General features: G+C 66.1%; 47 protein-coding genes and 1 pseudogene (2 of these 48 running past the window's edge). 30 read left to right on the top strand and 18 right to left on the bottom strand.

The window, feature by feature from the left end; all coding sequences use genetic code 11:
• Positions 1–809, top strand: a pseudogene (gene tssA / locus XCC_RS20855) (type VI secretion system protein TssA); its annotated part reaches 27 nt to the left of the window's first position; the annotation flags it as partial.
• Between the two features lie 268 nt (positions 810–1077).
• Here the strand turns inward: tssA and XCC_RS20850 are convergent.
• Complete coding sequence (locus tag XCC_RS20850) at positions 1078–1359, bottom strand: DUF2782 domain-containing protein (RefSeq protein WP_011039092.1); 282 nt, start codon at positions 1357–1359, stop codon at positions 1078–1080.
• A 77-nt stretch (positions 1360–1436) separates the two neighbouring features.
• Here XCC_RS20850 and polA point away from each other — a divergent pair, with 77 nt between their 5' ends.
• Positions 1437–4220 (top strand): DNA polymerase I, encoded by a 2784-nt coding sequence (gene polA / locus XCC_RS20845; protein WP_011039091.1) that lies wholly within the window; start codon positions 1437–1439, stop codon positions 4218–4220.
• 550 nt (positions 4221–4770) lie between these two features.
• On the opposite strand, the gene hemF is transcribed toward polA, so the two are convergent.
• The 4 genes from hemF to XCC_RS20825 form a co-directional block, all read right to left on the bottom strand.
• Positions 4771–5670: an oxygen-dependent coproporphyrinogen oxidase gene (gene hemF / locus XCC_RS20840; RefSeq protein WP_011039090.1), complete on the bottom strand. Its 900-nt coding sequence runs from the start codon at positions 5668–5670 to the stop codon at positions 4771–4773.
• Between the two features lie 301 nt (positions 5671–5971).
• The gene (locus XCC_RS20835; protein ID WP_011039089.1) at positions 5972–6541 is read right to left on the bottom strand and encodes a membrane protein; all 570 of its coding nucleotides are present in this window, start codon (positions 6539–6541) and stop codon (positions 5972–5974) included.
• Entirely contained in the window at positions 6538–7242 is a 705-nt protein-coding gene (locus XCC_RS20830) for a hypothetical protein (RefSeq protein WP_011039088.1), read from the bottom strand. The genes XCC_RS20835 and XCC_RS20830 overlap by 4 nt, the downstream gene beginning before the upstream one ends.
• A gap of 725 nt (positions 7243–7967) precedes the next feature.
• Positions 7968–10340, bottom strand: a complete 2373-nt coding sequence (locus XCC_RS20825) for a S9 family peptidase (RefSeq protein WP_019238099.1) — start codon at positions 10338–10340, stop codon at positions 7968–7970.
• A gap of 553 nt (positions 10341–10893) precedes the next feature.
• On the opposite strand from XCC_RS20825, the gene xanA2 reads away from it, so the two are divergent.
• Positions 10894–12234: a xanthomonadin biosynthesis 3-hydroxybenozate--AMP ligase XanA2 gene (gene xanA2 / locus XCC_RS20820; protein WP_014506148.1), complete on the top strand. Its 1341-nt coding sequence runs from the start codon at positions 10894–10896 to the stop codon at positions 12232–12234.
• 59 nt (positions 12235–12293) lie between these two features.
• Here xanA2 and XCC_RS20815 read toward each other — a convergent pair whose 3' ends face one another.
• Together XCC_RS20815 and XCC_RS20810 are read right to left on the bottom strand one after the other, a co-directional pair.
• Entirely contained in the window at positions 12294–13301 is a 1008-nt protein-coding gene (locus tag XCC_RS20815; protein WP_019238098.1) for a pteridine-dependent deoxygenase, read from the bottom strand.
• Positions 13298–14629, bottom strand: coding sequence for an NAD(P)/FAD-dependent oxidoreductase (locus XCC_RS20810; protein WP_011039084.1), 1332 nt, complete (start codon positions 14627–14629; stop codon positions 13298–13300). The genes XCC_RS20815 and XCC_RS20810 overlap by 4 nt, the downstream gene beginning before the upstream one ends.
• A gap of 165 nt (positions 14630–14794) precedes the next feature.
• Here XCC_RS20810 and xanC point away from each other — a divergent pair, with 165 nt between their 5' ends.
• The 12 genes from xanC to XCC_RS20750 all read left to right on the top strand — a co-directional run bounded on the left by xanC (position 14795) and on the right by XCC_RS20750 (position 24528).
• Positions 14795–15064 (top strand): xanthomonadin biosynthesis acyl carrier protein XanC, encoded by a 270-nt coding sequence (gene xanC, locus XCC_RS20805; RefSeq protein ID WP_011039083.1) that lies wholly within the window; start codon positions 14795–14797, stop codon positions 15062–15064.
• A gap of 37 nt (positions 15065–15101) precedes the next feature.
• Entirely contained in the window at positions 15102–15785 is a 684-nt protein-coding gene (locus XCC_RS20800) for a hypothetical protein (protein ID WP_019238097.1), read from the top strand.
• A 53-nt stretch (positions 15786–15838) separates the two neighbouring features.
• Positions 15839–16588, top strand: coding sequence for a lysophospholipid acyltransferase family protein (locus XCC_RS20795; RefSeq protein ID WP_011039081.1), 750 nt, complete (start codon positions 15839–15841; stop codon positions 16586–16588).
• A 71-nt stretch (positions 16589–16659) separates the two neighbouring features.
• Positions 16660–16887, top strand: coding sequence for a dehydratase (locus XCC_RS20790; RefSeq protein ID WP_014506154.1), 228 nt, complete (start codon positions 16660–16662; stop codon positions 16885–16887).
• Positions 16884–17858: an acyltransferase gene (locus XCC_RS20785; RefSeq protein WP_011039079.1), complete on the top strand. Its 975-nt coding sequence runs from the start codon at positions 16884–16886 to the stop codon at positions 17856–17858. The genes XCC_RS20790 and XCC_RS20785 overlap by 4 nt, the downstream gene beginning before the upstream one ends.
• Complete coding sequence (locus XCC_RS20780) at positions 17782–18429, top strand: LolA-related protein (RefSeq protein ID WP_011039078.1); 648 nt, start codon at positions 17782–17784, stop codon at positions 18427–18429. The genes XCC_RS20785 and XCC_RS20780 overlap by 77 nt, the downstream gene beginning before the upstream one ends.
• 87 nt (positions 18430–18516) lie before the next feature.
• Positions 18517–18741 (top strand): hypothetical protein, encoded by a 225-nt coding sequence (locus tag XCC_RS20775; protein ID WP_011039077.1) that lies wholly within the window; start codon positions 18517–18519, stop codon positions 18739–18741.
• Positions 18731–21097 carry an MMPL family transporter gene (locus XCC_RS20770; RefSeq protein ID WP_011039076.1) on the top strand — a complete coding sequence of 789 codons (2367 nt, stop codon included), beginning with the start codon at positions 18731–18733 and terminating at the stop codon, positions 21095–21097. The genes XCC_RS20775 and XCC_RS20770 overlap by 11 nt, the downstream gene beginning before the upstream one ends.
• A complete protein-coding gene (locus tag XCC_RS20765; protein ID WP_011039075.1) occupies positions 21084–21521 on the top strand; it encodes a phosphotransferase in 438 nt (145 codons plus the stop codon). The genes XCC_RS20770 and XCC_RS20765 overlap by 14 nt, the downstream gene beginning before the upstream one ends.
• Before the next feature lie 168 nt (positions 21522–21689).
• Positions 21690–22427 carry a 3-oxoacyl-ACP reductase FabG gene (fabG, locus tag XCC_RS20760; protein ID WP_011039074.1) on the top strand — a complete coding sequence of 246 codons (738 nt, stop codon included), beginning with the start codon at positions 21690–21692 and terminating at the stop codon, positions 22425–22427.
• A gap of 41 nt (positions 22428–22468) precedes the next feature.
• The gene (locus tag XCC_RS20755; RefSeq protein WP_011039073.1) at positions 22469–23887 is read left to right on the top strand and encodes an AAA family ATPase; all 1419 of its coding nucleotides are present in this window, start codon (positions 22469–22471) and stop codon (positions 23885–23887) included.
• Positions 23884–24528: a hypothetical protein gene (locus tag XCC_RS20750; protein ID WP_012439555.1), complete on the top strand. Its 645-nt coding sequence runs from the start codon at positions 23884–23886 to the stop codon at positions 24526–24528. Before XCC_RS20755 ends, XCC_RS20750 begins: the two co-directional genes overlap by 4 nt.
• A 3-nt stretch (positions 24529–24531) precedes the next feature.
• Here the strand turns inward: XCC_RS20750 and XCC_RS20745 are convergent, their stop codons facing one another.
• From XCC_RS20745 to XCC_RS20730, 4 genes are read right to left on the bottom strand one after another with little or no spacing between them, the layout of a single operon-like run.
• Positions 24532–26157, bottom strand: coding sequence for an NAD(P)/FAD-dependent oxidoreductase (locus tag XCC_RS20745; RefSeq protein ID WP_011039072.1), 1626 nt, complete (start codon positions 26155–26157; stop codon positions 24532–24534).
• Positions 26154–26975, bottom strand: coding sequence for a glycosyltransferase family 2 protein (locus XCC_RS20740; protein WP_011039071.1), 822 nt, complete (start codon positions 26973–26975; stop codon positions 26154–26156). Before XCC_RS20740 ends, XCC_RS20745 begins: the two co-directional genes overlap by 4 nt.
• A complete protein-coding gene (locus XCC_RS20735) occupies positions 26972–27745 on the bottom strand; it encodes a beta-ketoacyl synthase chain length factor (RefSeq protein WP_011039070.1) in 774 nt (257 codons plus the stop codon). Before XCC_RS20735 ends, XCC_RS20740 begins: the two co-directional genes overlap by 4 nt.
• Positions 27745–28941, bottom strand: a complete 1197-nt coding sequence (locus XCC_RS20730; RefSeq protein ID WP_011039069.1) for a beta-ketoacyl-[acyl-carrier-protein] synthase family protein — start codon at positions 28939–28941, stop codon at positions 27745–27747. Before XCC_RS20730 ends, XCC_RS20735 begins: the two co-directional genes overlap by 1 nt.
• Before the next feature lie 217 nt (positions 28942–29158).
• Between XCC_RS20730 and XCC_RS20725 the strand changes: the two genes are divergently transcribed.
• The 5 genes from XCC_RS20725 (at position 29159) to zwf (ending at position 36726) form a co-directional block, all read left to right on the top strand.
• A complete protein-coding gene (locus XCC_RS20725; RefSeq protein ID WP_011039068.1) occupies positions 29159–29419 on the top strand; it encodes a YcgL domain-containing protein in 261 nt (86 codons plus the stop codon).
• The gene (locus tag XCC_RS20720; RefSeq protein ID WP_011039067.1) at positions 29412–32735 is read left to right on the top strand and encodes an ankyrin repeat domain-containing protein; all 3324 of its coding nucleotides are present in this window, start codon (positions 29412–29414) and stop codon (positions 32733–32735) included. Before XCC_RS20725 ends, XCC_RS20720 begins: the two co-directional genes overlap by 8 nt.
• A 26-nt stretch (positions 32736–32761) precedes the next feature.
• Positions 32762–33091, top strand: a complete 330-nt coding sequence (locus XCC_RS20715; protein WP_011039066.1) for a hypothetical protein — start codon at positions 32762–32764, stop codon at positions 33089–33091.
• A 63-nt stretch (positions 33092–33154) separates the two neighbouring features.
• Positions 33155–34954: a glycoside hydrolase family 15 protein gene (locus tag XCC_RS20710; RefSeq protein WP_011039065.1), complete on the top strand. Its 1800-nt coding sequence runs from the start codon at positions 33155–33157 to the stop codon at positions 34952–34954.
• Positions 34951–36726 (top strand): glucose-6-phosphate dehydrogenase, encoded by a 1776-nt coding sequence (gene zwf / locus XCC_RS20705; protein WP_019238094.1) that lies wholly within the window; start codon positions 34951–34953, stop codon positions 36724–36726. The genes XCC_RS20710 and zwf overlap by 4 nt, the downstream gene beginning before the upstream one ends.
• A gap of 439 nt (positions 36727–37165) precedes the next feature.
• Here zwf and XCC_RS20700 read toward each other — a convergent pair whose 3' ends face one another.
• Complete coding sequence (locus XCC_RS20700; protein ID WP_011039063.1) at positions 37166–38977, bottom strand: monovalent cation:proton antiporter-2 (CPA2) family protein; 1812 nt, start codon at positions 38975–38977, stop codon at positions 37166–37168.
• 379 nt (positions 38978–39356) lie between these two features.
• Complete coding sequence (locus tag XCC_RS20695; RefSeq protein WP_011039062.1) at positions 39357–40184, bottom strand: carbonic anhydrase; 828 nt, start codon at positions 40182–40184, stop codon at positions 39357–39359.
• A gap of 579 nt (positions 40185–40763) precedes the next feature.
• On the opposite strand from XCC_RS20695, the gene mgtE reads away from it, so the two are divergent.
• The 9 genes from mgtE (at position 40764) to XCC_RS20650 (ending at position 53446) form a co-directional block, all read left to right on the top strand.
• Positions 40764–42131: a magnesium transporter gene (gene mgtE, locus XCC_RS20690; RefSeq protein WP_011039061.1), complete on the top strand. Its 1368-nt coding sequence runs from the start codon at positions 40764–40766 to the stop codon at positions 42129–42131.
• Between the two features lie 71 nt (positions 42132–42202).
• A complete protein-coding gene (locus tag XCC_RS20685; RefSeq protein ID WP_011039060.1) occupies positions 42203–42817 on the top strand; it encodes a hypothetical protein in 615 nt (204 codons plus the stop codon).
• A gap of 290 nt (positions 42818–43107) precedes the next feature.
• Entirely contained in the window at positions 43108–45816 is a 2709-nt protein-coding gene (locus XCC_RS20680; RefSeq protein WP_011039059.1) for a bifunctional acetate--CoA ligase family protein/GNAT family N-acetyltransferase, read from the top strand.
• Positions 45817–45922: 106 nt separating this feature from the next.
• A complete protein-coding gene (locus tag XCC_RS20675) occupies positions 45923–46966 on the top strand; it encodes a DUF475 domain-containing protein (RefSeq protein WP_011039058.1) in 1044 nt (347 codons plus the stop codon).
• A gap of 1076 nt (positions 46967–48042) precedes the next feature.
• On the top strand, positions 48043–50526 hold the full coding sequence (locus XCC_RS20670) for a ribonucleoside-diphosphate reductase subunit alpha (RefSeq protein ID WP_011039057.1): 2484 nt from the start codon (positions 48043–48045) through the stop codon (positions 50524–50526).
• Positions 50527–50705: 179 nt separating this feature from the next.
• Positions 50706–51749: a ribonucleotide-diphosphate reductase subunit beta gene (locus tag XCC_RS20665; RefSeq protein ID WP_011039056.1), complete on the top strand. Its 1044-nt coding sequence runs from the start codon at positions 50706–50708 to the stop codon at positions 51747–51749.
• A 98-nt stretch (positions 51750–51847) separates the two neighbouring features.
• Entirely contained in the window at positions 51848–52333 is a 486-nt protein-coding gene (locus XCC_RS20660) for a flavodoxin (protein WP_011039055.1), read from the top strand.
• Positions 52305–52631: a thioredoxin family protein gene (locus XCC_RS20655; RefSeq protein WP_011039054.1), complete on the top strand. Its 327-nt coding sequence runs from the start codon at positions 52305–52307 to the stop codon at positions 52629–52631. The genes XCC_RS20660 and XCC_RS20655 overlap by 29 nt, the downstream gene beginning before the upstream one ends.
• 413 nt (positions 52632–53044) lie before the next feature.
• Positions 53045–53446 (top strand): acyl-CoA thioesterase, encoded by a 402-nt coding sequence (locus XCC_RS20650; protein ID WP_011039053.1) that lies wholly within the window; start codon positions 53045–53047, stop codon positions 53444–53446.
• A 185-nt stretch (positions 53447–53631) separates the two neighbouring features.
• Here the strand turns inward: XCC_RS20650 and XCC_RS20645 are convergent, their stop codons facing one another.
• Positions 53632–54147: a hypothetical protein gene (locus tag XCC_RS20645; protein ID WP_014506181.1), complete on the bottom strand. Its 516-nt coding sequence runs from the start codon at positions 54145–54147 to the stop codon at positions 53632–53634.
• Here XCC_RS20645 and XCC_RS22585 point away from each other — a divergent pair.
• Positions 54146–54268, top strand: a complete 123-nt coding sequence (locus XCC_RS22585; protein WP_019238093.1) for a hypothetical protein — start codon at positions 54146–54148, stop codon at positions 54266–54268. The genes XCC_RS20645 and XCC_RS22585 overlap by 2 nt on opposite strands.
• A 137-nt stretch (positions 54269–54405) precedes the next feature.
• Here the strand turns inward: XCC_RS22585 and panE are convergent, their stop codons facing one another.
• The 4 genes from panE to XCC_RS20625 form a co-directional block, all read right to left on the bottom strand.
• Entirely contained in the window at positions 54406–55344 is a 939-nt protein-coding gene (gene panE / locus XCC_RS20640) for a 2-dehydropantoate 2-reductase (RefSeq protein ID WP_011039051.1), read from the bottom strand.
• A 115-nt stretch (positions 55345–55459) separates the two neighbouring features.
• Positions 55460–56212, bottom strand: a complete 753-nt coding sequence (locus tag XCC_RS20635) for a DUF3800 domain-containing protein (RefSeq protein WP_019238092.1) — start codon at positions 56210–56212, stop codon at positions 55460–55462.
• The gene (locus tag XCC_RS20630) at positions 56212–57024 is read right to left on the bottom strand and encodes an ABC transporter permease (RefSeq protein ID WP_170873844.1); all 813 of its coding nucleotides are present in this window, start codon (positions 57022–57024) and stop codon (positions 56212–56214) included. The genes XCC_RS20635 and XCC_RS20630 overlap by 1 nt, the downstream gene beginning before the upstream one ends.
• On the bottom strand, positions 57021–57671 hold the 3' portion of the coding sequence (locus XCC_RS20625; protein ID WP_011039048.1) for an ABC transporter ATP-binding protein. The gene runs 348 nt beyond the window's last position; only the last 651 of its 999 coding nucleotides appear in the window; the start codon falls outside the window, past its right edge; the stop codon is at positions 57021–57023. Before XCC_RS20625 ends, XCC_RS20630 begins: the two co-directional genes overlap by 4 nt.

Below are 57671 nucleotides of genomic sequence, written 5' to 3'. Positions count from 1 at the left end.
AGCAAGCTCGGCGCCGCCTGGCTGCGGCTGCGCGGGCTGCCTGGCTGGGCAGACGCCCTGGCGCTGATCCACGGCCTGCTCGGCCAGCACTGGGACAGCGTGCACCCGCAACTGGATGCCGACGACGACAACGACCCCACCGCGCGGGTCAACGCGCTGGTGGGCCTGAGCGACCCGATGGGCCTGCTTGGCGCATTGCGCACCACCGCCTTCGTGCAGTCGCCGCGGCTGGGCCGCTTCAGCCTGCGCGACCTGCGCGCCGCCAACGGCAGCCTCAAGCTGGCCGAAGGGCAGGCCGTGCCCAGCCTGGCCGAGATCGAGGCCTGCTGCCTGGATTGCCCGCTCGACACGCTGGCGGCCTCGGCCAAGGCGATTACCGACGCCGCCGCCACCGCACGGGCGATCGATGCCTGGCTCACCGAACAGCTCGGCACCGCCGCGCCGGACCTGCGTCCGCTGCTGGCCGACCTGCGCGATCTGGAGCGCTTCGTGCTGCCGCACTGGCAGGCGCGGCAAGGCAGCACGGGAGAGGCCGCCGACAGCACCGAGCATTCAGGCGATGACGGTGCCACCGCTGCGGGTAGCCCGACGCGTCGCACCGGGGAATCGCCGGCCCGGACGATGTCATGCGGCGGCTGGAGGAGATCTGCGCCTATTACGCCCGCAACGAACCGTCCAGCCCGGTGCCGATGTTGTTGCGGCGCGCGCAGCGACTGGTTGGCTGCGACGTCCTGGCGCTGATGAAGGAACTGGCGCCAGGCGGGATCGATGAACTGCAACGCGTCACCGGCCCGCTGGAGAACAGCTGACAACGCGCTCACCGCTATCAGCTGCCGCAGGGCGACAGCAGCGGCGCTACCAGCCGCTCGCCGGGCGCTGCAGGATTGCCGGATCCGCTCGCCCAGCAAGCCTGCTTCAGTGCTTCGTCGCACCGAAACCTGCGGGCCCGTTTGGCCCGCAGCATCTACACCACGCACGACGCCTTCAGGACTCACCAAACAAGCACCGGGCGACGCAATCGCTGAGCTCTTCGCCTAGCGAATCCCCAATCCCGAATTCCCAATCACCGCTCCCCAATCACCAGCTATACAACTGCCAATACGTCTTGTTGACCTTGTCACGCTCGGCGTCGGTATGGCCGTCATGGTCACGGTCGTACAGGAAGTACGGCGCGCCACGTGCGGGGGTCACGCGCACCATTTCCAGCTGCCCGTTGACGCGGTATTCGTCGACCTTGTCGCCGTTGCCCATGGTCTTGCTGGTGACATCCGCGTTGGCCGGCACATCGCCGCCGCCACCGGTGGTGGCGCAGCCGCCGAGCAGCAGCAGCGGCAACAGCAAAAGACTTGCTCTCTTCATCGTGATGGTCCGTGTGAGGTCGTCACCGAGTATGCGCTGGCCGGGTGTGGCGTGGGCGTGCAGCGTAGAATTACGGCATGAGCAGATTAGTCCTGATCGACGGGTCCAGTTACCTGTATCGCGCGTTCCACGCGCTTCCGCCGCTGACCAATGCCCAGGGCGAGCCCACCGGTGCGTTGTTCGGCGTGGTCAACATGCTGCGCGCCACCTTGAAGGAACGCCCGGCCTATGTGGCGTTCGTGGTGGATGCGCCCGGCAAGACATTTCGTGATGACTTGTATGCCGACTACAAGGCCAATCGCCCGTCGATGCCCGACGACCTGCGTGCACAGGTGCAGCCGATGTGCGACATCGTGCATGCGCTGGGCATCGACATCCTGCGCATCGACGGTGTGGAAGCGGACGATGTGATCGGCACGCTGGCGCTGCAAGGCGCCAGCGACGGCTTGGCCGTCACCATCTCCACCGGCGACAAGGACTTCGCGCAGCTGGTGCGCCCGGGCGTGGAACTGGTCAACACCATGAGCGGCAGCCGCATGGATTCGGACGAGGCGGTGATCGCCAAATTCGGCGTGCGCCCGAACCAGATCGTCGACCTGCTGGCGCTGATGGGCGACACCGTCGACAACGTGCCCGGCGTGGAAAAGTGCGGCCCCAAGACCGCCGCCAAATGGCTGGCCGAATACGACTCGCTCGACGGCGTGATCGCCAATGCCGACAAGATCAAGGGCAAGATCGGCGAGAACCTGCGCGCCGCCTTGCCGCGGCTGCCGCTCAATCGCGAGCTGGTCACCATCAAGACCGACGTGGTGCTGGCCAGCGGTCCGCGCGCGCTGGACCTGCGCGAACCCAACGCCGAAGCGCTGGCGGTGCTGTACGCGCGCTACGGCTTCACCCAGGCGCTGCGCGAACTCGGCGGCGCCGCCGCCGAGGCCGGCGGGCTGACCGCACCGATGGCGGTGGCGCGCACCGAGCCTGGCCGCGCACGCGGCACCGGCTTCGTGTCGGCGCCGGCTGCCGCTCCGGTGGAGCTGGACCCGGCGCTGTCGGCGCCCGGCCAGTACGAGACCATCCTCACCCAGGCGCAGCTCGACAGCTGGATCGCGCGGCTGCGCGCGGCCGGGCAGTTCGCCTTCGATACCGAAACCGACAGCCTGGACGCGCTGCAGGCCAACCTGATCGGCCTCAGCGTCGCCGCCGAGCCCGGCCAGGCCGCCTACCTGCCGTTCGGCCACGATTTCCCCGGCGCACCGGCCCAGCTCGACCGCACGCAGGCGCTGGCGCAGCTGGCGCCGCTGCTGACCGACCCGGCGGTGCGCAAGCTCGGCCAGCACGGCAAGTACGACCTGCACGTGATGCGCCGCCACGGCATCGCCCTGGCCGGCTACGCCGACGACACCCTGCTGGAGAGCTTCGTGCTCAACTCCGGCAGTGCCCGCCACGACATGGACAGCCTGGCCAAGCGTTACCTGGGCTACGACACCGTCAAGTACGAAGACATCTGCGGCAAGGGCGCCAAGCAGATCAAGTTCGCCCAGGTCAGCCTGGAAGACGCCACCCGCTACGCCGCCGAAGACGCCGACATCACCCTGCGCCTGCACCAGGTGCTGGGCAAGCGCCTGGCCGCCGAGCCGGCGCTGGAGAGTGTCTACCGCGACATCGAAATGCCGCTGGTGGGCGTGCTGGAGCGCATCGAGGCCAACGGCGTGTGCGTGGACGCAGCCGAGCTGCGCCGCCAGAGCGCGGACCTGTCCAAGCGCATGCTCGCCGCCCAGCAGAAGGCCACCGAACTGGCCGGGCGCACCTTCAACCTGGACTCGCCCAAACAGCTGCAGGCGCTGCTGTTCGACGAGCTCAAGCTGCCCGCCGTGGTCAAGACGCCCAAGGGCCAGCCCTCGACCAACGAAGAAGCCCTGGAAGCCATCGCCGACCAGCACGAGCTGCCGCGGGTGATCCTGGACTACCGCAGCCTGGCCAAACTGCGCAGCACCTACACCGACAAGCTGCCGGAGATGATCCACCCGCAGTCCGGGCGCGTGCACACCAGCTACCACCAGGCCGGCGCGGCCACCGGGCGGTTGTCTTCGTCCGACCCCAACCTGCAGAACATCCCGATCCGCACCGAAGACGGCCGCCGCATCCGCCGCGCCTTTGTCGCCCCGGCCGGACGCAAGCTGATCGCCTGCGACTACTCGCAGATCGAGCTGCGCATCATGGCCCACCTGTCCGGCGACCCCGGCCTGGTCGGCGCATTCGAATCCGGCGCCGACGTGCACCGTGCCACCGCCGCCGAAGTGTTCGGCCGCACCATCGATACGGTCAGCGGGGATGAGCGCCGCGCCGCCAAGGCGATCAACTTCGGCCTGATGTACGGCATGAGTGCGTTCGGCCTGGCCCGCCAGCTCGGCATCGGCCGTGGCGAGGCGCAGGACTACATCGCGCTGTACTTCAGCCGTTACCCGGGCGTGCGTGACTTCATGGAAACCACCCGGCAGCAGGCCCGCGACAAGGGCTACGTGGAAACCGTGTTCGGCCGCCGGCTGTATCTGGACTTCATCAACGCCGGCAGCCAGGGCCAACGCGCCGGCGCCGAGCGCGCGGCCATCAACGCGCCGATGCAGGGCACCGCCGCCGACATCATCAAGCGCGCCATGGTCAGCGTGGATGGCTGGATTGCCGATCACGCGCAGCGCGCCCTGATGATCCTGCAGGTGCACGACGAACTGGTGTTCGAGGCCGACGCCGACTTCGTCGACACGCTGCTGGCCGAGGTCACCGCGCGCATGTCTGCGGCCGCCAGCCTGCGCGTGCCGCTGGTGGTCGATTCGGGCGTGGGCGATAACTGGGACGAGGCGCATTGATGGCGCAGCGCATGCCTCGTATGCTGAATACGCAGATCAGAATATTCAGAAACTCGCACCGCGCCGCAGCACTGAATAACCGCTAAATTCTACAAATTCTTAACGGCGATCTTCACGATCCATCAATGTAGAAAATGGTGTTATATCCCTCGACGGGCGCAACGCCTGTCGGCAGATCTCTCCCATCCCCTGGAGCAGATCTCGGAGCGGAAACTCCTCCCCAAGTTTCCGTTCCCTGGCCCCGCCGACCTCCCCCTGGTCTGCGGGGCTTTTTATTGCCCGCGATTTCTCATGCTGGCCATGTATGCCGCAGTGCTACAGCGGTGAATCGGACTCAGCGCCTACAGCGTAGCGGCAGTGGCGGATGGCACTCTTCAGCGCTTTTACTGAGCGTGCTGACAGCCACAATGCACGCGTCACTGCGTGCAGCGCAACATAACCAGTTCATCGAACGACGGGGCGACTGGTTTCGTCCGCAATCACAAATTTAAATAGGGCCGATTTAATCCGTGAATCAACACTGTGTTTCATCGGTGACGCGTTTGGACATTCAGCCGAGCCAATCGCGCGGAATCAAATAATCGGCCAGACGTGCCTCGGCGCTTCCTGGTTGCGGCTGGAATCCATATTCCCAGCGCACCTGCGGCGGCAGGCTCATCAGGATGCTCTCGGCGCGGCCACCGCTCTGCAGCCCGAACAGGGTGCCGCGGTCGTAGACCAGGTTGAACTCCACGTAGCGGCCACGCCGGTACAGCTGGAAGGCGCGCTCAGCCTCGCCGTAGGGCGTGTCCTTGCGGCGTTCGACGATTGGCAGGTAGGCGTCCAGGAAACCGTCACCGACCGCGCGCTGGTAGGCGAAGTCGCGTTCGAAGTCCTGGCCCAGGTCGTCGAAGAACAGCCCGCCCACGCCGCGGGTCTCGTTGCGGTGGCGCAGGAAGAAGTACTCGTCGCACCAGCGCTTGTGCGCGGCGTAGCGTTCCTCGCCAAACGGCGCGCACAGCGCCTGTGCGGTGCGGTGCCAGTGCATGACGTCTTCGTCGACCGGGTAGAACGGGGTCAGGTCGAAGCCGCCGCCGAACCAGGCCGCCACCATTTCGCCATCGCGCTCGGCGCGGAAGTAGCGCACGTTGGCGTGTGTGGTCGGGATGTGCGGATTGTGCGGGTGGAACACCAGCGACACCCCGCAGGCGCGCCAGGTGGCGCCGGCCAGCTCGGGCCGATGCGCGCTGGCCGAGGGCGGCAGCCGCGCGCCGGACACGTCGGAGAAGCCGATGCCGGCCTGCTCAAACACCGCACCGTCGCGCAGGATGCGGGTGCGCCCACCGCCGCCTTCCGCGCGCTGCCACAGGTCCTCGGCAAACCGCGCCTTGCCATCGATGGCTTCCACGGCGGCGCAGATGCGGTCCTGCAGATCGGTCAGATAGTCACGTACACGGTCGAATTCGTTCATGCCTCGATTCTAAGCGGTGCACCGCGCTGCGTGCATTTCGCACCCGCGCCAAGGTGTCGCGTGCGACGCGGTGGGTCGTCTGGTCGTTCGCGTGCAGGGCCGCCAGGTTGTCGCCACCACGCCGATCCACCGTGGAGGTGCAGAGCCATCACTGCGTGCAGGGGCTTGGGGCGGCAGGGCGGTCGCGAAGGCGTTTTCCAGGCTGGATCGGCGCCGTGCCCCGCAGGCAGTGCGGGCGCCACGCACGCGAGGTCTCTTCGATTGAAGACAACCGCTCCCAGCCGTGATTCCAGGCGAACGATCAGCCCCGTGGCGAGGCCGCAAACTCCGCGCGCACCGCAGGCGCGCACAGCCGCCACGCCAGGGCGCACTGAAACAGCGCGATCACCAGCGCACCGATGCCGGTCAGCAGCAGCGCCATCAGTCGCGTGGTCTGCAGGCGCGCCTGCATCTGCGGCCACTCCGGGCTGTGCAGGATGTCGGCCGGCAGCATCGACTGCAGGCCATCGAACAGCGGCCCTATCAGGGCCAAGCCAGCGAAATTAAGCAATCCGGTGACCACCAGCACCAGCACGAAGCCGATCCGCGCCCACTCGCGCCGCTGCAGCAAGGCCCAGCTCATCCAGGCGAAGGCCACCGACAGCACCATGCCCAGCACCGACAAGCTCACCGCATGGTCGATCAGCCATTGCCAGGAAGCGGGCATGCGCATTCCCGGGGGCAGTGGCAGCGTGGTGGAGCCGGGCACCAGCCCGATCAGCAGGATCTGCAGCAGGTTGGTCAGCGCGCTGGCCACGCCCAGCAGCAGCGACACCCACGCCATTGGCGTGACGAACCCGCCGCGCGTTGCCGGTGACCGCGTGCGGTTCATTGCAGTGAGGCGACGTGCGCGGCCACTGCCGCCTGGCCCGGTGCATCCAGCGCCGGCTGCATCTGCAGATACCAGTCGGCCAGCGCATCGGCGGGCAGGCAGACGCGCAACAGTGGTGTGCTGCGCTCCAGAAACGTTTCGAAGAACGGCAGCCCGCGGACGAACAGGAAATGCCCATCGGTGATCGACATGCCGGCATACGCTTCGCGCAGCCATTCCAGGTGCGGCAATGCATGCTCGCCGTGGCCGGCCTGGGTCAGCGCGCTGAGGAAATTGGTACGCGCGGTGGCCGGCGAGGTGGCGCGTTCCTGCTCGTTCAACTGGTCGAACTTCATCAGCCAGGCTTCGCCACGGTCGATCTCGTTGCACATCACCGAGGTGGTGGCAAGTTGCAGCGCGTTGTGCGCGCTCTGCTCCACCTCGAACAACGCCAGCCAATGCGGAAACGCTTCGTGGTACCGGCCCAGGGCGCTCAGCGAGATCGCGCACAGGCGGTGCGCATCGGCACCGACGTCCAGATGCGCCACGGCGGCGTTGTACGCACCGACGTGATCGCCCTGCTGGAACAGCGCCAGCGCGGGTTGCAGCTGTGGATCGATGTCGGCAGCGGGATCTGCATCCGCGGCGGGCGCCGCTTGCGCTGCAGCGGGCGGCGGTGTCGCCGGGGTCTTGCGTCCAAACAAACGGTCCCACAGGCCCATCGCGATCCCTTCTACGCGCCGATTGAGGAATGGATGGCGCCGCGCGGCCGGTGGCGCACCGGTCATGCAGCGGACCGGCGCACGAGGCGCATACACGCATGCCTGCTGCCGATCCTGCACCAAGCTTAATGCGTGACACGTAGGGTGGGGTGAGTGCGTTGCAGCGTCACTGCCGTGCGCGCACACGTGGTCGGCATACACCACTCCGATCATGGGTCGACGCAGCGCTGGCAGCCGATCTGGCCTGTTCCTCTTAGCCGCAGCATTCCGCCGTAGGAGCGCACCTGGACGCGACGGGGCATTACCGGGAACTCCCATCGCGCCCAGGTGCGCTCCTACGGGTGATTCGTGTCACTCGGACGCTCTGCACAAGCACGCCGATGAGAAAAGACCCCACACATGCCATTTCCCGCGAACCAAGCGCCCGGGTGTCCGATCTGGCGGATTCCTCTCAGCCGCAGCATTCCGTCGTAGGAGCGCACCGGGCGCGATGGGGCTTTACCGAGAAGTCCCATCGCGCCCAGGTGCGCTTGTACATACGGTCGCGTCACTCGGACCCTCTGGCAAGCACGCTGATGCCCCCACGCACGCGGTTATCTGCGAATCAAACGCGCTGGCGCTCGCACTGTGTAACCGCACCAGCGTGGAGGGCGGCGAACGCAATGCCGGCATTACCTCCACGCCATGGCGATACACGACGCATCGCCCTGACAGGACCGCTGCCGTTACGGCTTCACCTGTTCGTTGAACAGCTTGAGGATGCGCTTGTACTCATCCAGCCACGAATCGGCCCGCGTGAAGCCGTGGCGCTCCAGCGGATACGGCGCCACCTGCCAGTTTTCCTTGTGCAGCTCGACCAGCTTCTGGGTCATGTCGACCGAGTCCTTGAAGAACACGTTGTCGTCGATCATGCCGTGCGCAATCAACAGATGGTCGCGCAAGCCGTCGGCATAGTTGATCGGCGAGGAGGTCTTGTAGGCCTGCGGGTCGAGGTCGGGCGTGTTGAGGATGTTGGAGGTGTACTCGTGGTTGTACTGCATCCAGTCGCCGACCGGCCGCAGCGCGGCGCCGGCCTTGAACGTGCCCGGGCTGCGGAACAGGGCCATGTAGGTCATGAAACCGCCGTAGGAGCCACCGTAGATGCCGGCACGCGTACGATCGCCCTGCTTGGTGTCGACCAGCCAGTGCAGGCCGTCCAGATAGTCTTCCAGTTCCGGATGGCCCATGTTGCGATAGATCGCGGTGCGCCAGTCGCGGCCGTAACCTTCGGAGGCGCGGTAGTCCAGATCCAGCACGATGTAGCCCTGCTGCACCAGCAGGTTATGGAACATCTGCTCGCGGAAATACGGCGTGTAGCGCGCCGACACGTTCTGCAGGTAGCCGGCGCCGTGCACGAACATCACGATGGGGTACTGCTTGCCGGGCTCGGGATGCTGCGGGCCGTAGTACTTGCCCCACACCGTTCCGGCGCCGTGCGTTGAAGGCACCTGCACGTATTGCGGCGCGATCCACGGCTGCGCCTTGAAGGCAGCGGTGCGCGTGTCGGTGAGCACCGTGGCCTGGCCGCCAGCGGCCGGCACCACCGCCAACTGCGGGGGCAGGTAGCTGCCGGAATAACGCACCAGCACCTGCTGGCCGTTCGGCGACAGACTGAAATCTTCCACGCCGTCGAGCGCGGTGACTTCGCTGAGCTGATCGGTGCGCAGATCCAGCTTGCACACCTCGTAATCGCCCGGCCATTTCCGGTTGCACAGGAAGAACATCCCGCTGCCATCGGCGCTGGGCACCGGTGCGGACACTTCGAATGTGCCGCGGGTGCGCTGGCGTGGCTTGCCATTGCCTTCCACCGTGTACAGCTGCGAATAGCCGGATTCTTCCGACAGCAGCCACAGCGTGCGGTTGTCTGGCAGCCAGCCGAATTCGTTGAAGCCCCAGTTGATCCAGGCGCTGTCGCTCAGGCGATGGCGCGGCTGCAGCTTGGCATCGTCCAGATCCACGCTGGCGATCCAGCGGTCCTTGTTGTCCACGGCGCGGATTTCCACCGCCACGTTGCGTCCGTCATCGCTCCAGTGCACGGCCGGGCCGCTGCCATCGCCGTCGCTTTCCACGCGCACGGCACGGTTTCCCTTGAGCGGATCTTTCTTGGCCGCCTTGCGCAGCGCGGCCAGCGGGTCGGTGGCGATGCCGGGCAACGGGTCGAACGACAGCGCTCTGGCACTGCCGGCAGCCACGTCCACCAGCCACAGCGCGTGCGCCACCGGGGCATTGCGGCCAACGCGGGTGCGGACTTCCTGGAATTCCTCGTAGCCGGATTCGGTGACGTACTTGGGCATTTTGCCGTCCTGGCCCTCGTCGGCGCCCTTGGCCTGGGTGACCACCAGCAGATGGCGTCCATCCGGCGACAGCGCGCTGTCGACGATCTCCACCTCATCGCCCAGATACACCGGTGCCGGTGCGCGGGTGCTGTCGGCGCGGCGCCAGGCATCGTCCTGGGTGCGCAGCGCCTCGCGTTGCTCGCGGTCGCGGCGCAAGGTGGCCAGGGTGGCCAGTTGCTGCTCGCGCAGCACATCGGCCTTGGGCGCGGCGTTGGGATCGCGCTCGGCCTTCACCACTGCCACCTGCGCGGTACCGCCATCGGCACGCCAGTGGTACCAGTTGTTGCCCGCGCGCCAGATCGCACCGCCATCGCTGGCAAATTGCGGGCGCGATTCGACCTCGTTGCTGCGGGTCAGCTGGGTCAGCGCCCCGGAGCGCAGATCGCGCAGGAAGATGTCACCGTTGCGCGTAAACAGCATGCGTTGCCGGCCGGCGTCGTAGCTCGGGTTGGCGGCATCCAGCCCCGCACGCGCGGTGTCGGCCACACGCTCGGCGGCGGTGCCGCCCGCTGCAGGCTGGCGATAGGTATCGCGCACCGGGCTGCCTTCGCGCTTGAGCTGGTACTGCACCTGCTTGCCGTCCCATTGCCACCAGGCCTGCTCGACCGACGGCCCGATCCAGTCCGGGTCGGCCATCACCTGTTCGATGGTGAGCGGTGCGGTGGACTGCGCCTGCGCAGTGGCGGCCAGCAACAGGAGGGACAACGGCAACAATCTGGGCATCGGACAGGATCGAAACGCAAGAAGAGCGGGCAAGCCTAGCAGTTCGTTTCCGCACGGGGCTGGGCCACAGGTCATGCGTGATGGCGTCTGTGCGCGGGTCATCGGTGGTGATTGCTGTGATTGAAGCAGGCTGGACTAGAGCTACACGGCGGACTGCGTTGTCGTGCGAGGCGGCCGCGATTGAGACAAGCGCGCGTGCCGGAAATTGTGGCGATCAACCGCGTTTCACGATCGCAGCGTGTTTCGGTGGGCCAGCAGCAGAGCGCTTGCATTGACGCTCATCCGGCGACGAGCGCGGGATTGCTGCACGAATCACGCGTCGGCGATGCGTGCATATTTATGCGGCGCCTATCAGCGCGTGTGCCAAGCGCTCCATGCTTCCAATCAGCGCTTTCCGGCGCCAAGCCGCGCTGCACACAGCAGCGAAGTTGCGGCATTGCCGCGAACACGCGCCGTCACGAGCGCAGACTATCAGCCAATGCCAGGAATGCCCCGACTTGCCAGCAGCGCAGGGGGCCGCCAAGCTAGCGCGCTTTTGCGATCCCCGGTGCCCATGCCCAGTCCGTCCACTCCGCTGTCCCATCCGTTGGCCGTTGGCGAACCCGGCCGGCCGTTGGCGTGGCGCGACGGGCAGGCGGTGGACCTGGCCACCTTCATCGCACACGTGCATGGCCTGGCGCAGTTGCTGCCCGACGGCCGCCACGCGGTGAACCTGTGCGAGGACCGCTATCGCTTCATGGTGGCGTTTTATGCCTGCGCGGTGCGTGGGCAGGTGTCGCTGCTGCCGTCTTCGCGCGCGCCGGCGGTGGTCGGCGAAGTGCAGGCGCGCCACGCCGATGCGTACTGCCTGGGCGATCTAGCGCTGGAACTGGCGCCGCCGCGCTATTGGCAATTGCCGGCGGACTTACCGCGGCTGGAAGGCCCGGTCCCGATGCTGGCCGACGATGCCCTGGTGGCGATCGGCTTCACCTCCGGCAGCACCGGCGCGCCACAACCCAATCCCAAGACCTGGGGCAGTTTCCTGACCAGCACGCGGCAGGATCTGGTGGCGTTGCAGAGCCTGTGGGCGCACACCGACGCGGTGCCGCACGTGGTGGCCACCGTGCCGCCACAACACATGTACGGCATGGAGTTGTCGGTGCTGCTACCGATGGTCACCGCACTGGCGGTGCATGCCGGCCGGCCGTTCTTCCCCGACGATGTGGCACGTGCGCTTGCGGAGATTCCCGAGCCGCGCGTGCTGGTGACCACGCCGGTGCATCTGCGCGCGCTGGTCGAATCGGGCGTGCACCTGCCGCCGCTGGTAGGCATCGTCTCGGCCACCGCACCGCTGGCGCAGGAGGTGGCGGCCGCCGCCGAAGCGCGCTTTGGCGGGGAAGTGCGCGAGATGTTCGGCTCCACCGAAACCTGCGTGTTTGCGGTGCGGCGTACCGCCGTGGAAGCTGCCTGGACGCCGCTGCCCGGCGTGCGTCTGGAATCGCAGGCCGCCGGCACCTTGGTGCACGCGCCGCATCTGGCCAGCCCGGTGCTGCTGGCCGACATGATGGACGTGGCCGCCGATGGCCGTTTCCAGGTGCGTGGCCGCCAGGCCGATCTGCTGGAAATCGCCGGCAAACGCGCCTCGCTCGCAGATCTCACCCGCCGCCTGCTCGCCGTGCCGGGCGTGGTCGACGGCACCATCGTGCAACTCGCGCCGGAACACGGCCAATCGGTGGGCCGCATCGCCGCGCTGGTGGTGGCCCCGAGCCTGGACGAGGCACAGATCCTCACCGCCTTGCGCGGCAGCTTCGACCCGGTATTCCTGCCGCGCCGCCTGCGCAAGCTCGCCGCCCTGCCACGCAACGAAACCGGCAAGCTCCCGCGCGATCTGGTGTTGGGGTTGCTCAGTAGCTGAGGCGTCTGCGCGTGCTGCCGCGCAGGCCACCACGTGCATCAGCCAGTGCGCGCCATGACTCAGCCGTGCACGCCGTCGATTTCCACTGCCAGTTCGTCGCGGCAGATCACCGCGTGTAGCAGCAGGCGCGGGACCGCGTCGCCGAAGCGTGCGTCCAGGGCCTGAGCCACCTTGGGTAGATCGTCGCGTTCGCGCACGTAGACCTTCAGGCGGGTGCCGGCGCCGAACTGCGCCGGCAGGCCGGGTGCGTGCTGGCGCGCGGCGCCGAGCAGGGCGTCGAAATTGGCGAAGGTTTCTTCCAGCTGCGCGAGCAGCTGCCCGGTGTGCATGGAGGCGTGGCCAACCACTGCAGCGGTGCCCGAGAGCAGCAGCGGCATGTCGCCGCCGGCCGGTGGCAGCATCGCGCGGGCAAAACTTGGCGGCTGCGGGCCGTACTGGCGCGGGTAGTTGTAAGCGCTGACCTGGCGTGGATTTTCCAGCGGCGTGCCGGCATCCGCCGCGGCCAGCCAGTAGATCTGGATGATGCGCTCGGCATCGCAGCGGCCCACGGCAGTGGCGGCGGGCAACTGCGCAACATCGAAGGCGCCCAGGCCGCGCGCACGGCCCACGCAGAACTGCCGATAGCGTTCGCGGTCGCCGCTGCCCAGCGTGATCGCATCCAGGTAATTCCAGATGCGCAACAGGCGCGGGGTCTGGCTGCCGGAGACGAACGCGGTGATCTCCGCATACGCCTTGGCGGCGGCTTCTTCGATCTCGACCTCCTGCTCGTCGATCTCGATCACGCCGAACTGCAGGCGGCCGTCGCTGGACCAGGCAATGTTGCCGTCGCGGCCGCTGCGCACCGGTGCGTCGGTGCGCCAGACTTCCAGCACATCGGCCGCGTACGGCTGCAGTGGCACGCGCAAATAGCGTGGGTCGTCCAGCCGCGGCGCGGCATCGCCGAAACCGAACACCGCCAGCACCTGCGCATCCTGCAGCAGCGTGGAGGGATCGGTCTGCGCGACATAGTCGACCTGCAGGCGCGGATGCCGCACGGTCTGGTTGGGCTGGAGCGTTGGCGCGGTCATGGAGCGTCTCTGTGCAAGGTGTCACCGTCGAAGCCGAGCCGGGCCTGGCGCCGGCGATGCCGCCAGGCATGCCAGGCGCGCGGCAGCATCGACAGCGCGGTGACTGAATAGATGGCGCGGAACACGCGCAGGCGGCGGCGCACCTTGGGGCTGTCGAACACGTCGCCGGCAAGCATCGCCACCACCGCCTGTTCCACCTGCCACACGTTCTGCGGCTGCGCGAACAGTGCGCGCATGGTGGGCGAGGTGAAGCGGTAGATGAACCACTTGAACTCGCTCAGGCCGCGCGCCAACTCGCGCGACAGCGCGCGCTGCAGGCTGGCTTCGCGGTGCGGCGCGCGCAGCACCGCATCCACCATGGCCGCGCCGCGTTCGGCGCTGTGCATGGCCAGGAACACGCCGGAGGAAAACATCGGGTCGACAAACGTGTAGGCATCGCCGAGCAGCAGCCAGCGCGGGCCGCTCATGCGCGTGCATTCGTAGGCGTAGTTGCCGGTGGCGTGCACCGGCGCCACGCGCTCGGCATCGGCCATGCGCGCGGCCACTTCCGGATTCAACGCCAGCGTGCGCAGCAAAAAGCCTTCGCTGTCGCCCTTGCGCGTCTTCATGTAGTCGGGGTAGCAGACCGCGCCCACGCTCATCACATCGTCCGGGAGCGGAATCAGCCACATCCAGCCATGCGCATGGCGGTAAATGCTGATGTTGCCGGCGTCCTCGCCCGGGCGCCGGGTCACCCCACGGAAATGGCTGAACACCGCCGCCGACTGGTGCTTCGCATTGGCGCGCTTGAGCTTGAGGCGGTTGCCCATAAACGTGTCGCGGCCGCTGGCGTCGAGCAGATAACGCGGGCGGAACTGCTGCACGCCGTCCACGCCGCGTGCCTGGAGCACCGGCTGCTCGCCATCGAACGCCACGCTCTCCACCTTGACCTGTTCGCGCGCATCCACGCCAACTTCGCGCGCCCGCGCGAACAGCACCTGGTCAAACTGCGCGCGCGGCACCTGGAAGGCGTAGTCGGCCTTGGCATCGAGCGCATGCGAAAAGCGGAAGGTGTTGTAGCCGCCGGCGTCATTGGGAAAGTCGGCGCCACGCTTGAGCACGCCAATGTCGCGCACCTGCTCGAGCACGCCCAGGCGTTCGAGGATCGGGATGTTCATCGGCAGCAGCGACTCGCCGATGTGGAAGCGCGGGTGCTGCTCTTTTTCCAGCAGCGTCACGGCCCAGCCCTGCTGCGCGAGCACGATGGCGGCAGCGCAACCGGCGGGGCCACCGCCGATGATCAATACATCCGGACACTCCGGCCCGGGAGCCTGCCCGGCTGCCGGCATGGCGGACGGGGTGGGGCAAACAACAGTGGAAGTCATCCTGGAACGAACCTGCAGCGGGCGAGCGTCATTGAGTCATGATAGCCTGCCCGGCGGCCCGGGGCAGTTATGCCCTGGCGCCGGTCACCGCAATCGTTACCCGCACCCCTCAGCCTGGAAGCTCCCTGGATGTCCTCGCAAACCGCTGCCGAACGTGAACTGGCCGAACTCCTGGTCGAAAGCCTGAACCTGGAAGACGTCCAGCCCGCCGACATCGATCCGGAGGCGCCGCTGTTCAATACCGGCCTGGGGCTGGATTCGATCGACGCGCTGGAACTGGCGCTGGCGATCAGCAAGCGCTACGGCTTCCAGCTGCGTTCGGACAACGACGAGAACCGTCGCATCTTCGCGTCGCTGCGCGCATTGTCGGCGCATGTCGAAGCCAACAAGACTACCTGAAGACCCGGCCACGCCGCCTGCCGAAGCGGCGCCGTGGGTGTTGGGGCTGGGCGTGCTGCTGGCCGTGGCGTATTCGCCGCTGGCGCACTGGGCCAACGCCACGCATCGCTCGGACCTGGCCGTCATCGCCGGCGGCCTGCTGCTGGCCATGGTGTTGATCGAGCCGCTGGCCAGCCGCCGTTTGTGGGCGTGGGCGCTGACGGCGCTGATCCTGGTGGGGCTGGGCGCGCTGTGGCATTCGCCCTACGCCATGCTGCTGCTGGCCGCGCCGCCGGTGGTGTTCACCGGCTGGATTGCCTGGTTCTTCGGCCGCAGCCTGCGCCGCGGGCGCACGCCGCTGATCACCCGCATCGTCGAAGGGCTGTACCGCCAGGCGGGCATGCCGATCACCCCTGCGCAATACACCTACACGCGCCGGCTCACGCTGGGCTGGGCGGTGCTGTTGTCACTGCTGACCCTGGTCAATCTGGTGCTGGGGCTGTGCGCCGAACCCAGTGGCGTGCTGGCGCAGCTGGGCTACGCCTCACCGCTGCCGATCAGCGACGCGCGCGCCTCGTTGTTCGCCAATCTGCTGGCCTATGGCGTGGTCGGCGGGTTCTTCGTTGGCGAATATCTGTTGCGCGGCCGCTGGTTTCCGCAGCGCCCCTATCGTAATCTGCCCGACTTCTTGCGCCAGATGGCGCAGCTCGGGCCGGAATTCTGGCGCGATTTGCTACGCTGACGGTGTAGCCAGGGGCACCGACTTACGTGCACATTTTCGGGGACAAGACAAAAATGCCTTTGGCAAGGATGCCGTCGCGCTTGGCGTGGGCTGTGTTCAACCTCCTGCAATTCGCTTTCACGCTGGCGTTTACCGCTGGCGGGATCGTGTATGCGTTGGTGCTGCTGGCGATCACGCGCGATGCGGACCGGCTTCTGCGCATGGGCGCCTGGATGTGGGCGCCGGTGCTGTTTCGCGGCGCCGGTGCCAAGGTGATCGTGGAAGGCCGCGAGCGCGTGGACTGGTCCAAGAACTATCTGTTCGTCAGCAACCACCAGTCGATCATCGACATCTGCGCGTTGTTCTACGCCTTGCCGGTGCCGCTGCGCTTTCTGCTCAAGGAAGAAATGCTCAAGGTGCCGTTCGTGAACTGGTATGCGCGCGCCACCGGCATGCTGTTCCTGGACCGCGACAGCCGTCGCGCCGGTGCGATGGTGCGCCGGCAGGCAGCCGCCTTGCTGCGCAATGGTCAACAGTTGTGTCTGTTTCCCGAAGGCACGCGCAGCCGCACAGGCGCACTATTGCCATTCAAGGCCGGGCTACTGCAGGCCGCTATCGATGCTGGTGTGCAGGTGGTGCCGGTGGCCGTGGATGGATGCGGCAAGGTGTTGCCGGTGGACGGGCTGTTCCGGGTCAGGCCCGGCGTGATCCGCGTGCGCATCGGCGCGCCCATCCCGGTGACCGGGCCGGACGCGCCGGACCGCCAACAATTGACCGAGCAGGCACACCGTATGGTGGCTGCAATGCTTCAACCCAGGATCTGAGTTCCACGCTTATGGATTTCGTCGTACCGCATGATCATCCCTCCCTGCCTGGGCATTTTCCCGGCCGCCCGGTGGTGCCTGGCGTGGTGGTGCTCGACCACGTGCTGCAGGCCGTGGAAGCGGTGCACGGTGCGCGTGCGCCGGCACGCTTGCCGCAGGTGAAGTTCGTGCAACCGTTGTTGCCTGGCCAGACGGCCTCGGTGACGCTGGAAGGCGATGGCCCGCGCTGGCGCTTCCGCGTGCAGCGCGACGGCCAGTTGCTGGTCAGTGGCGAGCTGGTGGCGGAGGCGGCGGCATGAGCAATCACTGGAAACAACGCCCCGAGGGCGGCGGCCGGTTCGCGCTGTGGCTGATCCGTGGCATTGCCCGGCACGCCGGGCGTTCGGTCGGGCGCGCGCTGCTGTATCCGATCACGCTGTACTTCCTGCTGGTGCGCGGGCCTGAGCGCACCGCCTCGCGCGCCTACCTGGCGCGTGTGCTCGGCCGGCCGGCCACGGTGCGCGATGTGGCGCGCCATATTCATACCTTTGCCTCCACCATCCTGGACCGCGTGTACATGCTGTGCGGCCAGATGCAGCGCTTCCAGGTCGATATCACCGGGCTGGATCAACTGCACACGCAGATGGACCGCGGCCGTGGCGTGCTGATCTTCGGCTCGCACCTGGGCAGTTTCGATGCGTTGCGCGTGCTGGCCACCGAACGCCCGGACGTGCAGGTCAAGGTGGTGCTGGACAAGGCGCATAACCGCGCCATGACCGATCTGCTGGGCGCGCTCAATCCGCAGCTGGCCGCCAACATCATCGATGCCGGGATGGATGCGACCTCGATCGTCATGGCGATCAAGGAAGCCACCGACGCCGGCGCGCTGGTGGCGCTGCTGATCGATCGCCCGCGCGAGGGCGACCCGGCGTTGCCGGCGATGTTCCTCGGCCGTAATGCGATGTTCCCGACCTCGCCGTGGCTGATTGCCGCTGCGCTCAAGGTGCCGGTGGTGCTGGCCTTCGGCCTGTACCGCGGCGGCAACCATTACGAGCTGGCCTTCGAGACCTTCAGCGAAGGGTTGGACGTGCCGCGTCGCCAGCGTGCGCCGGTGCTGGCCGTGCTCATGCGCGATTACGCCGCCAGGCTGGAACATTACACACGCTACGCGCCGTACAACTGGTTCAACTTCTACGATTTCTGGAACACCCATCATGCCGATGCGCCGCACCCTGCCGTGGATGCTGATACTGCTGTTCAGCGCCGCACCGCTATGCGCCGCACCGCCTGAGGCGCTGGATGTAGGCCAGGTGCTGCAACGCCTGGCACGCCCGGCCCCGGTCAGCACCGAGTTCGTGGAGTTGCGTGGCTCGGCGCTGCTGAAGTCGCCGCTGCGCGTGCAGGGCCATTACCGCCGCCCGGATGCGCAAACCCTGGTGCGCGAGGTCAGCGCGCCGTATCGCGAGACGACCACCTTGCGCGGCGACGAAGGCGTGCTGGAACGCGAAGGCAAATCGCCGCGTCGTTTTTCCTTGAGCCGCGTCCCCGAACTGGCCGGCTTGAAGTCCGGCTTCGGTGCGCTGCTGTCCGGCGATCGCGCCTTGCTGGAACAGCAGTACCGCGTCAGCGGGCAGGGCCGGCCGCAGGCCTGGCAGCTGCAGTTGCAGCCCAAGGATGCGGCCGTGGCCAAGCAGGTGCGCGAGTTGCGCCTGTACGGGCGTGGCGATGAGCTGCGCTGCATCGAAAGTGTGCCGGTCAAGGGCGATGTGCAGCGCACCTTGCTGGCCGGTGCGGCACGCGATGCGGCGGCCGTGACCGACGCGGCGGCGCTCACCACCCTGTGCCACGGCCCGGCGGCGTGATCGCGCCCATCGGCAGCGCACAGCGCCAGCACCTCTTGATGTCGCACCCGGCCGGTGCACGTGGTGCCATGACATGGGAGCTGGCACATGGCGTTTGAGTTGAATGCCAACCGGCGCATCGGCTTGGCGCTGCTGTGGCTGGCGCTGCTGGCAATAGCCGGTTTCTGGTTGAGCGAAACGCTCAAGGTGTCGGGCGATTTAAGGAAGTTCATGCCCGCTCTCAGCAAACTGAAAGCACTGTTGCTGCCCGATGCCGGGCGTGCGGCCAGTGCACGTTCGGCCACGCAGCGGGAGCTGGCACATGGCGTTTGAGTTAAATGCCAACCGGCGCATCGGCTTGGCGCTGCTGTGGTTGGCGCTGCTGGCGGTGGCTGGTTTCTGGTTGAGCGAAACGCTCAAGGTCTCCGGTGACCTGCGTAAATTCATGCCCGCTCCGCGCACGCCGGCGCAGAAGCTGTTGATCGAAGAACTCGGCGAAGGCCCTGGCTCGCGGCTGTTGTTGATGTCGCTATCCAACAGCGACCCGGCGACCTTGGCGGCGCAGTCGCGCGCGCTGTATCGCACACTGGCCGCGCAGCCGGACCTGTTCGAGCTGGTCGGCAATGGCGGTAGCGCTGGCCTGGAGGCGATTCCGCAGCGCCTGCTGCCGTACCGCTACCTGCTCAGCGACAGCTTCGATGCCGCACCCCTGGATGCCGCTGCGCTGGAGACGGCGCTGCAGGCGCGCGTGCAGGATCTGGGTTCGCCCGCCGGCGCGATGGTGGAACCGCTGCTGCCGCGTGACCCTACGCTGGAAGTGCTGCATCTGGCCGAAACCTTGCAGCCAGCCGCCGCGCCGCAGACACACGATGAGGTCTGGTTCGACCGTGCCGGCACCTCGGCGCTGCTGGTGGTGCAGACGCGTGCCGCCGGCTTCGACCCGACCGGCCAGCAACTGGCCTACGACGCCGTGCAGGCGGCCTTTGCCAAGGTCAGCGCCGGCACCGCCACGCGGATGACGCTGACCGGCCCGGGTGCGTTCGCGGTGGAGATCACCGCGCGCACGCAGGGCGAGGCGCAGTGGATCGGCACGCTGGACACGGTGGGTCTGGTGCTGTTGCTGCTGGTGGCCTACCGCAGCTGGAAGATTCCGGTGCTCGGCGTGCTGCCGCTGGCCAGCGCCGGGCTGGCAGGCCTGGGCGCAGTGGCGCTGCTGTTCGAAGGCGTGCACGGCATCACCGTGGCCTTTGGTTTCACCTTGATCGGCGTGGTGCAGGACTACCCGATTCACCTGTTCAGTCATCAACGCCCGGGCCTGGATCCACGCGCCAACGCGCGGCATCTGTGGCCCACCCTGGCCACCGGCGTGGTGTCCACCTGCATTGCGTATGTGACCTTCCTGTTTTCCGGTGTGGACGGCCTGCGCCAGCTGGCGGTGTTCACCATCGCCGGCCTGGCCACTGCGGCGGCCACCACGCGTTGGCTGCTGCCGTGGTTGATCGATCCGGCGCCGCGCGACTATGCCGATTCGCGCCTGCTGGCCACGCTGTGGCGCGCGATTGCGCGGCTGCGACGCCCGCGCATCAGCCTGGCGGTGATTGCGGTGGTCGGCATCGCGGTGATTGCCTTCGCGCCCGGGCAGTTCTGGCAGAACGACTTGTCCAAACTCACTCCCGTACCGCCCAAGGCGCTGGCGCAGGACACCCATTTGCGCCAGGAACTGGGCGCACCGGATGTGCGGTATGTGCTGGCGCTGTCCGCGCCATCGGACGAAGCCGCGCTGCAGGCCAGCGAGCGTTTGCGCCCGCGTCTGGATGCGTTGGTGCGTGAGGGTGCCTTGGCCGGTTACGACATGGCGGCGCGGTATTTGCCCAGCGCCAAGACTCAGCAGGCACGCCAGGCCGCGTTGCCCGATGCAGCCCAGGCCAGCGCGCTGCTGCAGCAAGCGGTGGCAGCCACGCCGTTTCGCAGCGATGTGTTTGCCCCGTTCCTGCAGGATCTGCAGACCGCCAAGCAGGCCGCGCCGCTGGCGCCGAAGGATCTGGCCGGCTCGCCGCTGGCGACGTCGGTCGGCGGGCTGTTGCTGGGGCGTAGCGATCGCAGCACCGCGCTGGTATCGCTCACCGGCCTGCGCGATCCGGCCGTCATCGCCAGCGCCGTGCAAGGCAGCGGCGCGCAGCTGCTCGATCTGAAGGAGGCGTCCGAATCGCTGGTCGCCGCCTACCGTGGGCGCGTACTCGGTGCGCTGCTGTTGGCCGCGTTGTTGCTGGCAGCGACGGTGGCGATTGCGCTGCGCAGCCCGCGTCGTATCGTGCGCGTGTTGCTGCCGATGGCGCTGACCACCGTGCTGATTCTGGCGATCCTGCGCGGCATGGGCGTGGAGCTCAACCTGTTCCACCTGATCGCGCTGATCCTTGCCGCGGGGCTGGGCCTGGATTACGCGCTGTTCTTCGACCATGCCGGCGATGATCACGCCGATCAATTGCGCACCTTGCACGCGCTGATCGTCTGCAGCCTGATGACGCTGCTGGTGTTCGCGTTGCTGGCGGCCTCCAGCATCCCGGTGTTGCGCGCCATTGGCAGCACGGTCGCACTGGGCGTGCTGTTCAATTTCATCCTGGCGTTGCTGGTGTCGCGTGAGCCGGCGCTGGAGCGCACCGCAGGCGAGGTGACCGATGCTCGGACGTGAGGCGATTGCGGCGCTGATTCCGCACCAGGGCGCCATGTGCCTGTGGGAAGCGGTGCTGGACTGGGACGCGCAGCGTATCGTGGTGCAGAGCCGCGCGCATCACAGCGCCGAGCACCCATTGCGTGCCGATGGCCGCCTGCGTGCGCTGCATCTGTGCGAATACGGCGCGCAGGCGATGGCGGTGCACGGTGGGTTGCTGGGGCAGGCATCGGGCAAACCGGTGCGCCCGGGCATGCTGGTGGCGCTACGCGGCGTGGAGTTGCACGTGGCCTATCTCGATGACCTGCCCGATGCGATCACCTGCCAAGCGCAGGTGTTGCTGCAGGGCGAGGACAGCCAGCAATACAGCTTCCGGCTCACCCACGGCGAGCAGTTGCTGGCCGAAGGGCGCGCCACGGTGATGTTGGGCGCCGCGCGGGCCTAATCGATCGTTCTGACTTCGCGTAGGAGCGCGCTCGCGCGCGATAGGCATTCACGGGAACGCGTCATCGCGCGCAAGCGCGCTCCTACGTGGGGGGCGGTTCCGGCGACGCGCGTGAATCGCTAGGATGGTGCGCTTGCTGCTGCCAGTTGCGGCCCCGACGAGGTTTCCATGAGCACATCTGTTCCACAGCGCCGTGCGCTGGTCACCGGCGGTAGCGGCGATCTTGGCGGTGCGATCTGCCGTCAGCTAGCGGCGCAGGGCCGGCACGTCCTTGTGCATGCCAATCGCAATCTCGCCCGTGCCGAAGAAGTGGTGGCGTCCATCGTGGCCGCGGGCGGCAGTGCCGAAGCGGTGGCCTTCGATGTGGCCGATGCGCAGGCCAGTGCGGATGCATTGGCGGCGTTGCTGGAGGCCGGGCCGATCCACATCGTGGTCAACAACGCCGGCATCCACGACGATGCGCCGATGGCCGGCATGAACGCGCAACAGTGGCATCGGGTCATCGATGTGTCGCTGCACGGTTTCTTCAATGTCACCCAACCGCTGCTGCTGCCGATGGCGCGCGCGCGCTGGGGCCGCATCGTCAGCGTGTCGTCGGTGGCGGCGGTGCTGGGCAATCGCGGCCAGACCAATTACGCCGCTGCCAAGGCCGCGCTGCACGGCGCCAGTAAATCGCTCGCGCGCGAGATGGCCAGCCGCGGCATCGCCGTCAACGTGGTCGCACCGGGCGTGATCGAAAGCGAGATGGTCGGCGACAGCTTCGCGCCGGAGATGATCAAGCAGATGGTGCCGGCTGGCCGCGTTGGCAAACCCGACGAAGTTGCCGCGCTGGTGGCGTTCCTGTGCTCGGATGTGGCTGGTTACATCAACGGCCAGGTGATTGGCATCAACGGCGGCATGGGCTGAATTTTCTCAGGTATGCTTATCATATTTAGGAGCGCTGTTAAATGTTAACGCGGCTTGAAGTAAATTGCTTTAAAAACCTCCTGGGATTTTCAGTAAACTTCGGGCCTTTTAACTGCGTTGCGGGGCTCAATGGGGTTGGTAAGTCAAATATATTTGACTCAATAAAGTTTTTATCTCTTTTAGCAGATAAATCAATAGTGGAGGCTGCTTTAGAAGTTAGAGAGTCTGATTCCACTGATCCACTTGATATTTTTTGGACAAATGGCGAATTTAGATCCGAGCGCCTTTCTCTTGCCGTTGAAATGATTGTCCCTGTCGACGTTATTGATGATTTCGGACGTCGTGCAAAAGCAACTTCAACTTTCTTGCGTTACGAGGTCGAGCTAGCGAGAGATGATGGCGAGCGAGAGTCTGGCTCTCTTGGCTTGCATCTAGTTAAAGAAACTTTGATTCACATTAATAAAGGAGAGGCTGTAGATCGGTTGCGCTTTCCTATGAGTGCGGCAAAGTTTAGGGAAAATATTGTAATTAACAAACGAAAAGGTGCAGGTTTTATCTCCACGCATCAGGATCGTGATGGAATTGTTGAGATCCATCTCCATCAGGATGGAGGAAGTAGCGGGCAGCCGCAGAAGTTCCCTGCGAGGAATGCGCCTAAGACGGTGGTGTCCAACACTAATAGCGGCGTCTGGCCCACAATTCTTGCGGCTAGGCGCGAGATGCAGTCTTGGCGGTTTCTGTCGCTCGAGCCAAGCGCGATGCGACGCTCTAATAAAATACACGAAGAAGGTGCGGTCAGTTCAGGGGGCGGGCGCCTAGGGGCGGCACTTTACAAGCTACACAGGAAAGATCCCTCTGTTTACACCCGTGTAGCAAGTCGACTATCCGAAATTGTGCCCACCTCTGACATTCGAGTAGATGTAGATCAGGTCCGTCAGCTTTTAACCGTCGAGGTCAAAGAAAGGAGCGGCGCGTTTTTACCTGCTCGCGCACTTTCTGATGGAACTTTGAGATTCTTAGCACTCTCAATAATTGCGGAAGATCCTGATTTTAATGGTGTTTTGTGCTTCGAGGAGCCCGAAAATGGGATTCATCCTGCACGAGTTGGAGCAATGTTGGCATTGTTGAAAGAACTGTCCGTCGATCCTCACGATGAGGTGTCTGAATCAAACTCTATGAGGCAGATCGTAGTAGCAACACACTCGCCTGTCCTGGTCTCTTTGGAAGAGCCGAATGATTTGATATTTGCAGATGTGGTTAAGGTCAAAGGTCCCAATGGAATGCCGGCTACAACTATAAGATGTAAATGTTTGCGCGAAAGCTGGAGATTCTCTGATGAGGAAGGTAATGGAATTGATCGCGCCTCCATAATTTCTTATCTTGAATTGCCGCCTGATAGGCAGATATCTCTTAACCTCAAAACGACCGGTGTAGCGATAAATCTGGAAGCCACCGTATGAAGATCAGGTTTGTGCTGACTGGCGAAGGCGCATCAGATTTAAATTTGGTTGACCACATTGAGACATTGTTGGTAAATGCTGGTTTCTCAGAGGTTAGTGGAACACCTTTTGACCCATCAAGGTTGCCGTTTCATGTCGGTCATTCAGTAAAAGAAAAGTTGCTAGCTGTACGCGATCTGTATCCATCCGCGGACGTGATATTTGTGCACCGAGACGCTGATTCTAAGGGTCTGAAAGCTAGGCGACAGGAGATACAGGATGCCTGCGTCGGAATTTTCGACCCGGAAGCCGTGATTCCCGTTGTGCCAGTGAAAATGCTTGAAACGTGGCTATTGGTGGATATGACGGCGATTAGTAGGGTGGCAGGAAAAGCTAGCTACGGTGAGATCGGTTGCGTACCTGCAATTAAAGCTTTGGAGAACGTCGTCGATAGTAAAAGGCTCCTGCTAGATGCATTATGTGAATGCAGCGAACTACAGGGAATCAAGCTTAAGAAGTTTAAAAACTTGTTCGGTAAAATGCGCGCTAGGTTAGTTTCTGCTATAGATGCAGAAGGACCCATTTGCCAACTCCCCTCTTATGCTCAGTTTAAAGCTGACGTAAATTCTCTTTATCGAAAACGGTCACTTAAAGAGGGGTAGTTGTCACGCCGCGTCGGCATACCACGCGGCGGTGAGGATCGGGTCGCCGACGGCGTTGGCGGTGAGTGCGGCCAGGCCGTGGTCGGGCAGGGCGGGGTGGCGTTGGCGAGCCTGTTCCAGGATCTCGCGTGCCAGCACCGCCATGCGCGCGATGTTGGCGTGGATGCGCGCAGCAAATGCCTCGTCGTCCAGGGTGTCGTGCAGTGCGCCGTTGAGTTCATTGAACCAGCCGATCAGGTATTGATCGAGCAGGCGGCCGTCACCGGTAACCGTGCCCAGCGCGGTGTTGTGCTGGCCCCAGTCATGCAGCACGCGCTGCATGGCCAGATTCATGTCGCGCGCATGGAAGAAGTCCGCCTTCATGCGCGCCAGCAGGCCCAGGTCGGCGATGCGCCCGCTGCAGAACAGCGGCGCCAGCAACGACCAGTAATAGGTGTAGTCCCAGATCACCTTGACCGGCATCACCTGGGCATCGCCGAACAAGGCGTACTGGTCCTGATACAGGCTCAAGGTGTTTTCGTAGAACGAGAAGTACAGCTGCTCGTAAAGCTCCACGTAGGGACTGAGCGAGCGGCCGGCGCGGTCGCGGCCGATCAGTTCGCAGATGTAGGTGTTGGAGATGGCGATGAAGTCGCTGCCAGGCGAATAGAACGGGTCCAGGAACACACCCGCCTCGCCGGTGAGCGCCCAGCGCTGGGTGGAAAACACCTGCTTGCAGCCGTAGGAGAAGTTGCGCAGGAACAGGAAGTCCTGCAGCCGGTAATCGGTCTGGTCCAGGGTGGCGGCAACCTGCGGCTGATGCGTGCGCAGCCAGGCCATCGCCTTGTCATGGGTGTTCATTGTTTCCAGCGGATGCATCGCCGCATCGCAGACGATGCCCAGCGAATGCGCACCGGACGACAGCGGAATCAGCCAGAACCAGTAACCCGGCCCGCACATGTGATTGGTCGAACGCCAGCGGTCCGGCGGCGTGCAGCGCTGCAGCCAGCTGCTGTCCTGCGACCAGGCATTGGGGTCTATCAGTCCTTCCACCCGCCACCACACCGCGTTGGCGTCGTGCGCGTTGTCCTGCGCCAGGCCCAACTTACGCTTGAGTAATCCTGCGCGGCCGCTGGCATCCACCACCCAGCGTGCGTTGAGCGTGCCGGCTTCGCCGCCGCGTTCGTAGCGCACGCTGTGGTCGCTGGCATCGTCGTCGCTCAGGTCCACGCCCTTGACGCTGCAGCTATCCAAAAACGCGATGCTTTGCGCGCGGGCGCGTTCGCCGAGGAAGTTCTCGAAGCGGCCACGGTCGATCTGCCATGACGGCGTCGGCAGGATCTTGCTGACACCCAGTTCGGTGCAGCGGTCGATGTCGTCGCGCTTGTCGGAGAAGAAGAAGCGGAAACCGAACTTGCGGATCTGCTCGGCTTCCAGATGCTCGCGCAGGCCGAGCACATCGGCGAAGTAATGCGCGCCAATCTCCACGGTCGATTCGCCGACCTTGAAGGCCGCCTCGCGCACCGGGTGTGCGCGGCGTTCCAGCACGGTGATGGCCAGTGCCGGATCGCGTTGGCGCAACTGCAGCGCCAGGCTCAGGCCGGCCAGGCCACCGCCGGTGATCACGACATCTGCGCGTTGTGCACTCATGTGGATGGATTGCTCTTGGTGACCGCGGGCACAGTAGCAAATTCGCCGTCCGGGTCGTCAATCAGCACCGGGTGTGCGCGCACGCGGCGGTATTCGCGCCAGATGTGGCCGTAAGCCCACACCTGCTTGACCACGTGCGAGGTGATGTTCCACAGATCGCGAACCAGCCGGAAATGGCTCTTGCGGAAGGTGCCGGGCGAGGTGCCCGCGTACCGGGTTTCGATCGGCACCGCGACCACGCGCGCACCGGCCTGGCGCGCGGCGGAGATCAGCAGTTGTGCTTCGAACACGAAGCCTTCGCCGGGCACGTTGGGCAGGGTGAACACCGAGGCCGGATACAGGCGCTGGCCGCTTTGGCTGTCGACCAGCCGGAAGCCGCAGGCCCAGGCGATGCCCCAGTCGCCGAAGTCGTTGCCGATGCGGCGGATGGTGGGCTGGGTGGCCCGCTTGCGCATGCGCGCGCCCACGATCACCGCGCCCGGGTGGCGGTTCGCCGCAGCCAGCAGGCGCGGGAAATCGGCGGCCCTGTGCTGGCCGTCGCCGTCCATGGTCATCACCGCGCGCATGCCTTGCCGCTGGGCTTCGGCAAAGCCGCTACGCAGTGCGGCGCCCTTGCCCATGCGCTGCGGGTGGCGGATCAGGGTGACCGGCAAATCGGCGATGCAATCGGCGGTGCCGTCATCGGAGCCGTCGTCGATCACGATCACCTGCGAGCAATAGGTCAGCGCGTCGTTGACCACTTCGCGGATGCGCAGCGACTCGTTCAAGGCCGGCACCAGGATGGCGGTGTCGTCGCGGCTCAGCGGGATGCGGCTCATGGCTGCACCTCCACCTGCAGCACGCGCCCCGGGCCGGCGTACAGCGCGGTGTGGGTGCCGCCTGCGGCCAGTGAGTCGAACAGCGGCAGCATCGGCGCCATGGCGTTGGCGGCCATGTAGCGCGCCAGCGGGCCATCGCCCGGCGTGGGCACGCCGTCGTCGAAGCGAAGCGCCAGCTGCGGCTTGCCGGCCTGGCCGGGCGCACCCAGCACCAGTGCGGCGCCAAGCAGGCCTTCGCTGGGCGACACCCGCCCCAGCGGCCCGATCGAGCGCGCGTCGTAGCCCACCAGCAACACCGCCTCGGCGCCGGCGCCCAGTTGCATCAGCGCCTCCAGCAGGCCCTGCGCGAAGCTACCGGCGCCGGCGCTGAGCGCGGTGGTCGGGGTCATCGCGCCGGCACCGATGGTCCAGTAACCGGCGGCGGCGTTGTGCACCGAGTTGTGGAACTTGGTCGGCGAGATGGCCGTTGGGTCGCTGGCCAGGGTGGTGCACATGTAGTCGGTGATCGCCAGATCGCCGTGGGTGGAGGTGAACACCGATGGCAGCATGGTGGGGTCGCGGCCGGCGGCGTGGCAGGCGGCCAGCGCCGCGTCCAGCGACACGGCCACGGTGTCGGGCGCGCGCCGGCGCTCGTTGGGGGCCAGCAACTGGGGGGACGGACGGGCCGGGGTGTCCTGCAGGTCGGCGCCATGCGCGAACGCGACCGCCGCATCCCAGGTGGGCAGGCCCTGGGTCCAGAAACCGATGCCTTCGATAGTGGCCGTCAACATCAGCGTGCCTGCCCGAACAGCAGCGAGCAGTTGTTGCCGCCGAAGCCAAAGGAGTTGTTCATTGCGTACTGAATCCGGGAATGGGCGTTATCGAAGCGGATCTGCGGGCCGCAGGCGGGGTCGGGCACCGCACTGTTGAGCGTGCCCGGCAGCAGGCCGTCGCGCAGCGCGAGCAGCGCAATCACCGACTCCACGATGCCGGCCGCGCCCAGCGTGTGGCCCATCCAGGCCTTGGTCGAACTGGCATGCAAGGTGTCGGGGAAGATCGCCGCTACCGCGGCCGCCTCGACGCTGTCGTTGGCCGGCGTGGCGGTGCCATGCAGGTTGAGATATCCCACCGCCGCGGCATCCAGCCCGGCGGTGTCCAGCGCGCCACGCATCGCCAACTGCGCGCCCAGGCCCTGCGGGTGCGGGGCGGACATGTGGTGGGCATCGCTGGATTCGCCATAGCCGTACAGCCACTGCGCGGCGTCCGGCGCGGCGGCGGGGCGTTCGAGCAGGGCAAAGCCGCCGGCCTCGCCCAGGCTCAGGCCGACCCGGCGTGCGTCGAACGGCTGGCATAGCTGTGGTGCCACCACCTGCAACGAGTTGAAGCCGAACAACACGCTGCCGCACAAGGTATCCACGCCGCCGACCAGGGCCGCATCGACCACGCCGGCCGCCATCAACCGCGCGGCCTGGGCGAACACCTTGGCGCTGGACGAACATGCCGTGGCCACGGTGATCGCCGGCCCGCGCAGGCCGGTAGCGTGCTGCACGAAGTCGCCCAGCGAATGCGGGGTGTGCACGATCGGGCGCTGCAGGTCGTCCGGGAAGCGCAGGCCGTGGGCGTCTTCGACCAGGCGCGTGTAGGCCTCTTCGCTGGCGCCCACGCTGGAGGTGGACGTGCCCATCACCACCGCCACGCGCTCGGCACCATAGCGCTGCGCGGCGGCCTGCACGGCGGCGGCCATGCCGTCCTGTTGCAGGGCCAGCCAGGCCAGCTGGTTGTTGCGGCAGTCCCAGCCTTGCAGCGCGTCTGGCAGCACCACGTCTTCTACGCCGGCAACCCGGCCGATCCAGCATTCCAGCGGCTGCGGGCCGAAATCGTTGCGGCGCATGCCGCTGCGGCGTTCGCGCAGCGCGCTGGCCTGGGCATCCAATCCGGCGCCGAGCGCAGTGGTGGCGGTGAAGGCAGTGATGGCGACCGGGGCCATCTGGGACGAACGATGCGCTTGGCTCACGGTGGTCTGGCTGGCAAAAAGTGACCGCAGTATATCGGTGGCGGGTAGGGCACCCGTTGATGGCGCAACTGAACGTGACGGTCATGTGGCTGACGCGACTGGGATTTTCCGCGCGTGCCGCGCTTTCGCCATGGCCGCAATTGGGACACAATCCTGCGACCCACATCACCTAGAGCGCGACCACGCGCGCATGCACGCCTACGTCTATAAAAGCCAACGCAAGCAGGACACGTTCGTCTATCTCGCCACGCGTGACGATTTCTCCGTGATTCCCGCCGACGTGCAGGCGCGGTTGGCGCCGTTCGCGTTCGTGCTGGACGCGGCGTTGACGCCGGAGCGCCGCCTGGCGCAGGCCGACGCGGACACTGTGCGCGCGGCGCTGGCCAGCCACGGCTTCTATCTGCAATTGCCGAAGACGGTGGTGCTGGCGGGCGAGTGCGACTATGACTGAGCCGCAGCGAGCCGCGCGGCTGCGCGCTGCGGGGCTGGCCGCTGCGGCCGGCGTGGTGCTCACCCTGCTCGGCGGCGTGGGCGGCGTTGTTGCCGCGCTGGCACTGTGGCTGGCGCAACCGGCCTTCGCGCTGGCGGTGTCCTGGCTGCGCGGCACCCGCGCGATGCCGTCCCAACCCCGCGCACTGCTGCCAGGCCTGCCGCCTTTGCTGACGCTGTGGGGCGTTGGGCTGCTCGCCCTGGGCGCGCTGATCACCTGGCCGCTGACCGCCCTGCGCGACAGCGGCAGCCTGGCCGCCGCGCTGGCGCTCAGTGTGGCGGTGAGCGCCGCGTTGCTCGGGCTGTGGCGTACCTGGCCGCTGTGGGGCGAGGTGGAACGCGACGGCGGCCCGCTGACGCCACGCTGGCATGCATTGGCCACGCAGGAACTGCACGCCTGGCGCGGCCTGTTGGTCGCGGCCCTGGTGCTGGCGGTGTGCGGGCTGGGCGTGGCGCTGGCATGGCCGGGCGGTCTGTCCGGCGGGCTGCGTTGGGGCCTGGCGGTCGCCGCGAGCGTATTGCTGCCGGCTGCCCACCTGCTGCTGCAGCGCACCGTGCCGCCGGCGCGCACCGAGACACTGGCGCCCCGCCAGGCCGCGGATTTCTTCTCCGAAGCCGCGGCCGAACCTGGCCCGCTGGAACCGGTGGCCCAGCACCAGCTGGTGCCGGAGCTGTATGAAGCCGCCCGCGGCGGGCGCGTGGATCGGGCGCTGCAACTGCTCGAGGCCGGCGCCGACCCGCAGGCGCTGCCGCTGCCGGAATGGCGCGATCAACGCAGCCTGCCGGCGCTGGCTGCAGTGCTGCCGGACCTGCGCCTGCTACGTGAACTGATCACCCGGCGCGTAGATGTGAACCAGCCGCACCGCGGCATGACCCCGCTGCTGGCGGCCACCCGCGACAGCTGGCATGGTCGCCCGGATGCGGTGATGACGCTGCTGGCCAACGGCGCCGACCCGCGCGCCACCGACAACGACAGCGACACGCCGCTGCATCACGCGGTGCGCAGTTCCGACCCCGGCGTGGCCGCGTTGCTGCGCGATGCCGCCGCCGAACTGGATGCGCTCAATAACGAAGGCCACTCGCCGCTGGCGATGGCCTGCCAGGTCGGCAACTGGCGCTTGGCCAAGTTCCTGCTGGAACGCGGCGCGCAGTCCGAGCCGGCCGGTGGTGCGCCGGTGTTGCTGCCGGCCGCCGGGACCCAGGAAGACGACCCGGCTGGCGTCCAACTGCTGCTCAAGCACAAGGCGCGCGTGGATGCGCGCGACCGCCAGCGCCGCAGCGCGCTGCACGAAGCCGCGCTGGCCGGGCACGGCGACATCGTCGAGGCGCTGCTGGCGGCCGGCGCAAATCTGGAAGCGCGCGACCTGCTCGGCCGCACGCCGTGGCTGGATGCCGCCCGCCAGGCCCGCAGCGCGGTGCTGGAGCGGCTGGTGGCGCGCAAGACCGACGTGCTGGCGATCGATGGAGACGGCCGCAATGCGGTGATGCTGGCCTGCGCTGCCGACACCGTGTCGCCAGCGCTGATCCGCCGCCTGCTGGAGCTGGATGTCCCCGCTGATGCGCAGGACATGCACGGCCGCCGCGCCGTGGATGTGGCCGCCGAAGCAGGCCGTTGGGCGATCGTGCGCCTGCTCGATCCGGCCTATCCGCTGCCCTCGGCAGTCAGCGACGCGCACGGCGACGGTGTCGGTCCCACCACGCAATTACCGGACCGCCCGCCGCTGGTGCTGTTGCGCGAAGGCCTGCAGCTGGGCCAGCGCGATGGCCTGGTTGCACTGGCGCGGCTGTGCGGCCCGGAAGAACTGGGCGGCCTGCTGCACGACGCGCACCTGGCCCTGAATGCCGACGCGGTCGACTGGCTGCTGCGCCACGGGGCCGATGCCGAGGTGCGCGATGCCTGCGGTGACGTGCCGATGTTCGCGCTGCTCTCGCGTGGTGTCGAAGCGGTACCGGCGCTGCAGGTGTTGCTGCGCCACGGCGTCTCGCCGGCCGGTGCCGGCGGGCTGACCCGCCTGCTCAGCGCCTGCGTGCAGCACGACGCGGCCTCGCGCGGGCTGGAACAGTTCGCGCTGGAATTGCTTGAACGCGGCGCCGACCCATTCGCGCCGTCGGCCGCTGGCGACCCGCCGCTGTCGCTGGCGGTGCGCCTGGGCTGGTTGCGCCTGCAGCAGTGGCTGCTCGAACACGGCGTGGACCGCGAAGCGCGCGACAGCCACGGCATGACCGCGCTGCATCTGGCCACCGCGCTGGGCCGCGAGGCCTCGCTCAAATTGCTGGTCAAGCAAGGTGCCTCGCCGGAAGCGCGCGCCGCCGACGGGCAGACCCCGTTGGGCGTGGCGTTGTCGATCGGCCGGCGCGATCTGGCCGATTGGCTGGACTGGCGTATCTGGTCGCTGCCACGCCGCACGCTGCGCGAGGCCGATGTGCCGGCCGCGGCGATGACCGGCGATACCGATGCGGTGCGTCGCCTGATCGACCTCGGCCTGCCGGTGGATGCGGTGGACGCGCAGGGCTGCACCGCACTGCTGCGTGCAGCCGGCAGCGGCCATCTGGCCGTGGTGACCCATCTGCTCGGCCGTGGCGCGGACCCGCAGCGTGCCGCCAACAGCGGCGCCACGCCATTGTCGGCGGCGGTGAGCATGCGCCAGACCGAGATCGTGGCGGCGCTGCTGGCGGCCGGCGCGCAGATCGAACACCGCCTGCCCGGTGGCGTCACCGTGCTGATGCTGGCCTGTGCGCTGGGCCTGCCTGACATCGTGGCGCGCCTGCTCGCCGCTGGCGCCGACGTGCATGCCAACGACGACCAGGGCCTGGCGGCGCTGCATTGCGCCGCACTGTACGGCTTCACCGCGCGCGACAAGATCCGCCTGCTCGCGCTGCTGGACACCTTGCTGCTGGCCGGCGCCGACCCGGATTACCTGGCCGGCGGGCGGGTCAGCCCGCTGCTGATGTTGCTGGGCGCACGCGCCGAACCTGGCACCGCCTGCGACGAGCAGGTCGTACTGGCCGGTGTGGAGCGCCTGCTCGACGAAGACGTGGCGCTGGACGTGGCCGATCAACGCGGCTTCGGCCCGCTGCATCTGGCAGCCCTGCATGGGCTGCCCTTGCTGGTGCAGCGCCTGTTGCGTGCCGGTGCCGATTCGGACCGCCGCGACGCGCTCAACCGCACCCCGCGCGAGATTGCGATCATGCGCGGCTTCATCGACGTGGCGGGCCAGTTCGAACCGGCGTTGCCGGGGGTGTCGTCGATGGCGCGCTTCCTGCGCGAAGGCCGCTGAGCCAGCGCGCCTTCGCGCCGCTGCGGGTGCTGTTCGTGTGCAGCCGCAACCGGCTGCGCAGCCCCACCGCCGAGCACGTCTTCGCACAGTGGCCGAATGTGCTCACGCAATCGGCCGGACTGGCGCCCGATGCCGAGCAACCGGTCACACCCGAGCTGCTGCACGACAGCGATTTGGTGCTGGTGATGGAGCGCCGCCATCTGCAGCTGTTGCGCCGGCGCTTCGCTGCGCACCTGCAGCACTGCCGTGTGGCCTGCCTGCAGATTCACGACGACTACGCCTACATGCAGCCGGAACTGATCCGCCGGCTGGAACACACGGTGCCACCACTGCTGCGTTTGCCGGTGCATTCGTAACCCGATCCCGACACCTCGCGTGCAACACTGGGGTTTGACTCGCACGAAGGAAGCGCCCACCCGATGAGCGTCCGTATCGAGGACCACGCCATGCTGGGCAATTGCCACAGCGCGGCCCTGGTCGACCACTGCGGCACCATCGACTGGCTGTGCCTGCCACGCTTCGATTCCGATGCAGTCTTCGCCTCCCTGCTGGGCACGCCGGAACACGGCCAATGGGCGCTGGCACCGGCCGCCGATTTCCGCAGCGAGCGCGCCTACGAAGACGACAGCCTGGTGCTGCGCACCCGGCTCATCACCGCCGCCGGCACGGTGGAACTGGTCGACTTCATGGTGGCCAGCGACGACGGCGAGGTGCATCAGCATCTGGTGCGCATGGTGCGCTGCGTACAGGGCGAAGTGCCCATGCACATGCGCCTGACCTTCCGCTTCAATTACGGCCGCACGGTGCCGTGGGTGACCAGCATCGATGGCGGCATTCGCGCCATTGCCGGTCCGGATCAGCTGGCCCTGCGTACGCCACAGACGCTGCAAGGCAAGGACCTGGGCACCGAAACCGACTTCACCCTGCGCGAGGGCGAAAGCACCTGGTTTCTGCTCAGTCACGGCCTGTCGCACCAGACCGTGCCGCCGGCCATCGACCCGGATGAAGCCCTGCAGCGCACCACCGCGTTCTGGCACGGCTGGGCGCGGCGGTGCACCGATGTGGGGCCGTGGACGCAGCAGGTGAAGCGATCATTGGTGGTGCTGAAGGGGCTGAGTTATCTGCCCACCGGCGGCATTGTCGCCGCGCCCACTGCCTCGCTGCCCGAACACCTGGGCGGCACGCGGAATTGGGATTACCGCTATTGCTGGCTGCGCGATTCGGTGTTCACCCTGATCGCGTTGTTGCAGGCCGGCTACCGCGATGAAGCCTCGGCATTTCGCGACTGGGTGCAACGGGCCATCGCCGGTTCGCCGGATCAGCTGCAGGCGCTGTACGGCATTGCCGGCGAGCGTCGCTTGCAGGAGTGGGAAGCGCATTGGTTGCCTGGCTACGAAGGCTCGGCGCCGGTGCGGATCGGCAACGGCGCGGTGGACCAGTTTCAGCTCGACGTCTACGGCGAATTGATCGGCGCGTTTCACTACGCGCGCGAAAAAGGCGTCCCGCCGCCGGCCGATGACGATGGTTCTTCGGCCTCGTTGCTGGAGCATTTCCTGGAAATGCTCGAAGACCTGTGGCGCACACCCGACGAAGGCATCTGGGAAGTGCGCGACGAGCGCCGCCACTTCGTGCATTCCAAGGTCATGGCATGGCTGGCCTTCGATTGCGGCTGCCGCGACGGCATCACCAATGCCAGCGCCGAAAAACGCGCGCATTGGGGCCGCATCGCCGAGCAGATCCGCACCGAGGTGCTGGAAAAAGGCGTGCACCCGGATGGGTATTTCGTGCAGAGCTACGGCTCGGATCGGCTGGATGCCTCGTTATTACTGATTCCCATCGTCGGCTTCCTGCCGCCGGATGATCCGCGCATTGCCGCCACCGCCGACGCCATCGCGCGCGATCTCACCATCGATGGCCTGGTCGAACGCTATCGCGCCGACGACAGTGCCGATGGCCTGCCGGCCGGCGAGGGCACCTTCATCGCCTGCAGTTTCTGGCTGGTGGAAAACTACGCCTTGCTCGGCCGCACCGAGCAGGCGCGCGCATTGCTCGAGCGCCTGCTCGGGCTGTGCAACGACGTGGGCCTGCTCGCCGAAGAGTACGACCCGCGCAGCAAACGCATGCTTGGCAACTTCCCGCAAGGGTATTCCCACGTGGCCCTGGTCAATGCGGCATTGCGCCTGCATGGACGCATGGGCGAGAAGGAGACGCATCCATGAGTGAGCAAGTGACCACCCCGCCGTGCATCATCGTGGTGTTCGGTGCGCGCGGTGACCTGACCCGGCGCCTGGTGATGCCGGCGCTGTACAACCTGCGCCGCGCCGGTGCACTTGGCGAGGAATTCGCCATTGTCGGCATGGACCACGGCGACATCACCGAGCGTGCCTGGCGCACCAACATGGGCAAGGCGATGACCGAGCTGCTGAGCAGCCGCGATGCCGAGTTCCAGGCCGATGGATTCGATACCGACACCTGGGACTGGTTGCGCGAGCGCATGCATTACGTGCGCGGCGACTTCACCGACCTGCGTGCCTATCAGTCGCTGGACGGCGTGCTGGAAAAACTGCACAAGCGCTATGGCACCCGCGGTAATGTGCTGTTCTATCTGGCCACCGCCGCGCGCTTCTTCGAGCCGGTGCTGCTGAATCTGGGCGAGGCCGGGCTGGTCAAGCAGCGCGAGGGCGCCGGCTGGCGCCGGGTGATCGTGGAAAAGCCGTTCGGCCACGACCTGCCCAGCGCCAAGCATCTCAATGCCACGGTTGCGCGCGTGCTGCACGAAGACCAGGTGTTCCGCATCGACCATTTCCTGGGCAAGGAAACCGTGCAGAACATCCTGGCGTTCCGCTTCGCCAATGGCCTGTTCGAGCCGGTGTGGAACCGCGACCGGATCGACCACGTGCAGATCACTGCCGCCGAAACCATCGGTGTGGAAGGGCGCGGGCGTTTCTACGATCCCACCGGCTGCCTGCGCGACATGGTGCCCAACCATCTGTTCCAGCTGCTGGCGATGATTGCGATGGAGCCGCCGGCCGCGTTCACCACCGAGGCGATGCATCGCCGCCGCGCCGAAGTGATCGAAGCGGTGCGCCCGATCAAACCTGAAGACGTGGTGCGTGGGCAGTACGCGTCCGGTGCGGTCAATCGCAGCGCCGTGCCGGGATACCGCGAAGAAGACACGGTACCGGACGAGTCGGAAACCGAAACCTTCGTGGCGATGAAGTTGCAGGTCGACACCTGGCGCTGGGCCGGCGTGCCGTTCTATCTGCGCACCGGCAAGCGCCTGCGCGAACGCACCACCGAGATTGCGATCCGCTTCAAGCCTGCACCGTTGGCGCCATTCCGCAGCACCGAAGTGGGCGGCTACGGCCCCGACTGGCTGGTGCTGCATATCCAGCCCGACGAAGGCATCTCGCTGCAGTTCGACGTCAAGCGCCCGGGCGCGCAAGTGGCGTTGGCGCCGGTGCGGATGGACTTCCGCTACCGCGACTGGTTCCCGAAGGAATACACCGTTGGCTACGAGCGCTTGCTGCAGGACTGCATGAATGGCGAGGCCGGTCTGTTCCAGGATGCAGCGATGGTGGAAGGCGCGTGGCGCATCGTGCAGCCGATCCTGGATGCGTGGAAGCAACCGCCCAGTGACTTTCCCAATTACGCGGCTGGCAGTGCCGGCCCGTCGGCGGCCGATGCGTTGCTGGCGATGAACGGCGGGCACGCCTGGCGTGCGCTCACTCCGGGCCGCAAACCGCCGCCGCGTCGCCCGCCTGAAGCGCGTGCGGGTGCGGCGGCACCGGCGAAGAAGAGCGCCAAGAAGGCGGTCAAAAAGGCTGCGAAAAAAGTCGCCAAGGCGCCTGCCAAGCGCAGCGCTGCGGTTGCCGGGAAATCTGCAGCGGCGGCGTCGCCGAGCAAGGCGGCAAGCAAGGCGGTCACCAAGCGCGCCACCAAAAAGGCGACGAAGCCGGCAACCAAAGTCGTCAAGAAGAGCGCTTCGTAGAGACGGGAGAAGATTGCGTAGGAGCTTTCTTGCGCGCGTTGGGGCTTTTTGGGGGATGCCTTNGGGGGGGGGGGGGCGCGTCTCCTTGGGTTATGTGATCATCAACAAGCGTTCTTGGTCCGCGGCGGCTTTGATGTTTTCTTAGAAGGTGCTCTGGAGCAGAGGGATCATCTTTCGTGCGTATGGACCGACAGACATCCGGTAACGCCGCATCGCGCGCAAGCGCGCTCCTACATGTGTGCGACTAGCGTGCATGGGGGATGCGGAACCATGGCGACTTGAGGTTGTTTTTTGGATGTCGCTCTGGAACGGGAGCATCCGGTTTTCGGGCTTCTGTACGGATAGAGATGCGGTAACGCCTCATCGCGCGCAAGCGCGCTCCTACGGGCTTCTCTCAACTGCGACCAAGCGCGCGTGATCGCATGCGCCCTTGCGTGTCTTATCGCTCGGGCGTGACCGGTGCAGGCTCCGGATCCACTTCGGCCTTGACGTCGGCTTCGAACAGATGCATCAGGTCTTCGCGTGCATCGCGCGAGGTCTGGATCACCTTGGCTTCGTCGTCATAAACCAGATGCTGGCGGCGCAGCAGGTCTTCGTCGTGGTGGCGGAAGCGTGTGACGTGCTCCTGCGCGTCGGCCTCGCCAAGCCCCAGCGAGGTCAATACGCGCCCGCCCAACTCCAGGCTGGAGGCGAACACCTCGCGGAACGGCTCGGCACCCAGGTCCATCAGTTTCCAGGCGTGCTGGCGGTTGCGCGCACGCGCCAGCACCGTGGCGTTCGGGTACAGGCGGCGGATCAGCCGCACCGTCTTGATGTTGGTGTCCGGGTCGTCCACTGCGATCACAAAGACCTTGATGCGCTCGGCACCGGCGGCGCGCAGCAGCTCCGGGCGGGTCGGGTCGCCGTAGTACAGCTGGCTGCCGAAGCGGCGTAGATCCTCCACCGTGTCCGGGTTGTGTTCCAGCGCCACGAACGGCACGTGCCGCGCGGTGAGCAGGCGCGCGATCACCTGGCCGAAACGGCCCATGCCGGCGATCAGCACCTTGGGCGTCTGCGTGTCGATGGTGTCGTAGGGGCGCTCGGATTTGGGCACCTTGATACGCAACGGGCCATTGAGCGCGCGCTGGATGCCGAGCAGCAACAGCGGCGTCAGCGCCATCGACACACCCACGATGGCGACCAGGCGGTCGTGGTTGGCGGCGTCCAGCAGGCCGACGCGATCGGCCTCGTTGAAGACTACAAATGCGAATTCGCCGCCCAGCCACAACACGCCGCCCAGCATCAGGCTGCTGCGCAGCGGCAGCTTCGCAACGGTGCCGATCCCCACCAGCAGCGCGAACTTGACCAGCAGCAAGATGCCAACGCCGGCGGCGATCAGCCACGGTTCGGACACCACCCGGTCCAGATCGATGCCCATACCCACCGAGATGAAGAACAGCCCCAGCAGCAAGCCTTCGAATGGCTCGATCTGCGATTCGAGCTCGTGGCGGAATTCCGAATCGGCCAGCAGCACGCCGGCAATGAAGGCGCCCAGGCTGGCGCTCAGGCCGGCCTCCTGCATGATCCAGGCAGTGCCCAGCACCACCAGCAAGGCGCTGGCGGTGAACACCTCGGGCATGCGCGTGCGCGCCACCACATTGAACAGATGCCGCAGCACGAAGCGGCCGCACAGGATGACCAACGTCAACGCCACCAGCGCCTTGGCCACCTCCTGCCAGTCCAGCGTGGCGTTTTTGCTGCCGCCCAGCAGCGGAATGGCAGCCAGCAGCGGGATGGCGATCAGATCCTGGAACAACAGGATGGCGAAGGCCAGCCGGCCGTAATCGCTGCCCAGCGCCTTGCGTTCGGCCAGCAGCTGCAGGCCCACCGCAGTGGATGACAGCGCCAGCGCCACGCCGACGATGAGCGAGGTTTTCCAGCCCAGTTGCCCGGCCATCAGCAGGCCGCCCAGGATCAGCGCGGTCATCACCACCTGGGTGGTGCCGGCGCCGAACACCGAGTGGCGCATCACCTTCAGCCGTGCCGGCGACAGCTCCAGCCCGATCACGAACAGCAGCATCACCACACCGATCTCGGCCGCACCGCTGATGCGTTCGGCATCCTGCACCACGCCCACGCCATCGGGCCCGAGCACCACGCCGGCGACCAAGTACGCCAGCACCGCACCCAGGCCGAAGCGCTTGAACACCGGCACGGCCACGATCGCCGCCAGCATCAGGACCAACGCCAGTTCGAGGCCGCCGCTATGCATGTTGCACTCTCCGTTGAGGTGCGCATTATGCCGCGCAAGGCAGGCAGCCGGCTTGCATGCCTGTGCCGGGGCCGCTGATAGCGGCCGTCACGGTTGAGCCTCGACCCCGCCCTCAGACAATGGCGGCCGAGTGCTCCTGTTACGTGCGGTGGAAGCGGAGTGTGCCCGTCTCCCAAACCCCTGCACGACGACGCAAGCCGCCGCGCGCGATCCGCACGCGTGCAACGCGCTGATCTCCGCTATGCCACGCAAGGCAGGCAGCCAACCCGACAGCCAACGCACAACGGATGTCGGCTGTCGGTTTAGCGAGGAGACGCGGAGCTAGGAGCAAACACAGTGCTCAGCGCGCTGCGATGGAGGCAACGCGCTCGCGCCAGGCTCAGTGGCTCTTGAGCAGGAAGCGACGATCCAGCGGCTGCAGCGGGCGCGCGTTGAACGGGTAAACGCGCTCGAACGCGTTGATCTGTTCCCTGGACACCTGCACCGGCTGACTCAGGACCACCCAATCCACCGTTTCGCTGCAGGGCGGGGTAGTCAGCGAGCCTTCGTAGCGGTAGAAGCTGCGTTGATTGGCGGGCGGCAGAAAATCGCTAGCGCGCACGACCGCATCGGCCACCTGCCGGGTCTGGTTCTTGTCGCTCGGCATGGCGTCGAGCACGCGCTGGAAGGCCGGATTGGCCTTGCCGGTCTCGAAGAAGATCGCCAGCACGCCGAGCGTTCCGTCCGGGCCCTGGTGCACGATGTGCGCCTCCATCGGGAAGCGCCGGCCATTCAACAGGTGCTCGCTGGGATGATGGAAATGCAGCTGCAGTGCGTCGTACTGCTTGCCGCCGACCCGCATCGTGCCGCCGGCGTGTAGATCCAGCTGGATGGAGTGGCCGGTGTTGCGCACCACCAGCGGCACTGCGCCGTAGTCCAGTTGCAGCTTGCCCAGCGTGGCGTCGATCGCGTCCTTCAGATCGATGGGACTGTTCTGCTGCCCATTGCCGCACAGCGCATTTTCCTTGGCCAGTTCGGCCCAGTGCTCGGCGCCCTCCGGGCCGGTGTAGCCCCACTCGTGCCCGTCATGCTGGGTGGTTTCGTGCGCGTGCACTGGCGTGGCGTCGGGCAACACGGTCTGCGCCATCGCCACCGTGCCCCAACCAGCGGCAACGCATAGGCAGACCGGGCTGACGCGGTGTAACAAAAACGACTTGAAAGACGGCATGAAAGGTTCCTGGCAAAGCAGCGGAGTGGCGTGGATGCTATGGCCGGTGCGGCTCCCGCAAACGCTGTGCGGGAACGGCAATGCCGGGAAGCGAACTGTACCGATTGCCGTGCCGCACAGCACAGGTTTGCGACAGCCGGTTCACTGCGGCCGATCAGCGCGTGCGCATCTACGTGCAGGATGCAACGGCAACCGATGGCAACGCTGCGCCTTACCGCTGCGCATGTCCCGTGCCTGCGTGCGCGCCGTAGCAGGATCTGTGCGTGTCGCTATTTTGTTGCAGGCGAAACGCCGCTGCCAACCGTCGCGACGCGTGACAACGCTTGCTGCGTGCAGCACGCGATTGCCCTGCCAAACGCCCACTTAAGCGCGGCGCACGCGAGGCATTGACCAGGCGGACACATGCGCGCAGACTGCGCCGCGCACCGACCGGAGCATCCGCTCGGCCGCACTTACGGAGCTCACTCTCATGTCCAGCGACAGTCACCCTAGACCCGGGTCGATGACCCAGCTGACGAGCGCCTGAGGCTTCAGGTTCGCCGGCTGTCATCGACGACGGTCGTCACCAGGCGAACCCCCATGTACAACGAAACCCTGCGCCTTGCCCAAGGCGTCGATGCATTGACCGCACCCCTGGCCGAACTCAACACGGCCGATGCGGTGGAATATCTCAACACCCTCGACCGCGACGCCGCCGCGCATCTGCTGGCCGTGTTGCCGCAGCCGCGTGCGGTGAAGCTGCTCGAACAACCCGAGCTGCGCGATGCCAGTGCGCTGGTTGCGCAGCTGCCGGCCGAGCATGCCGCCGTGCTGCTCGGGCAGATGGCCGACGACCGCGCCACCGACATCTTCCACGGCCTGGACGCCGATCAACGCGAGCCGCTGTTGTGGCGGCTCAGCGCCGAAGCGCGGCTGTCGATCCAGGCCTTGATGCGCTACCCGCCCAACACCGCCGGTGCGCTGATGACCACCGAGTTCGTGGCGGTGCCGTCGGACTGGACGGTGGGGCGCACCTTGCAGCACATCCGCGATGTGGAGCGCAGCCGCGAGACCGTGTATGCGATCTATCTGCTGGATCCACACACGCGTGTGCTGCAGCAGGTGGTGACCATGCGCCGGTTGATCACCGGCGCAGCCGAGGCACCGATCCTGGAGGTGGCGCAGGTCAATCCGCCGGTCACCGTAGACCCGGCCCTGGATCAGGAAGAAGTGGCGCGTCTGATCCGCCGCCATGACCTACTGGCGATCCCGGTGGTGGATGCCTGCGGCCACGTGCTGGGCATCGTCACCGTGGACGATGTGCTGGATGCGTTGATCGCCGAATCCACCGAAGACGTGCACAAGTTCGGCGGCATGGAAGCGCTGGACAAGCCGTACATGCAGATCGGCTTCGGGCAGATGATCAAGAAGCGCGCCGGCTGGCTGAGCGTGTTGTTTCTGGGCGAAATGCTCACCGCCAGCGCCATGCAGCACTTCGAGGACGAGCTGTCCAAGGCGGTGGTGCTGACCTTGTTCATTCCGTTGATCATGAGCTCGGGCGGCAACTCTGGTTCGCAGGCCACCTCGCTGCTGATCCGCTCGCTGGCATTGCGCGAAATCCGCCTACGCGACTGGTGGAAGGTGGCGCTGCGCGAGTTGCCCACCGGGCTCACGCTGGGCGCGATTCTGGGCGTGCTGGCGATCGTGCGCATCGCCATCTGGCAGAACGCCGGCCTGTACGACTACGGCCCGCACTGGCAAATGGTGGCGCTCACCATCGGCGCGGCACTGGTGGGCATCGTCACCTTCGGCTCCTTGTCCGGCTCGATGCTGCCGTTCGTGTTGCAACGCTTCGGCTTCGATCCCGCCAGTGCCTCGGCGCCGTTCGTGGCCACCTTGGTGGATGTCACCGGCTTGGTGATCTATTTCAGCATTGCCGCAGCGATTCTGAGTGGCACGCTGTTGTAGAGTCCGATTTCCTCCCGGGAAAGGTGCTGGCGATGCGAGGCAGTGCGCTGTGGTGCGTTGTGTGGACAGGGATGTTGTCGATCGCCGTGACCCAGCCAGGCTGGGCCGAACCGGCCCAGGCCGCAGGGTGCACCTACGATCGTGCGGCGATGCTGGCACTGGATGAAGACGCCTTCGATCAGGACCTGCAGGGCGGTTGGCGCACGATTGCCAACCGCCCCGGTTGCGCCGTCGCAGCCGCCGATCTGCTGCGCGACTACCGCCAGGCCCACGTGATCACTGGCGGCATCGTGGTGTGGCACGAAGGTCAGATGCGTGCAGAGGCCGGTCAAACGGCGCAGGCGATCGCCCTGTTCGAAAAGTCGTACACGCCAGCCGCCGAGGATCTTGCCGGCTGGAATCCTTATGTGGATGCGACGATCGCGTTCCTCAAACGCGACCGCACCGGTCTGGATGCCGCGCGTGCACGGATTGCGGCGGTCCCGTATCCGAACGACAAGAACATGCCGCCGTTGCAAGATGGCTATATGGTGTTTCCTGCCCAGAAGGGTCGACCTGAAATGAAGGTGCGCTGGCCACCAAACCTGGATGTCGTCGATGGCCTGATCAAATGCTACGACGAATCCTATTCGGTGGCTTACGGTGCCCAGCGTTGCCGTACATCGACCTCGACACTTTCAAAGTAGGCTGGCGTCGACAGGCCGGGCACCGCGGTGCGCTCCGGCAGGCATGACGACGGTGCAGCCAGTGGTGCACTGACCAGCCAAAAAAATCACCAACCCGAACGGTCTTCGGCGAAAACGATCGACGATTGTCGACGACGGCCATGCCGCGAGACGGGTGCGCCAAGTCCCTGCCCGCAGGGGGTACGCACACCGGTCGGCCGCCCCGCCATCTTGCGTTCGCCAACCTTGCCGCATGCCCTCGCACCCCAGTGCGTGTACCGTAGCGCGATGGTTTCTGCATCTTCTGCACGATGAGTACGTATCACCTGCAACAGGTGTTCCGCCCCACCACCGTCGCGGTGGTGGGCGGCAGTCCGCGCGATCGCTCGGCCGGGCGCGCGGTGGTGCGCAACCTGCGCGCGGCCGGGTTTCCCGGGCAGATCGGCTGGGTGAGCCCGCGTTACAGCGAGATCGACGGCGTGCGCACGGTGGCGCGGCTGACCGACCTGCCCTGGGTGCCGGACCTGGTGGTGATTACCGCGCCGGCGCGCATCGTGCCGCGCATCGTCTCCATCGCCGCGCGGCGTGGTGTGGCAGCGGCGATCATTCTCACTGCCGGCCTGGGCAGTGGTGCCGGCTCGCCGGCCGCACGCGTGGAAGCGACGGCGCGGGCCAAGGGCATGCGCATCCTCGGCCCGCATTGTTTAGGCGTGATCGCCCCGCATGCGCGGCTCAATGCCAGCATCGCCGCGCATTGCCCGCAGGCCGGCGACCTGGCGCTGATTTCCGAATCCAGCGCCATTGCCGCGGCGCTGGTGGAGTGGGGCGTGGCGCGCTCGGTCGGGTTTTCGGCGGTGGTCTCGCTGGGAGACACGCTGGACGTGGATTTCGGCGATCTGCTGGATTACTTCGCCACCGACTACCGCACCCGCGCGATCCTGCTGTATGTCGAACGCATCGGCGATGCGCGCAAGTTCATGTCGGCGGCACGCGCCGCCGCGCGCGCCAAGCCGGTGGTGGTAGTCAAGTCCGGGCGGCAGTTCCGCATTGATCCCAATGCCGACACCCACGCGCAGGCGCTGGCCGGCTCGGATGCGGTGTATGGCGCCGCGTTCGCACGGGCCGGGCTGTTGCGGGTGGGGGCACTGGACGAACTGTTCGCCGCGGCCGAAACGCTGGGCCGCCTGGGTAGTTTTCCGGGCCGTCGGCTGGCGATCTTGAGCAATGGCGGCGGGGTGGGGCAGTTGGCAATGGACCAGCTGTTGCTGCGCGGCGGCACCCTGGCCGAGTTGTCGGCCAAGACGCTGGAGCGGCTGGATCAATCGCTTCCTGAAGGCTGGTCGCGCAGCAATCCGGTGGACATCATTGTCGACGCCGATGGCGAGCGCTATGCGGCCGCCATCGAAGCATTGCTGGACGACTCCGAGAACGACGCGCTGCTGGTGGTCAACGTGCCCACCGCCTTCACCTCCTCGGCCGATGCGGCCAAGGCACTGACCCGCGCGCTGGAACAGCGCAGCCGCTACCAGCGCGAGAAACCGGTGTTTGCGGTGTGGCTGGGCCAGGATGACGCCGCGATTGCCGCGCTCAACGCTGCACGCGTGCCCACCTACGCCACCGAGTCGGACGCGGTGCGCGGCTTCACCCACCTGGTGCGTTACCGCGAGGCGCAGGCCGCCTTGATGGAGACCCCGCCCAGCCTGCCGGAAGATTTCGTGGTCGATGCCGGCATCGGCCGAGCGGTGGTCAACGAAGCGCTGGCCGCCGGCAGGCGCTGGCTGGATCCGGTCGCAACCAACCGCCTGCTGGCCGCCTACGGCATCCCGATCGTGCCGGTGCAGGTGGCCGCCACCGCCAACGAGGCCGCGCTGCTGGCCGACCCGTTGCTGGCAATGGGGCGCACAGTCACTTTGAAGGTGCTTTCCAGCGAGATCGCACACAAGTCGGACGTGGACGGCGTGCGCCTGAACCTGTCCAGCGTGGCGGCGGTGCGGGAGGCGGCGGCCGGCATCCTGGCGCGTGCCCGCGCCGCGCACCCCAATGCGCTGATCGAGGGCGTGATCGTGCAGCCCACCGTGCTGCGGCCCAAGGCGCGCGAGCTGATCGCCGGCATTGCCGATGACCCGGTGTTCGGCCCGGCCATCGTGTTCGGCCGTGGCGGCACCGCGGTGGAGGTGATCAACGACCGCGAGCTGGCGCTGCCGCCGCTGGACCTGCGCCTGGCCCACGAACTGATTGGCCGCACCCGCGTTTCGCGCATCCTCAAGGCCTATCGCGACGTGCCGGCCGCCGACGAGCGCGCGGTGGCGCTGGTGCTGGTCAAGCTGGCGCAGCTGGCCGCCGACATCCCCGAAATCACCGCGCTGGACATCAACCCGCTGCTGGCCGACCGCGAGGGCGTGATTGCGCTGGATGCGCGCGTGGCGGTGGCGCCGGTGCGCAAGCTGCACAAGGGCCGTGGCCATCCGCGGTTTGCGATCTTCCCGTACCCCAAGGAATGGGAGCGCCGCATCGCGCTGGGCGATGGCGCGCACGCGCTGGTGCGCCCGGTGCGGCCCGAGGACGACGCCCTGTTCCGCGCGTTCTTCGCCCGGGTCACCGACGAAGACCTGCGGCTGCGCTTCTTCCAGTCGGTCAAGCATTTCAGCCACGAATTCATCGCGCGGCTGACCCAGCTCGACTACGCACGCTCCATCGCGTTGGTGGCCATCGACCCCAAGACCGGCGACATGCTCGGCGCGGTGCGCCTGCATGCCGACGCCGATTACGCGCGCGGCGAATACGGCATCCTGATCCGCTCCGACCTCAAGGGCCACGGCATCGGCTGGCAGCTGATGCGCATCATGATCGAGTACGCGCGCTGGCTGGGCCTGAAACTGATCGAAGGCCAGGTGCTGCGCGAGAACCGCACCATGCTGGCGATGTGCCAGAGCCTGGGCTTCGGCGTGCGCCCGGATCCGGACGACCCGACCCTGATGGCGGTGACACTCCCTATAATGGGCGAGCCACGCCCGGCCTGACTCCCCGTCACGCCGCGGTCCCCCATCCTCCACCGCATGCCGGACCGGCCAGGCCTTGCCCTGGTGTCGCCGTCCGGCTGTCGTCTCGGCCCGCCTGGGAGTGTCAATGTTTCGCGATTTCAGAATGTCGTTTTTGGTCACTGCGATCTGCCTGGGCCTGGCCGCCTGGTGGGGTCACACCTCGTCGATGGGCATCTGGCAGGCGTTATGGCTGTGCCTGGTGCTGAGCGTGCTGGAGGTGTCGCTGTCGTTCGACAACGCGGTGGTCAACGCCGGTGTGCTCAAGCACATGAACGAGTTCTGGCGGAAGCTGTTCCTCACCGTGGGCATCCTGATCGCCGTGTTCGGCATGCGCCTGGTGTTCCCGATCGTGATCGTGTCGGTGGCCACCGGCATGGGCCTGGTGCCGGTGATGCAGATGGCGCTGAAGGAGCCGGACCGCTACAGCCAGGTGCTGACCGACCACTACCCGTCCATCGCCGCCTTCGGTGGCATGTTCCTGCTGCTGGTGTTTTTGAACTTCCTGTTCGACCAGGACCGCAAGCTGCACTGGCTCGGGCCGGTGGAGCGGCTGGTCGGCAAGCTGGGCAAGGCCGATGCAATGTCGGTGATCGTGGCGGTGTCGGTGCTGCTGGGCACCAAGCTGTTCCTGCCCGATGCGGTGTTCCAGAGCGTGCTGTTCGCCGGGCTGGGCGGCATCCTGCTGTATCTGCTGGTGGGTAGCGTGGATGCCTTGTTCGAGGCCGAAGAGAGCGAAGACGGCAGCATGGGCCCGGCCAAGCGCTCGGGCATTGCCGCCTTCCTGTACCTGGAAGTGCTGGACGCCTCGTTCTCGTTCGACGGCGTGATCGGCGCCTTCGCCATCACCCGCGACGTGGTGATCATCATGCTGGGCCTGGCGATCGGGGCGATGTTCGTACGCTCGATGACCGTCTACCTGGTGCACAAGGGCACCCTGGACGAGTTCGTGTTCCTGGAGCACGGCGCGCATTACGCCATCGGCGTGCTGGCGATCATCATGCTGGTGGGTACCGTCTACCACGTGCCGGAAGTGCTGACCGGCCTGATCGGCGTGGCCTTCATCGCCGCCTCGGTGTGGTCGTCGATCCGCTACCGCAAGCGCCATCACATCGGCCCGACCGAGATCTGATCCCGCCACGGGCCGCGCTCCGCTTAAGAGCGGCTACGGAGCGCCTTCGTGGCTGTCGGATGGGTGCTGCTGACGGACCGGCGCCGCTCCTTCTGTGGCTTGGCTGCAGGGTCCTTGCCCGCCCACCATCGCGGGACACGCTGCAAGTACGTCCTTGTAAGCTCTTACGCGGCATCCATGCCGCGTAAGGTCCCGCGACGGTGGGCGGGCAAGGACCAGTCGAGAACGTCGGTGTGCATGGCTTTCATAAAAGAAGCGACCGACCAACCCTCTTGTGCTGTGTCCTCGCCGCTTGCTGGACCGTTTTGCGGCATGGATGCCTGCACGAGCCCCCAGGGACGGGTTCACGGCGTGTCCCGCGATCGGCGAGGGCACCGCACCCTCGAACGCAACGCCCGGGAGAAGTCCGCTTCCCGCCATGGATGCAGCAGCGGCTGCCGGGGCCAGAGCAGTCGCGCCAAGCCTGCGGTGACGCCTGACATAACCACACCCAACTGTGACCAGCTTCAGCATCAGCCTGTGCCGCGGCTGACCTAACCGAACCCAACCAGTCGGCAAAAACGCCGCTCCAGGCCTTGACTGCGCACTCGGATTGGGCAGTTGGGCGCGCCGAAACGACCGTTCGTCAGACGGCGCTTTGCGCCACAAGGGTTTGCGGGTTTTTCCCACATTATGTGTTGACCCCTCGGGAGCACCCCACTATCTTGGGGGAGTCGGTGGTTGGCCGCCCCAAGCGGCCGGACCTGAAAGAGCACAATCAGCGGGCATCCCGCGATTGATGAGCCTCCTCGCCGCAGCCGCAATCGGTTTCATTCAGTCATCCAGGGCAGTGCCGTGGAGCGAGCTGCGTGGGGCCGGTGCGCTGCGGTTGTTTCGCCACCGACCACCACGCGACAGCACACCGCGCGGTGGCGGCCGTGGAATCTCCGGTGAGGAGATGGCGGGTGAGGGCGATGTCGCCGCGGACCACAGGTCTTGCGTGCTGCGCGCCTTGCACTGCCATCGCTGTCCAGGGAATCCGGATCCGGCCGCACCCCGTCCCCAGGCGGGTCCGTGTGCCTACGCATGGAGGACGCATGACCACCAACGACACCCTTGCCGCGATCGCCGCCGGTACCCTTGCACCCACCAGCGCTCCCGCCAGTGTGACCGTGCCCAGCCCCGCACACCCGGAGTTGAGTGACCCGTCGGACGTCGTGCCGCCCCCCCGCCAAGCCATTGCAATGCACGCACAGACCATCGAAGAACAAACCGTCTCCACCTGGATCACCAAGGAAGCCGGCAACCGCAAGATCCCGTTCGAGCCGGCGCGCCTGGAGCGCGCCATCGACCAGATCCATGCCGAATTCCCGCAGCTGGACGTGGGCGACTACAAGCGCTCGGTGTTCGGCTTCGTCGAGCGCAAGGACAGTGTCAACGCCGACGACCTGGTCGACCACCTGATCCGCGAGGCCGAGGCCCGCGTCGATCTGACCACCCCGGAGTGGGAGCACTTCGCTGCGCGTCTGTACCTGCGCCGCCTGTACAAGCGCGCCAGCCGCAACCGCTTCTACGACGCCGGCCAGAAGTACGGCTCGTTCGTGGGCCTGCAGGAAAGCCTGGCCGACCGTAACGTCTATTCCAACGACATCCTCAAGAGCTATTCCAAGGAAGAGCTCATCGAGGCGGGCAAGATGATTGCGCCCGAGCGCGACACGCTGTTCGCCTACAACGGCCTGTACCTGCTGGCCACCCGTTACCTGGCCACCGACAACTCGCGCGGCGTGTTCGAGCTGCCGCAGGAGCGCTGGCTGACCATCGCCCTGTACCTGATGCAGGACGAGAAGCCGCGCGAGCGCCGCATGCAGCTGGTGGGCGAGGCCTACTGGGCGCTGTCCAACCTGTACATGACCGTGGCAACCCCGACGCTGGCCAATGCCGGCAAGGTCGGCGGGCAGCTGTCGAGCTGCTTCATCGACACCGTCGACGACAGCCTGCAGGGCATCTACGACTCCAACACCGACGTGGCGCGCGTGTCCAAGCACGGCGGCGGCGTGGGCGCGTACCTGGGCTATGTGCGTTCGTCGGGCTCGGCGATCCGCGGTGTGTCCAACTCGTCCGGCGGCGTGGTGCCGTGGATCAAGCAGCTCAACAACACCGCCGTGTCGGTGGATCAGCTTGGCCAGCGCAAGGGCGCCATCGCGGTCTACCTGGACATTTTCCACCGCGACATCGAATCGTTCCTGGATCTGCGCCTGAACAACGGCGACCAGCGTCTGCGCGCGCACGACGTGTTCACCTCGGTGTGCATCCCGGACCTGTTCATGGAAGCGGTCGAGCGCCGCGGCGACTGGTACCTGTTCGATCCGCATGAAGTCAAGCGCATCAAGGGCTGGTACCTGCAGGACTTCTATGACGAGAAGAAGGGCGACGCCAACAGCAGCTTCCGCAAGAAGTACGAGGAAGTGGTTGCCGACGAGCGCATCACCCGCAAGACCGTCAAGGCGATCGAGATCTTCAAGCGGATCATGGTCAGCCAGCTGGAAACCGGCAACCCGTTCATGTTCTACCGCGATGAAGTCAATCGCAAGAATCCGAACAAGCACGAGGGCATGGTCTATTCGTCCAACCTGTGCACCGAGATCCTGCAGAACATGAGCCCCACGCGGATGATGCAGGAAATCATCAGCGGCAATCAGATCGTCACCACCAAGAAGGCCGGCGACTTCGTCGTGTGCAACCTGTCCTCGATCAACCTGGGCCGCGCGATCACCGTGCAGGCCGACCAGGCCGATCTGCTGGGTGCCGACGTGCTGGAGCGGTTGATTCCGATCCAGGTGCGCATGCTCGACAACGTGATCGATCTGAATCAGTTGCCGGTGCCGCAGGCCACCATCACCAACCAGAAGTACCGCGCCATCGGCCTGGGCACCTTCGGCTGGCATCACCTGCTCGCGCAGAAGGCCATCCACTGGAATGCCAAGGAAGCCGAGGACTACAGCGACGAGCTGTACGAGCGCATCAACTACCTGACCGTCCAGGCGAGCATGGAGCTGGCCAAGGAAAAGGGCACCTACAGCGTGTTCCGCGGCAGCGATTGGCACACCGGTGAGTACTTCCGTGCGCGCGATTACAACAGCCCGCAGTGGCTGGAGCTGTCCGCGCAGGTGGCGGTCAACGGCGTGCGTAACGCCTGGATGCTGGCCGTGGCGCCGAACATGAGCACCGCGCAGATTGCCGGTTCCACCGCGTCGATCGACCCGATCTACAGCGCGTTCTACTACGAAGAAAAGAAGGACTTCCGTCGCCCGGTGGCCGCGCCCGGCCTGTCGCTGGACACCTGGCCGTACTACGAAAAGGGCGCCTACAAGGTCGACCAGTTCGCCAGCGTGCGCCAGAACGCGCGTCGCCAGCGCCACATCGACCAGTCGATCAGCTTCAACTTCTATGTGCCCAGCACCATCCGTGCGAGCACGTTGCTGGATCTGCACATGACCGCTTGGCGTGAAGGCTTGAAGACCACGTACTACGTGCGTTCCAACGATATCGACATCAGTGAATGTGAGTGGTGTTCGAGCTAAGCGCATTCGCGCTTAGCTCCCCACGGTTCGCCCTGCGAACCGCGGGCCCCGGCTCATTAGCATCCACACCCCTGCGCCTTCGGCGCGCCCCCCTGACTCAGGGGGGCTTTTCTCCAGCACGATTTTGCTGTCGCCGTTCCCATGTGGACGCGTGACGCCTGAAAGACGAGTAAAGACCCATGTCCGCAACACCGCTTGAGCGCATCAAGATCCTGGAGCCGCGTCACCCCAATCGCTCCACCGCCATCATCAATGGCCAGACCTCCGGCATCCTCAACTGGAACGACATTCCGTACCCGTCCTTTTATCGGGCGTACAAGGAGCTGTCGACCAACTTCTGGATCCCCGACGAGGTGGACATGAAGGGCGACGCGCGCCAGTACAACGAGCTCTCGGCGCGCGAGAAGAATGCCTATGACTCGATCATCGGCTTGCTGGCCACGCTGGATTCGCCGCAGACGCGCTTCATCTACAACGTCGCCGAATACATCACCGACCCGGCCGCGCATGCCAATGCTGCGATCATCGGCCAGCAGGAAGTGATCCATAACGAGAGCTACAGCTACGTGCTGGCCTCCATCACCGGCCTGGCCGATCAGAACCGCGTGTTCGAGATTGCGCGCACGCACCCGACCATCATCAAGCGCAATGCGCCGATCATGGGCGCCTACGACGACTTCATGCGCGACAAGACGGCCGAAACGCTGATCCGCGCGCTGATCCAGTCCTCGATCCTGGAAGGCATCAACTTCTATTCCGGCTTTGCGTACTTCTACAATCTGGTCCGCCAGAACCGCATGACCGGCACCGGCAAGATCATCAGCTTCATCAACCGCGACGAGCTGGCCCACTCCAAGTTCATCAGCGAATTGATCCGCGCCATCATCGGCGAGAACCAGGCGCTGCAGGGCGACCAGCTCACCGATTACGTGCACAAGGCCTTCGAGCACGCGATCGACCTGGAAACGGTGTGGACGGCCGAAGTGCTGGACGGCATCGACGGCATCGACGTCGACGAAATGATCCGCTACGTGAAGTACCGCGCCAACAAGATGGCCGGCATGCTCGGTATCGAGAAGTTGTACGAAGGCGCCAACGACAACGTAATGCCGTGGATCAAGGCCTACGCCGACAACTTCACCGAGACCAAGACCGACTTCTTCGAGATGCGCAATGCGTCTTACAAGAAGACCAATTCGGATAACGGCTTCGACGATCTGTGATTGATCGGGAGTGGTGAATCGGGAATCGGGAATGGTAAAAGCAACCGTACCCCGCTCTTCCGATTCACGACTCTCGATTCCCCATTCCCGGCCTCACCATGAACATCCTGCTCGCATTGGCTTCGTTGAGCGGTAACACGCGTGATGTGGCGCGCAGTGTCGCGCTGCAGTGCGAGGCGGCGGGGCATGTGGTGACCTGGGTGGAGACCGATCTGCAGCGCCTGGCGCAGGTGCCGCATGCGCCGGGGCAGTACGATCTGTTTCTGCTCGGGAGCTGGACCGACAACGGCGGGCGCACGCCCACAGAGATGAAACGCTTCATCGTCGAACTGGTCGAAACGCTGGGCAAGCCACCGCAGGTGGCGGTGTTCGGTACCGGCGAGACGCAGTGGGGCGAGGACTATTTCTGCGGAGCCGTGCATCGCATCGCACGTTTCTTCGACAGCCCGTTTCCTCGCCTGACCATCGAACAGATGCCCCACGGCGTGCGTGATGCGCACGCCATCGCCGCCTGGACCGACGAGGTTCTGGCCCAATGCAAGAACGATCCCCATGATGCAGACCATTACCGTCACGTCGCCTGAGCACTACACCGAAGTCCTCGCCGCGCATCCGCGCGCGCTGGTGGATTTCTACAAGGACAATTGCCCGGGCTGCAAGATGCTCGACATGTCGCTGGACAAGTTCTCCGCCAGCGATGCCGCTGCCGGCGTGGCCTTGTTGAAGGTCAAGCTGGAAGTGGTGGGCGAGGAATTCTTCCGCGATCTGGGTCTGCGCCAGACGCCGACCCTGGCGCTGTACCGCGACGGCAGCGAGGTGGCACGCCTGCCCGGCTTCCAGTCGCCGGCGCAGGTGGAAACTGCGGTCAAGACCAGCCTCTGAGTGAGCTCTGGTGCGGCGCGTGCTTGTGCACGCAACGCGTGACCCGACGCTAGTGGGGGAATCCGCTCTCGTAGGAGCGGACCCGGCCGCGGCAGCCGCCGACGGGTGCTTGTCCCGCGTACGCCCTTGCTGCATTCGCTGCACCTTTGCACCGACACCCCGGCTTTGCATGTGGTGACACGCAGCGCTTGTGGTTGTTCGTCCTCCCAGCCGCCAGCCGCAGCGCAGCCGTGACGAACCCCAGGCAGCACGAATGCCCCGCATTGCGCAGCACCGTCGCCTGCACATCGCGCGGATCAGGCTATCGTTGTGCTTCGACACGCAAGGCATGTCGAACGCGTGCATGCCACACAGCCGCCGCGGCCGCATCGCCCGCGCGGGCCGTTTGTTCCACCTTCTTTCTGGATCCCACGATGTCCGATAGCCCGCAGACCCCTCCACCGATCGAAGCGCGCATGGCCGAGATCGTGTTCCCCAACCACACCAACCACATGGGCACGCTGTTCGGTGGCCAGGCGTTGGCGTGGATGGACAAGGCCGCGTTCCTGGCCGCCTCGCGCTATGCGCGTCGCACCGTGGTGACCGCGCGCTCGGACCAGGTCGATTTCAAGTTGCCGATCCGCCAGGGGCAGATGGTGGAGACCATCGCGCGCGTGGTCTCGGTGGGGCGCAGTTCGATCAAGGTGGAAGTGGAGTTGATCGCCGAAGATCTGCTCAGCGGGGCACGCGAACTGTGCACCCGCGGCCACTTCGTGATGATCGCGCTCGGCGACGATGGCAAGCCGACCTCGGTGCCGGCGCTGCCGGCAGCCTAGCGTCGAACCACGCGCCGTTGGCGATGCAGCCAACGGCGCGCTGCAGTGTCTCCACAAGGATATCGAGTGATGCACACCGCCACCATGCCTGGAACGCCGGCAAGCACCGCACCGACCCGCGGCCGGTCTAGACGCCTAACAGCCGTGCCGATCTGGCGAATGCATAGTCGCGGTAATCGCCGTGCTTACTCCTGCACTTCGTTGTCTTCGCGCTTGGTTTCGGCCATCGCTTCGGGCTCCAGCTCTTCGGCGCTGCGATTGAGTTTGACGAACACGCCCCAGGCAATCAGCAGCAGCCCGGCACAGAAGCCCACCGATGCGGCATACGGCAACTTGGCCGGGTCGTCGTGCATCAGCTCGAAGATCGACACCAGCGTTTCGATGGCCAGCGCGATCACGATCACCACGAAGAAGCGCGACAAGTAACGGCGTACGCGCGTGGGGCCGCTCACTTTGACGTCGCGCAGGATCTCTTCTTCGAAGATGGTCTGGCCCAGTTCCAGCGTCACCAGCGCAACCGTGAGCAGGCCGATGGCTTCCAGCACCACGTTGAAGCGGTCGCGGACCACCATGTCGCCGCCCGGGGTGAAGCCATGCCACAGCTCCAGCGCGGCCATGCCCACCAGCCCGCAGGCGCACAGCACGAAGAACGCCAGGATCACGAAGTGACCGGCACGGAACAGGTGGCTGAGCAGCTTCATGGCGGGCACGACGGGTGATGGGACGCAGAGCATCGTGTGCACCGCGTCGCGGCGGCGCGAAGGCAATGGCAATGCCGATCTTGAGCGCGCGCTGCGCATGGCAGCGCTTCACGTGCAGTGATGCGCAACGCCACCTCGACGTATCGACATCGACCCAGAGCGCTACAACCCTTCCCCCATCGGGGGAAGGTGCCCGCAGGGCGGATGGGGGTACGGTTTACACGCAGCCCAACAACCGCCCCGCACACCCCAACAACCTCAGCTATGCCGCAACACCTGATACGCCTGCAGATGCACATTCGCCGCCATCAGCAGCGGCGCGTTGCGCCCGGTCTCGCGCACGCGCTTGAGCATGTCGCCGACGATCTGCGCCGCTTCCACATCCTGCCCGGCCTCCAGGTCGCGCAGCATCGAGGCCTTCAGCGGCGAGTCCACCTGCAGCAGCGTCTGCAGCGCCTTGGCGCGTGCGGGTTCGGGAATCGGCTGGCCGGCGGCATCGGCGGCCCACAGGCATTCGTTGTACAGGCCGTTGATCAAGGCGCGGCCGTCGTCGGTGGCCACAATCGCGCCCACCGGCGCACGCATCAGGCAGGTCGCCGCCGCCAACGCAGTGAGGAAGCTGTACTTGATCCACTGCTCCTGCGCGATCTGGGTGCTGGCCACATGGTCGATGCCGGCCTGCGCGCAGGCCGCGGCAAACGCCTGCACCCGCGCCGATGCGGCATTGCCATCGCGCTCGCCGAAGGTCATCGCTGCCGGCTTGCCCAGATGCAGGATCTCGCCGTGCTCGCCCTTGGCGGCGCTGATGAAGCACAGCCCGCCCAACACCCGTGCCGCACCGAAGCGTTCGTCCAGCGCCGCGTAATGGCGCAGGCCGTTGAGGATAGGCAGCACCGTGGTGTGCTCGCCGACCGCCGGTGCAATCGCCTCGATCGCGCTGTCCAGGTCGTAGGCCTTGCAGCTGAGAATCACCAGATCGAATGGCCGCTGCGCCACCAGCGCCTGCAGATCCTGCGCGGTGACGGTTGCCACCGGCAGATCGGCATCGCCGAGGGGGCTGCGAATGCGCAAGCCCTGCGCCTGCAGCTGCGCCGCACGGGCGTCACGCACCAGGAAGGTGACATCCACGCCAGCCTGCGCCAGCCGCCCGCCAAAGTAGCCGCCAGTGCCGCCGGCACCGAGGATCAGAATGCGCATAGGATCTCCGTTCAGTGTGATGTTTGGTACATGCCGGACACGGTGCTAAGCTTTCAGCCGGATCGGGGATTCTCGGTCGGCATCAGGCTCTGGCGGACTCGCTGGGGCCTTTTGTTTATGGGAAACACTTCAGGCCATAGCCCAGGTAACGACCTGCCGGATTCTTGTCGAGTTTCTGCTCAATCACCTGCCAGGCGCGATTTGGCTGCTCCGGTCGCAGCTGCCGCACGCCAATGGGGCGAGCGATCAGATCCGCAAGTTGTAGCCCGATCGCATTGCTCTTCTTGTCGCAGATCACCGGATCGAATGGCAGCTCTATGCCAGAGAAATTGTCTCCCCCACAGATCCGGCGAAACGCCAATTCCAGATCCTGGTCTTCGCTGCGCCCACGCGCCTCGCACAGCACGTGCGTGGTCAACGGCTCTCCCGCTTGCGCCACCTGTCCCTGCTTGCTGAGTTTGTAATACATCCGCTCAAGGCAGAAGCGCATCGAGATTTCATACGGGTTTTCACCGCGCTGGCGATCCTGAAGGCGGCGCTTGTCGATCACAGCGGCAAAGATCGTCATCGGCGCCAACGCCAATGCATCTGTCAGCGCATCGAGAAATGCCTGTTTCTTGTCGCGATCACGCAACACGGCGAACGGCCCGATATCCCTGCGGATCTCGCGCTCATGCAGCACGACGGCGTCATGGCCAAACGTCGCGAACTTGATCCGCTGGATCGCAGGCACAACGGTTGCCATGTAATCGCGCTTGCTGATCAGGCAGCACGACAGCACAAACAATGGGAAGGCAGGATCAATACTCGCCATCCCGTGATCGCCACTCTCATCGACAAAGACGATGTAGTCGCTGAATTGCGCCATCAGCTCCGTAGTCCAACGCCACGGCGTAGCAGCCATAGCGCCAACGCGCTCAGCACTGCGACAAAGCCGAGCATCAGCGCGTAGGCCACCCAGATCGGCACGTCGGAGCTGCCGAGCAGGCCGTAGCGGAACGCGTTGACCATGTAGAAGATCGGGTTGGCGTGGGTGGCGGCTTCGGCCCAGCCGGGCAGCAGCTTCACCGAATAGAACACGCCGCCCAGGTAGGTCAGCGGGGTCAGGATGAAGGTCGGCACGATGGCCACGTCGTCGAACTTCTTGGCGTACACCGCGTTGACGAAGCCGGCCAGCGAGAAGATCGTCGCGCCCAGCAGCACTGTGGTCAGCGTCACCAGCGGGTGCGGGATGCGCACCGGGGTGAAGAACATGGCGATGATCAGCACCAGCGCGCCCACCATCACCCCGCGCAGCACCGCGCCGGCCACGTAGCCCCACAGGATCACCCAGTTGGGCATCGGGCTGACCAGCAGTTCTTCCACGTGGCGGCCGAACTTGGCGCCGAAGAAGCTCGAGGAAATGTTGCCGTAGCTGTTTTGGATCACGCTCATCATCACCAGGCCCGGCACGATGAACTGCATGTACGTGTAGCCGCCCATGTCGCCCACGCGCGAGCCGATCAGCCCGCCGAAGATCAAAAAGTACAGCGTCATGGTGATAGCCGGCGGCACCAGGGTCTGGCCCCAGATGCGCAGGATGCGCTGCACTTCGCGGCGCACGATGGTGCCCAGTGCAACCCAGTTGCGCTGGCGGGAGGTAGCGGGGACAGCAGACATCGAAGGCTCCGGGGAACTCATGGGTGACCTGCCGGGCGCACGGGCGCCGCTGCAGCAGGGGGCGTGGCAACGGTGGTGTCGCCAGGCCCGGTCAGACGGACGAACAATTCTTCCAGCCGGTTGCTCTTGGTGCGCATCGAGCGCACCCGGATGCCGGCATCGCCCAGGGTAGCGAACACGCGGTTGAGGTCCATCGCGCGCGGCATGTCCAGATCCAGCGTATGGCCGTCGATTGCGGTGAGCGTGGTGCCTTCGATCACCGGAAGCTGCGCCGGCAACTCACCATCGATATCGAACAGGAAGCCTTCCACGTCGAGCTTGGCCAGCAGCTCGCGCATCGGGCCCTGGGTGACGATCTGGCCGTGGTTGATGATGGCCAGGTTGCGGCACAGGTGCTCGGCCTCTTCCAGGTAGTGGGTGGTCAGGATGATCGTGGTGCCGGCGGCATTGATCTCCTTGAGCACGCGCCACATGTCGCGGCGGATCTCGATGTCCACACCGGCGGTGGGCTCGTCCAGGATCAGCAGCCGCGGCTGGGTCATCATGGCGCGAGCGATCATCAGGCGGCGCTTCATGCCGCCGGAGAGCGTGCGGCTCATCACCTGCGCCTTTTCCCACAGATGCGCGCGGCGCAGCTCGGCCTCCGCCAGGGCGGCAGCCTGCTCGCG

The sequence above is a fragment of the Xanthomonas campestris pv. campestris str. ATCC 33913 genome (genome assembly GCF_000007145.1).
GTDB classification, from domain to species: Bacteria; Pseudomonadota; Gammaproteobacteria; order Xanthomonadales; family Xanthomonadaceae; genus Xanthomonas; species Xanthomonas campestris.
Note: the sequence above shows the minus strand (reverse complement) of the source record. Positions and strands in the feature narration are given on the sequence as shown.

Bases quoted from the DNA above. Each gene is read 5' to 3' on its own strand.
- XCC_RS20850 (WP_011039092.1), bottom strand. From the start codon at position 1,359: ATGAAGAGAGCAAGTCTTTTGCTGTTGCCGCTGCTGCTGCTCGGCGGC.
- polA (WP_011039091.1), top strand. From the start codon at position 1,437: ATGAGCAGATTAGTCCTGATCGACGGGTCCAGTTACCTGTATCGCGCG.
- hemF (WP_011039090.1), bottom strand. From the start codon at position 5,670: ATGAACGAATTCGACCGTGTACGTGACTATCTGACCGATCTGCAGGAC.
- XCC_RS20835 (WP_011039089.1), bottom strand. From the start codon at position 6,541: ATGAACCGCACGCGGTCACCGGCAACGCGCGGCGGGTTCGTCACGCCA.
- XCC_RS20830 (WP_011039088.1), bottom strand. From the start codon at position 7,242: ATGGGCCTGTGGGACCGTTTGTTTGGACGCAAGACCCCGGCGACACCG.
- XCC_RS20825 (WP_019238099.1), bottom strand. From the start codon at position 10,340: ATGCCCAGATTGTTGCCGTTGTCCCTCCTGTTGCTGGCCGCCACTGCG.
- xanA2 (WP_014506148.1), top strand. From the start codon at position 10,894: ATGCCCAGTCCGTCCACTCCGCTGTCCCATCCGTTGGCCGTTGGCGAA.
- XCC_RS20815 (WP_019238098.1), bottom strand. From the start codon at position 13,301: ATGACCGCGCCAACGCTCCAGCCCAACCAGACCGTGCGGCATCCGCGC.
- XCC_RS20810 (WP_011039084.1), bottom strand. From the start codon at position 14,629: ATGCCGGCAGCCGGGCAGGCTCCCGGGCCGGAGTGTCCGGATGTATTG.
- xanC (WP_011039083.1), top strand. From the start codon at position 14,795: ATGTCCTCGCAAACCGCTGCCGAACGTGAACTGGCCGAACTCCTGGTC.
- XCC_RS20795 (WP_011039081.1), top strand. From the start codon at position 15,839: ATGCCTTTGGCAAGGATGCCGTCGCGCTTGGCGTGGGCTGTGTTCAAC.
- XCC_RS20785 (WP_011039079.1), top strand. From the start codon at position 16,884: ATGAGCAATCACTGGAAACAACGCCCCGAGGGCGGCGGCCGGTTCGCG.
- XCC_RS20780 (WP_011039078.1), top strand. From the start codon at position 17,782: ATGCCGATGCGCCGCACCCTGCCGTGGATGCTGATACTGCTGTTCAGC.
- XCC_RS20775 (WP_011039077.1), top strand. From the start codon at position 18,517: ATGGCGTTTGAGTTGAATGCCAACCGGCGCATCGGCTTGGCGCTGCTG.
- XCC_RS20770 (WP_011039076.1), top strand. From the start codon at position 18,731: ATGGCGTTTGAGTTAAATGCCAACCGGCGCATCGGCTTGGCGCTGCTG.
- XCC_RS20765 (WP_011039075.1), top strand. From the start codon at position 21,084: ATGCTCGGACGTGAGGCGATTGCGGCGCTGATTCCGCACCAGGGCGCC.
- fabG (WP_011039074.1), top strand. From the start codon at position 21,690: ATGAGCACATCTGTTCCACAGCGCCGTGCGCTGGTCACCGGCGGTAGC.
- XCC_RS20755 (WP_011039073.1), top strand. From the start codon at position 22,469: ATGTTAACGCGGCTTGAAGTAAATTGCTTTAAAAACCTCCTGGGATTT.
- XCC_RS20750 (WP_012439555.1), top strand. From the start codon at position 23,884: ATGAAGATCAGGTTTGTGCTGACTGGCGAAGGCGCATCAGATTTAAAT.
- XCC_RS20745 (WP_011039072.1), bottom strand. From the start codon at position 26,157: ATGAGTGCACAACGCGCAGATGTCGTGATCACCGGCGGTGGCCTGGCC.
- XCC_RS20740 (WP_011039071.1), bottom strand. From the start codon at position 26,975: ATGAGCCGCATCCCGCTGAGCCGCGACGACACCGCCATCCTGGTGCCG.
- XCC_RS20735 (WP_011039070.1), bottom strand. From the start codon at position 27,745: ATGTTGACGGCCACTATCGAAGGCATCGGTTTCTGGACCCAGGGCCTG.
- XCC_RS20730 (WP_011039069.1), bottom strand. From the start codon at position 28,941: ATGGCCCCGGTCGCCATCACTGCCTTCACCGCCACCACTGCGCTCGGC.
- XCC_RS20725 (WP_011039068.1), top strand. From the start codon at position 29,159: ATGCACGCCTACGTCTATAAAAGCCAACGCAAGCAGGACACGTTCGTC.
- XCC_RS20720 (WP_011039067.1), top strand. From the start codon at position 29,412: ATGACTGAGCCGCAGCGAGCCGCGCGGCTGCGCGCTGCGGGGCTGGCC.
- XCC_RS20710 (WP_011039065.1), top strand. From the start codon at position 33,155: ATGAGCGTCCGTATCGAGGACCACGCCATGCTGGGCAATTGCCACAGC.
- zwf (WP_019238094.1), top strand. From the start codon at position 34,951: ATGAGTGAGCAAGTGACCACCCCGCCGTGCATCATCGTGGTGTTCGGT.
- XCC_RS20700 (WP_011039063.1), bottom strand. From the start codon at position 38,977: ATGCATAGCGGCGGCCTCGAACTGGCGTTGGTCCTGATGCTGGCGGCG.
- XCC_RS20695 (WP_011039062.1), bottom strand. From the start codon at position 40,184: ATGCCGTCTTTCAAGTCGTTTTTGTTACACCGCGTCAGCCCGGTCTGC.
- mgtE (WP_011039061.1), top strand. From the start codon at position 40,764: ATGTACAACGAAACCCTGCGCCTTGCCCAAGGCGTCGATGCATTGACC.
- XCC_RS20685 (WP_011039060.1), top strand. From the start codon at position 42,203: ATGTTGTCGATCGCCGTGACCCAGCCAGGCTGGGCCGAACCGGCCCAG.
- XCC_RS20680 (WP_011039059.1), top strand. From the start codon at position 43,108: ATGAGTACGTATCACCTGCAACAGGTGTTCCGCCCCACCACCGTCGCG.
- XCC_RS20675 (WP_011039058.1), top strand. From the start codon at position 45,923: ATGTTTCGCGATTTCAGAATGTCGTTTTTGGTCACTGCGATCTGCCTG.
- XCC_RS20670 (WP_011039057.1), top strand. From the start codon at position 48,043: ATGACCACCAACGACACCCTTGCCGCGATCGCCGCCGGTACCCTTGCA.
- XCC_RS20665 (WP_011039056.1), top strand. From the start codon at position 50,706: ATGTCCGCAACACCGCTTGAGCGCATCAAGATCCTGGAGCCGCGTCAC.
- XCC_RS20660 (WP_011039055.1), top strand. From the start codon at position 51,848: ATGAACATCCTGCTCGCATTGGCTTCGTTGAGCGGTAACACGCGTGAT.
- XCC_RS20655 (WP_011039054.1), top strand. From the start codon at position 52,305: ATGCAGACCATTACCGTCACGTCGCCTGAGCACTACACCGAAGTCCTC.
- XCC_RS20650 (WP_011039053.1), top strand. From the start codon at position 53,045: ATGTCCGATAGCCCGCAGACCCCTCCACCGATCGAAGCGCGCATGGCC.
- XCC_RS22585 (WP_019238093.1), top strand. From the start codon at position 54,146: ATGGCGGGCACGACGGGTGATGGGACGCAGAGCATCGTGTGCACCGCG.
- XCC_RS20645 (WP_014506181.1), bottom strand. From the start codon at position 54,147: ATGAAGCTGCTCAGCCACCTGTTCCGTGCCGGTCACTTCGTGATCCTG.
- panE (WP_011039051.1), bottom strand. From the start codon at position 55,344: ATGCGCATTCTGATCCTCGGTGCCGGCGGCACTGGCGGCTACTTTGGC.
- XCC_RS20635 (WP_019238092.1), bottom strand. From the start codon at position 56,212: ATGGCGCAATTCAGCGACTACATCGTCTTTGTCGATGAGAGTGGCGAT.
- XCC_RS20630 (WP_170873844.1), bottom strand. From the start codon at position 57,024: ATGAGTTCCCCGGAGCCTTCGATGTCTGCTGTCCCCGCTACCTCCCGC.